The organism is Acinetobacter calcoaceticus ANC 3811, from assembly GCF_000399665.1.
Taxonomy (GTDB): domain Bacteria; phylum Pseudomonadota; class Gammaproteobacteria; order Pseudomonadales; family Moraxellaceae; genus Acinetobacter; species Acinetobacter calcoaceticus_B.
Genome location: NZ_KB976986.1, coordinates 2488274 through 2545944 on the forward strand (window position 1 = coordinate 2488274; position 57671 = coordinate 2545944).

The following is a 57671-nucleotide window of genomic DNA, read 5'->3' on the forward strand; positions in this document are numbered from 1 at the left end:
CGAATCAATAACCTTTAAATCTGCCTTAGCAACACTTTCATGCGTTGCAGCTTCTTTAGGTTGACGCTCTGCTTTATAAACAGGTTCTGCCTCACCATTAATAACTGCTTCATTAATAATGACTGTTCCAACGTCAGTACGACTTGGTAAATCGTACATAGTTTCAAGCAGCACGTTCTCCATAATAGAACGTAAACCACGCGCACCCGTATTACGCTCAAGTGCTTTCTTCGCAATTGCACGTAATGCAGAATCTTCAAAGATCAGATCAACATTTTCCATAGTGAAAAGATATTGATACTGGCGAGTTAATGCATTTTTTGGCTCAGTCAAAATTTGCATTAATGCTTCTTCGTCCAACTCTTCAAGTGTCGCAATCACTGGTAAACGACCAATAAATTCTGGAATTAAACCAAATTTCACTAAGTCGGTTGGCTCAACCTGACGGAACAATTCAGCAAGTTTCTTGGTTTCATCTTTGTTTTTAACATCAGCTGTAAAACCAATACCGCCTTTCTCTTGACGCTGCTGTACAATTTTTTCCAAACCAGAAAATGCACCACCACAAATAAACAAGATATTCGAGGTGTCAATTTGGATAAATTCTTGCTGCGGATGCTTACGTCCACCTTGCGGAGGAATAGAAGCCACTGTACCTTCAATCATTTTTAACAATGCTTGCTGTACGCCTTCACCAGAAACATCACGCGTAATTGACGGGTTTTCAGATTTACGAGTAATCTTGTCAATTTCATCAATATAGATAATGCCCTTCTGAGCTTTCTCTACATCGTAGTCCGCTTTTTGCAAAAGTTTTTGTACAATATTTTCAACATCTTCGCCCACATAACCAGCTTCGGTTAATGTCGTTGCATCTGCCATTGCAAATGGAACATCTAAAAGGCGAGCCAATGTTTGCGCAAGTAAAGTTTTACCCGAACCTGTAGGTCCAATCAGTAGAATGTTACTTTTAGCAATTTCTACTTCTTTAGACACATGGCCATTGTGACCAACTTTTAGGCGTTTATAATGGTTATAAACCGCAACAGATAACGTCTTTTTGGCAAGATCTTGACCAATTACATATTGATCAAGCGCAGCACGTATTTCATGTGGTTTTGGCAATGCCTTACTCGCCCAGTCCCCTGCTTCAACCTGTTGGCTGGTTTGTACAAGGTCTAAGCAGACATCCACACATTCATTACAAATATATGCGTCCTCACCTGCAATCAGTTTCCCGACTTCAGACTGCGTTTTACCGCAAAATGAACAATGTTTTTGTCCTTGAGGATGTTCGGACATATTCACTCCACAAATAGAATCTTAAATATTAGGGCAAGATGCACTGCATAAATAACTAAATGGAGATCTTTTTCAACATCTCAAGTTATTTATATAAGAAGGTCCTTATGGACGCTTACTCAGCACCTGATCAACCAAACCATATTCTTTAGCAGACTGTGCTGTCATAAAATTATCACGGTCAGTATCACGAGCAACGGTTTCGTAGTCTTGACCACTGTGCTCTGCCATTAAGCGGTTTAAACGTTCTTTAATAAATAGAATTTCACGCGCATGAATTTCAATATCTGATGCTTGACCACGGAAACCACCTAATGGTTGGTGAATCATGACACGGGCATTTTCTAAACAATAGCGTTTGCCTTTGGCACCAGCATTTAACAAGAATGCACCCATTGAAGCAGCTTGGCCCATACAATATGTCACGACATCAGGTTTAATAAACTGCATCGTGTCATAAATAGCCATGCCCGCTGTCACAGAACCACCTGGAGAATTGATATAAAGGTGGATATCTTTATCAGGGTTTTCAGCTTCTAAAAACAACATTTGGGCAACGATTAGGTTTGCCATGTTGTCTTCAACTTCACCTGTTAAAAAAATGACGCGCTCACGTAAAAGTCGTGAATAAATATCAAAAGAACGTTCGCCGCGAGAAGATTGTTCAACCACAACAGGAACTAAAGCATTTTCAATTGTTGGAACATACATACGTTATTTATTCCTAAATTTTTTGTGACTTAACCTATGGCAACAATATGCGGGATAATTTCTCAAATTGCAAAAGGTTCGCACTGAAATATTATATTATTTATACCTAAGTACTTAATGTCGCACTCAAATTAACCACATATTGAAAAACGAAAAAGGCGCCTAAAGCGCCTTTTTCTGACTTCTTAAAAGATTAGCCCATACGGCGAGCTTGTTGTTCTTTTAACAAATCATCATAAGATACAGGTTTGTCAGTCACTTTAGCAGCAGCTAAGATGTGATCAACAACTTGATCTTCTAATACAACAGCTTCAATTTGAGCACGTTGTTGAGCATCATTTTTGAAGTATTCAATCACTTCAGTTGGATCTTCGTAAGAAGAAGCCATGTCGTCAATGTAAGCATCAACGCGAGTTTGATCAACTTCAAGTTTAGCGTCAGCTAAAACTTTGCTCACTAATACACCAAGCTTAACAGAACGCTCTGCTTGTTCTTTGAACAATTCGTCAGGAAGCATGCTCTTGTCAAAAGATTGCGCGCCTGCACCACCAAACTGTTGAGTGAACTGTTGAACCATTTGTTGACGTTGACGGTCAATTTCTTGAGCAACCATTGCAGTTGGAACTTCAACTTCGTTCGCAGCAACAAGTGCATCAAAAGCAGCTTGTTTAACTTGGTTACGTAAACCATTGCGAACTTCACGTTCCATATTCTTACGAACGTCAGCTTTTAATTTCTCAACGCCTTCTTCTTCAGTTACACCGAAGATTTTCAAGAATTCAGCATCAATTTCTGGAAGTTTTGATTTTTCAACTTGCTTCACAGTGATTTTGAATTGAGCTGCTTTACCAGCTAAGTTTTCAGCTTGGTAGTCTTCAGGGAAAGTAACATCAATTACTTTCTCTTCACCAGCTTTCATGCCAACGATGCCGTCTTCAAAGCCAGGAATCATACGACCTGCGCCTAATACGAGTTTAAAGTCTTCAGCAGAACCGCCTTCAAACTTTTCACCGTCGATAGTGCCTTCAAAGTCAAAAGTCACTTGCATGTCTTTTTTCGCCATGCCCTTGGTAACAGCCCAAGTTTGACGTTGCTTTTGCAAGTTTTCGATCATAGCATCAACGTCAGCATCTTTAATTTCAGCTGTTTTACGTTCAACTTCTAAACCGTCGAATGCTTGTACCGTAACTTCTGGATAAACTTCTACAGTCGCTTCAAAAACTAAAGCATCTTCTTTATGTTCAACTTTATCAATGTTCGGCATACCTACTGCATTGATTTTTTCTTGTTGAATTGCTTCAAAAACGCTATCACGAATGATGTCATTTACAACTTCTTGATAAATGCCCGCACCGTATTCGCGGCGAACAACGTTTTCAGGCACTTTACCTGGACGGAAGCCGTTGATCTTCACAGTTTTGGCAGTGCGTTTCAAACGAGCTTCAAATTGCTCGTTAATACGGCTCGTCGGTACAGAAACATTTAAACGACGGGCAACGCCCGAAACCGCTTCAGTCGTTACTTGCATGGCTTCCTCGATAAAAATTAGTGAGTAGGAACAGTTTTTTTAAAAGTGCTGTATTATATGACAACTTTCCAGATATACAAAATTAACCGACCACTTCATTTAAGTTAAGGTCGTTATTGTCGTAAATTTCACAGTAATTTTATGATTCTTTAAATATTTTTCATAAAGCCTTAAGTAAAACTAATTTTTTAGTTATTCTTCATAAATCTAAAATTACAATCAAAATCAATTTTTAATCGCTTTTACAAACACTCACTAAGAATCAGTAGATTAGCTACATAAAAGTACAATTTCCCATTTAATTATTCACTTTATCTTCACAATTCAATTGGCAAATCCAATTAACACAAACTGTACATATAAATAAGAATTATTATTATTCGCATAACCTTTTAGTTTTAGAGTCCTGAAGTCATGTCTTTGATTAGAACACGTAAAAAAATTGTTTCATCTGCGATAGCTTCATCGTTATCAATGATCGCAACAACAGCCATGGCACAAGAAGCAATTTCACAATTACCAACGATTCATGCTCAAGCGACTCAAGAAGAATCTTTAAAAGTAGATCAGTCAGCAAATTCTAAATTCGTAGCTCCCCTCAAAGACACGCCAAAATCAGTCTCTATTCTTTCTCAAAAATTAATTAAAGATACAAACTCTAATACCCTACTCGAAGCGTTACGCTATGAACCAGGCATTACTTTAGGTGCAGGTGAAGGCGGTACCCCGTTTACAGATATGCCTTACATTCGTGGTTATAGCGGTCAATCTTCTATTTATGTCGATGGTGTTCGCAATACAACTTCACAAAGCCGCGATATGTTTGCCATCGAACAAGTTGAAGTGATTAAGGGCTCTTCTTCTGCTCTAGGTGGTGGCGGTAGCGTTGGTGGAAGTATCAATTTAATTCCTAAAGTTGCTCATGAAGGTGACGTTTACCAAGGTAGTGTTCAAGGTGGTACTGACAACTATCGTCATATCCAACTCGATGCCAACAAAGACTTCGGTAACGGAATTGCTGGCCGTGTTGTGATTATGGGCCATGAAAATGAAAAAGCTGGTCAAAGTAACGGCGCTGAATATGCTCGTGCTGGTATTGCATCAAGTCTGGCATTTGGTTTAGATACGGCAACTCGCGGAACACTGAGCTACTATTACTTACGTAGTAATGATGAACCTGATGCAGGTATTCCGTTTAACAACGCAAATCCAACGACTCCTCCTGCTGGGGTTATTGTGACTCCTGGTGATGGTAAGCCTGTTGATGTAAAAGCAGGTACCTACTATGGTTGGAAAGCACGTGATTTCGATAAACGCGAAAACCATATTGGTACGTTTAAGCTAGAACATGATTTTAATGAAAATCTTACCTTGTCGAATGTAGCAACTTACAACAAATCTAAATCTGATTATGTTTATACGAATGCTGATGACTCTAAGGGTAATATTTACAGAGGTACAATCGCTCGTCGTGCTTTAAGTCGTATTTTGGATAGTGATGCTTATAGCGATCAACTTTCTTTAAGAGGTAAATTTAATACTGGTTCATTAAAACATTCTTTTAATGTTGGTACTGAATGGAGCTTCCAAGAAACTGATCAAGGTGTACATACATTTACTAATGCTGCAGGTGAAACCACCTCAACCATTTTAGACAGCAATATTCAAAACTGTACTTCAGCTGCCGCTGTAGCAAATGGCTGGTGTACAAGTTTAAATAATCCAGGAAATGGTGCATTTACTGATAAACGCGGATCTATTACAGCACAATCTACAACGCGTAGTCATAATGTAGGTGTTTATGCTTTAGATAGTATTGAATTTAATCCACAATGGTTACTTAATGTAGGTGTTCGTTGGGATAAATTCGATACTGAGAAAAAATATAATAAGGACGTAGGTGGACGTACACCTCATAAAGCCGGTGATAAATTAGAAAGCGATACAGATTACTTCTCTTACCAAGCTGGTTTAGTTTTTAAACCAACAGAAGATGGTAGTATTTATTTAAGCTATGCAACTTCAGCGAATCCTGTAGGCGTGCTTGCTGAAGGTGATACAGGTTCAGATTCTATTAGCGACTCAGGGACTGCAAGTGCGAGTGCAAATGATCTAAAGCCAGAAGAAGCTCGTACGTTTGAACTAGGAACTAAATGGGACCTATTTAATAACCGTGCTAATTTAACTGCAGCAGTTTTCCGTACTGAAAAGCAAAATACTCGTATCCAAATTGACCCGAACACGACTACTAATGCAGGTAAAAGTAAAGTTGATGGATTCGAAATTAGCTTGAACGGAAAGATTACTGACAAATGGGATGTATCTACAGGTTATAGCTATTTAGATAGCGAAATCACTGAAGCTGCATATAATGCCGTTGCTCAAGAAGGTAAGCCTCTTCCATTCGTAGCGAAAAACAGCGCGACTTTGTGGTCTACGTACAAAGTTATACCTCAATTGACTTTAGGTGCTGGTGTTGAATACCGCGATCAAGTTTTTGTGAACACAACTGCTCCAAAATACTTGCCAACTTATACTATTTACAACGCAATGGCTAAATACGATGTGAACAAGAACGTAAACTTACAGCTTAATATCAATAATATTTCTGATAAGCGTTATTTCACAAGTGCACATGCATCTCACTACGCGTTTGAAGGTAATGGCCGTAATGCAGTCTTAGCGATTAACTTTAAATACTAAGGTTAAATTCCATAATTTATTTATGGCATTAATTAAAGTTCCTATAAAATAGCCTCGTCATGAGGCTATTTTTACAAATGAAGTATCTATATTAAAAGGTGTTTGCTGTGATTCATCATATCCCTAATGTTTTAAGCAAAGAGCAAATTGCCGAGTTTCGTAAGCTCATGAATGACGCAAGTTGGGTGGGTGGAAAAGTGACTGCGGGCACCCTGTCGGCTTCGGTTAAAAGAAATCAGCAACTCTCTGAACAAGACCCGCTTACTCATCATTTAAGTGATATTGTCATTAAAGCAATTTGGCAAAATCCAGTGTTTCAGGCTGCAGCCCTACCCCATAAAATTATTCCACCGCTTTTTAATCGTTATGATGAACATGAAAGTTTCGGTTTTCACGTGGACAACTCAATTCGTCTTATTCGTGGCACTTCTGAGCAGCTCCGCACCGATTTATCTTGTACACTATTTTTAAGTGAGCCTGATGAGTACGAAGGTGGTGATCTGGTTATTGAAGATACGTATGGTTATCACGAAGTTAAATTACCAGCAGGCGATGTCGTGCTCTACCCGTCGACTAGCCTGCATGAAGTCAGTAGCATTACGTCTGGTACTCGTTTCGCTTCTTTTTTCTGGGTTCAAAGTTTGGTACGCGACGATAGTAAACGCCATCTTTTATTTAACTTAGATGAAAGTATTCGAGAATTGCGTAAAGCACACGGCGACAACTATTCAGAAGTCATGAAACTCACCAATATTTATCATAATTTAATTCGAATGTGGTCAGAGCTGTAACTACATTTATTTTTGCCTTATTGAGATCATGTAATTTCTTTTACCTTAATATGGCAAAAATATGAAAATTATTTTCTCAAAAATACAAAACTGCGCAAAATTAGAAAATTATTTTCTAATTTCTGAGATTAAAATTACTATAAGAATTTTGCACAAGGTGTAATCGTTGTTTAGATGTGATATATCTAAATATCGAGATTACCAGCAAACCATCAAACTTATTATTTCACGGTCTAGAGATGAAAACGAATTACTTGTTTGCCCAGCCTACTCAAGCAAGACATCATCCGCAACTCCTGATACTGCGCCAAGCGCGCGTATAAAAATTTTGTCTGCTTTCTAAAGCAGTACTTTGCAATTCCCTTTAATTTTTCTGAATTAGATACCATATATAAGTAGAGACGTTGCCTTTTAAATATATCCAGAGCAACTGCGCTACGAGACAAGGAGTTTTCTCATGATGTTGGCTGACCCAAGCAAAAAATACCGCCGTATGTACCAACGAGTGGATTTACCAGATCGTCAATGGCCAAATAACGAAATTACAAAAGCGCCAATCTGGATGAGCACCGACTTACGTGACGGCAACCAAGCAATTTTTGAACCAATGGACATGGAACAAAAATTCAAAATGTTCAAAATGCTTGTAAAAATCGGTTTCAAACATATTGAAATCGGCTTCCCTTCTGCATCTCAAATCGACTTCGATTTTACGCGCTTGTTGATTGAAGAAAATCATATTCCCGATGACGTATATATTGAAGTTTTGGTTCAAGCACGTGACCACTTAATTGAACGTACTTTTGAATCTTTAGCAGGTGCTAAACGTGCAATTGTGCATATTTATAACTCTAACTCTCCAACCTTCCGTCAAAAGGTGTTGAATGTAGATGCTAATGGTGCAAAACAGTTAGCAATTAATGCTGCTCAAAAAGTTAAAGAATATGCAGCGCAATATCCTCAAACTGACTGGATTTTCCAATACAGCCCAGAGTGTTTCTCTGCAACTGAATTAGAAGTCGCTAAAGATGTCTGTGATGCCGTCACAGAAATTTGGGATGCTCGTCCTGAACATAAAGTGATTTTAAACTTACCAGCGACTGTAGAAGTTTCTACACCAAATGTTTATGCAGACCAAATTGAATGGATGCATCGTAATTTGGCACGTCGTGATGGTGTGATCATTTCTGTTCACTGTCACAATGACCGTGGCTGTGGTATTGCTGCATCAGAACTTGCCATTATGGCGGGCGCTGACCGTGTTGAAGGTTGTGTGTTCGGTAATGGTGAACGTACAGGTAACGTTGACGTTGCAGCTATTGCGTTGAACATGTACACGCAAGGCGTAGCGCCAGAGTTAGATTTCTCTAACATTAATGACGTGATTGCAACGGTTGAAGAATGTACTGGTTTACCTGTACACCCTCGTCATCCATATGCAGGCGACTTGGTATTTACTGCATTCTCTGGTTCACACCAGGATGCAATCAAAAAAGGCTTTGAGTACCAGAAAAACGAAGAAATCTGGGATATGCCTTACTTGCCAATCGATCCGAAAGATTTGGGCCGCGACTATGACGCAGTTATTCGTGTAAATAGTCAGTCTGGTAAAGGTGGTATCGCTTACTTATTAGAAGCGAACTACAACGTTGTATTGCCTCGCCGTTTACAAATCGAATTCAGTCAGGTTGTTCAACAATATGCTGATGATAATGGTACAGAAATTAATGCAAAAGAAATCTGGACATTATTTAAAGATACTTACGTTGATGTGAAAAACCAGCATTACACAGTCAAAAACTACAGATTGTCTGATATTAATGGCACTCAAATTATCGAACTTGATGTTGATGTCGAAGGTGAAATTCAACAACTTCGCGGTGAAGGTAACGGACCAATCTCTGCATTCTTAAATGCACTTCAATTACCGATTGACGTGTTGAACTATGAAGAACGTAGTATTAGTTCAGGTGCAAATGCGAAAGCATTAACCTTGATCGAACTTCAAGTCAAAGGTACAGGTAAAGGCACATTTGGTGCAGGTGTTCATGACAATACAGTCACCTCATCAATTGAAGCAATTATTGCATGTACTAACCGTTTGATTGATCAAGGCGTTTTAAGTACAGATCAGGTGGTTGCCGCCGCTGTTTAATTTAAAAAAAAGACTTTGGAAAGGATACCTAGCTTGGTATCCTTTCTTTTTATTCCTGAAAGATTTAAAAGGCGAAATGTTCCCGTGTCTTTTCCAGCTGATTCAGTGGGGTTAGTCACTCCGCAAAAGTTCCAATTTGAAGAACCATTACATCTTGAATGTGGTCGTGTTTTGCCACGTTTTGAATTAATGGTCGAAACTTACGGCACTTTAAATGCAGATAAATCAAATGCCATTTTAATCTGTCACGCTCTTTCCGGACATCATCACGCAGCGGGTTATCACCATGAAGATGATAAAAAAGCTGGCTGGTGGGATGGCTGTATTGGCCCGGGTAAAGCAATCGACACGAATAAGTTCTTTGTAGTTTCACTCAATAATATTGGCGGATGTAGTGGCTCAACTGGCCCAACGTCACCAAACCCTGAAAATGATAATCGTCCTTATGGACCAGATTTCCCGTTAGTTACAGTACGTGACTGGGTCAAAACGCAAGCTATGCTTTCAGACCTTTTGGGTGTAGATGTATGGTATGCAGTTGTTGGTGGATCATTAGGGGGCATGCAAGCACTACAATGGTCAGTAGACTATCCTGACCGCTTACAAAAGTGTGTGATTATTGCCAGCGCACCAAAGCTTTCAGCACAAAATATTGCATTTAACGAGGTTGCGCGTCAGTCGATCTTGTCTGATCCAGACTTCCATCATGGTCGTTATTTAGAAAATGATAGCTACCCAAAACGTGGTCTGATTTTGGCTCGCATGGTCGGCCATATTACCTATCTTTCAGAAGAAGCCATGAAACAAAAATTTGGCCGTGATTTAAAATCTGGCAAATTTATGTACGGTTTCGATGTCGAGTTTCAGGTCGAAAGTTATTTACGTTATCAAGGCGAACAGTTTAGCCGTAACTTTGATGCCAATACGTATCTCATCATGACCAAAGCTTTGGATTATTTTGATCCATCACGTGAATATAATCATTCGTTAACAGAAGCGATGGGTAAAACCAAATGTCAGTTCCTGATTGTCTCTTTTACAACAGACTGGCGTTTTGCCCCTAGTCGCTCTCAAGAAATTGTAGATGCGCTTATTACCAATCATAAGCCTGTAAGTTACCTTGATATTGATGCTGAGCAAGGTCATGACTCGTTCTTATTCCCGATTCCACTGTATGTCAAAACCATGCGCGCTTTCTTAGGCGGTGAAGAACATTTAAAATCGACATCACTGGAGGCAAGTTAATGCGTATTGATCAACAACTGGCAGAAAAGTGGATTAAACCCGGCTCAAGCGTACTCGATTTAGGGTGTGGTGATGGTGAATTGCTCGCTCATATGAGCCAAAAGCATCAAATTCGTGCTTATGGTTTAGAAATTGATCAAGAAAAGATTGCAATTGCCGTCAGTCGCGGGTTAAATATTATTCAACAAGATTTGAATCTCGGTTTGAGCCGTTTTGCTGACCAGTCTTTTGACTATGTGGTTATGGCACAGGCTTTGCAAGCCGTAGATGCACCGGATGTTTTATTAAGAGACATGGTGCGTGTGGGTAAACAGGCAATTATTACTTTTCCGAACTTTGCGCATTGGAAGACTCGGTCTTTTCTTGCATTAAAAGGAATGATGCCTGTATCGGATGCTTTACCATATATGTGGTATAACACCCCCAATATTCATCTATGTACATTTAAAGATTTCGAAGCACTCTGTGCTGAAAATCAGATACAAATTATTAATCGACTCGCCGTCAATGGAAATCAGCAGGGAAGCCTGTTAAGCAAACATGTTCCTAATTTGTTTGGTGAAGTCGCTATTTATCGAGTGAGTGCACTATGAAAAAGACATTATTTAGCACACTATTTGCAGGACTGCTAAGTATGCAGGCTCATGCAGATTATATCGCCCAGCCACAATCGGTTGCGAGTCAGGCTGCACGCTTTTCAACAATGGGGGTTAATGACCTTCAGAAAGCTGCAAAAGCTGGTCAAGCAGGCGCGCAATTTTACCTTGGTACACACTACCAATATGGTAAAGATGTAGAAAAAGATGAGAAACAAGCTTTCACATGGTTTAAAGCAGCAGCTGATCAAGGTTTATCACCAGCTCAATTAAACGTAGGCCGTATGTACGCCGACGGTATTGGTGTTAGAAAAGATGAGTCTATGGCTCGTAAATACTTTGAAAAAGCAGCAAGCAATGGTGATAACCGTGCAAGCTATAACCTCGCGATGATGGAAGAGCAAAAGAAAAACTACGTTGGTGCTTACCAGTGGTATGAGCTTTCAACTCGTGATGGCATGCTCGACAATAAAGTGATTAGCCTATCAGAAGGTAAGAAAACTGCTCTAGCAGCGAACTTAACTCAAGAACAAATCCGTACCGCACGTGACCGTGCAGACAAATGGATTCAAGCACAATAATAACGGTTCATCCGTAAAAAAACTTACTCGACTAAAGCCACCTTGTATGCTCTACAAGGTGGCTTTAGTTTAGGTTATTCCATTTTATATTCTATTTGTTTCCCTCTATATCCCCTCTTAAAAAACACGTAACATAACTCACGTTCGATATTAGCTATAAAGTTTGGTTTTATTATGTCTACCCCACATTGGTTTGATCAGGGCAGTTTAGTTCTTGCCAGCAATAACAAAGGTAAAGTCGCTGAGTTTGAAAAACTTTTTGAACAGCTTAAGTTACCTGTAGAAATTATTCCTCAAGGTCGCCTTAATATTCCCGATGCAATTGAAGATGGCTTAAGCTTTATTGAAAATGCCATTATTAAAGCTCGTCATGCCTCTCAAATTTCAGGTAAACCTGCTATGGCTGATGACTCAGGCATTTGTGTTCCTGCCTTAGGCGGCGCACCTGGTATTTATTCAGCACGCTATGCTGGAGAACACGGTGACGATGCAGCGAACAATGCCAAATTATTAAATGATCTTTTACCATTTCGTAAAAATGGTGAAGTGATTGAAGGCATGTTTGTGTGTGTGCTTGCTTTAGTAACCCATGCTGAAGACCCTTTACCACAGATTTTCCAAGGCATCTGGCACGGCGAAATTTTAGAAGCTGCACGTGGTGAAAATGGCTTTGGTTATGACCCACTGTTCTGGTTGCCTGAGTTACAAGTTTCTAGCGCTGAACTGTCTAAAGAAGACAAGAATAAGATTAGTCATCGCGGGCAAGCGATGCAGTTATTTAGAGAGAGCTTGCAGAAGTAAAACTTTATATCGGTTTTAGTTTAATGTTAAAGCCATTTGCTATCGTGCTAGGCGACATGGATGTCGCCCGTCACTGCCTTGCGCTGATTCCCAAAGCAGTGCTTCGGGAATCGCTCAGGATGTGTCGTCAGTTCGACAAATGGTTTTGTTACTTTTGACGAAACAAAAGTAAAGTATTGCTTACATCCACAAAATAAGCATATAACCACTCTTCTAAGGCCGTCTGATCTAATCATCTTACTTAGAAATAAAGATGCAAAAACACTGCATAAATCGCAATACACACACAACTCACAATCGTCCCTGAGGCGATATAAGCCGCAGATCTTCCTGTTCCTTGGTAATGTGTTTCTAACGCTACAATATTGGCTGCTGGTGGCAGACAAAACATTAAAAACATGACTCCAATGTGCTGACTTATATTTGGAATTGGTAGAAATCTATACGTTAGTCCACAAAGAATAAGTCCACACACCACTTTAAATGTTTGAGCTTTGGTACTGTAAATTAAGTCTTTGGCATAAACTCGGGTACGGCGTAGCCACATTCCGAGCACACACATCCCAGCAAAAGTCATTACAAATTTAGCTACCTCATAAATCCAATGTATAGCTGGATGTTCAATATGTTGAGCACCTAAAAGTCTGAGGACAAGCGCACAGAATATCGAGATACAAGGTGGAGAGCTTAAAACCTTTTTTAATATGTTGAGCTTGCTTTGCGGTGCCGTCGTTACAGCAGTTACGGCCCATGCATTTCCAAAAATCGAAACACCAATATATAGCGCCACTATCGGAGCAGTAGCTTTAGGACCAAATAATGCCATGGCAAAAGGAAAGCCTAGCCATCCCATGTTGGTATAGCTCACACAAAGCGCTAATAACCTGTCTTTAAATAACGCTAAATAAGCAAAGAACAGAAGAAATGCAGAACCGAAGCTAAAGAGCATTAAACTCAAACTACCCGGTTGATAAAATACCATGTTGTAAATAATAACAACTGGAATAAGCAAGCGTGCAAGCCATGCTGAAAGGATAGGTTTTAAAGTTTCTGAAATAGAAGTCTGGGCAAGCAGAAGTCCGACAATAAAAGCAAATATTGGGAGCAATAATGCCACGTTTTATCCTTTCACCCATCAAAATCAGTTTGTTATGCTACACCTTTTCAAAATGAAATGTACTCTCCTTTTCAAGTAATTTAAGCATCTCTTTTCCCGCTATATCTAAAATAAAAAATCAAATACAGCCTTTATAGAACTACCTTTTTAGATTTTGACTGATGGCTATTGTCTTAAAAATGACATATAAATGTCACATTGTTGTCATAGCAACCTGTTGATATAAAGCGAACTGAAAAGAGGTATAAGATCATGGCCGGTTTATCTATTTGGCACGTCGTTATTTTTGCAATTGTCGTTATTTTATTATTCGGTACATCTAAATTAAAAAATATCGGTAAAGACGTAGGCGGTGCAGTAAAAGACTTTAAAAAATCAGTTCGTGAAGAAGACGAAGCTGCTGCGCTTAATACTCCACGTACAATTGATGCCCAAGTCAAAACTCCTGACAGCACATCAGTGAAAAGCTAAAGGTTTTCCACCATGCTTGATGTAGGAATGACAGAGCTGCTCTGTTTTGCAATTATTGCAATTTTAGTTTTAGGCCCAGACAAACTTCCAGAAGCCGCACGCTTTGCTGGTCGCTGGTATGTTCGCCTAAAACGTTATATTACCAATTTGCAAAATGAGATTGATCAAGAGTTGCGTCTTTCTGAATTTCGAAAAGAAATGCAAGAAGAACTCAACCGCATTGAAGCACTAGAACGCAAAGTACAACAACAACTTGAAGAAATACAAAAACAGACTACTTCAGACAATTCAGAAAAAACTGAGGTAGCTGAAACTATATCTGAGTCGACGATGTACTCCCCTGTATCGGGTCATTATGAAGTGCCCTTTCTTGCCAAATTTACACCTTTGGCATCTCCAAGCGACACTTTAGAAACACCTCCCGTTAAATTGAAGATTGCCGTATGAACCAACTGCCTTCAACGACTGTAAATACGCAAGAAAATTTAGACCAAATGCCAATCATGAATCATTTGGTCGTTTTAAGACGTCATTTATTTAGAATTGTCGGGGTAACATTATTTTTATTCTTTTGCTTATTACCCTTTCGAAATAATACTTACCAATTATTATCGGAACCTTTAAGGCTGCAACTTCCTGCATCATCTTCAATGATTGCAACAGATGTAACTGCAACCTTTATGGCGCCTTTTAAGCTCAATTTATTTGTCGCGCTTGTGCTGGCAATGCCATTTATTCTTTATGAAATCTGGACTTTTGTCCGCCCTGCGTTATATCAAAAAGAACGTCATTTAGCACTGCCATTACTCATCGGTAGTATTGTTTTGTTCTATGCCGGAGTTGCTTTTGCATACTACATTACACTTCCTGCAATTTTACATTTCTTTATTAGTGTATCGCCTGAAACTGTTGCACCTATGACGGATATTAATAGCTATCTAAGCTTTTGCTTAAAGCTGTTTTTAGTTTTTGGTATCACTTTTGAAATTCCAATCGCGACGCTCCTACTGATTTTAATAGGTGTGGTAAATACAAAAAGTCTTGCTGAAAAAAGACGTTTTATCATTGTGGGATGTTTTTTTGTAGCCATGTTCATTACCCCACCTGATGCAATTTCTATGGTGATGTTGGCAATCCCGATGTGGTTGCTTTTCGAACTTGGATTATTGTTCGGTAAAATTCTTGAGAAAAGAAAAGCTCAATCTGCTGAATAAAATAATATTTAAGAAAAAGCCTGAACCTCTAAGTTCAGGCTTTTTTATATAGACCACTTTTTAATCTACAAAGCCATAAACTGTCTTCAAAGTGACTTAAAAATGTAAGAAAAGTGTCATTTCTAGTCCATAGAATCAACTCAACAAATATACTCACAAAAGTTACGGATTTATTATGACAACTGCTTCTAACCACCCAACACGTCGCGATATTTTAAAATGGTTTACGGGGATTCCTTTTCTTCCATTAGGTGCGATGGCTACGGCAGCAACGTTAGCAGGATGTAACGATAGTAATGATGATTCAGACGTTACGACTCCATCAAAACCAATTAACTTTAAAAATGCAACGTTCACGTCAATGCCTGCTCCTTCTACTGTAGCAGAGATGGCAACAACGGCATGTGCATCAAAGCTTGCCATTTCATGGGAAGATGGCAGTAAAACTGAATATCAACTTGCTTACAAACCATTCTTCTTAACAGGTACAGAAGTTCCTGATGGTAAAGGCGGAAAGATTATCGCGGGTGGTTATGTTGACATTAATAATAAGCCAATTATCGATAAATCTGTTGCTGGTAAAGAACGTCAATTCTTCTCTGACTGTCCAGATGGTAGTTCTCTGATTAGCTTTAAACAAGCGACTGGCAAAGATTTCACAGATGCAGACAAAAAAGCATTAGGTGTAACTGGTAATCCAGTGTTCCATGTGGTTCAGTTTGAATATCTATCGAAAGACCAAAATGGTGGTGATACTTACGGTAAATTATCATCTCCGATTGCAGTACTTACTTTAGATCAAGACCCGAAAACTGGTCATTTGACTTTAATTAAATATCACAATGTAGACACTTCAAGCGCACATGGTTTATGGATTACTTGTGGTGCAAGCTTATCACCATGGGGAACTCATTTATCGAGTGAAGAATATGAGCCAGATGCTTTCAACCAAAAATTAGGTCAATCACTTTCAACACTTAAAGCATTCAGTAAAAATGTGTATGGTGATGAAAATGCGGCTAACCCATATAACTACGGTCATTTACCAGAAATTACGGTAAATGCAGATGGTACGGGTCGTGTGACAAAGCACTACTGTTTAGGCCGTATTTCACATGAGCTTGTGCAAGTTTTCCCAGATAACCGTACAGTTTTGATGGGTGATGACTACACCAATGGTGGTCTCTTCATGTTTGTTGCAGATAAAGAGAAAGACCTATCTGCCGGCACACTTTACGTTGCAAAATATACAACAGTACTTACAGATACAACGACGGGTCAGATCTCATGGATCAAGCTTGGTCATGCAACAAGTGTAGAGATTGAAAACCTAATCAAGAGCGGTATCAAAGGAACTGATATTTTTGAATCGGTTCTACAAATTGCCAAATATCCAAGCGATGCAACGACAGCAGAAAAAGATGCTATTGATGCTGGAGATAAAGGTACGCCTGAACAACAAGCTTTAGCAAAAGCTGCGAAAGATCGTTTAAAACTACAACAAGCTGCTCAAAAAGCAGAATTAGAAGCTCAAGGTTTCAAATTTACTTATTTGAGCAAAACTGGTGTTTATCTCAAGCTTAAAGATAACAGCGACAGAACTAAACTTGCAGCAGCTTTCCTTGAGACACACCGTTATGCTGCTTACGTTGGCGCTTCAATGGCATTGACCAAGAACGAAGGTACGACTGTAAATATTGCAGATAAACGAGCATATTCAGCTTTAGCTAACATTGTTGATTCAATGGTTGAAGGTGGTAGCGGTTACCTTGCTGAGCACAACGTTAAATTCCCGAAAATCACGGCTGGTGGTATTTTGGAGCATAAACTGGCAGGCGGCCAAAAAGACAGCTTAAATGTGGCAATTAATAGTGAATGGGTACCTAGCCAATCTAGTCTTCTCATTAAAGGTAAAGACATTAGCTTTGACAGCTTAGGTAACACTGCTGACCCAGAACAGATTGCTAGCCCTGACAACTTAAAGTTCTCTGAAAAGCTACGTACGTTATTTATCGGTGAAGACTCTGGTAACCACTTAAATAACTTCTTATGGGCTTACAATGTCGACACTAAACAGCTCATCCGTATCTTGTCTACACCAGCAGGTGCAGAGTCAACAGGTCTACACGCAGTTGATGAAGTAAATGGATGGACTTACATCATGAGTAACTTCCAACATCCAGGTGATGAATGGAACCGTTTCTACAAAGAAACTAACGGTGTTCGTACTGGTATCAGTGCAGATTTACTTTCGCAAATTGATACCGCAATTAATACCAACTACAGCAACAAATTTGCAGCAGCCGTTGGCTATATCACTGCCGACCCAATTGCTCCATCTGTTGTAAAAAAATAATTTCTACTCTTTAAAAAGAAACCTGCTTTATGCAGGTTTCTTTTATTATATTTCAAGTTAATTTATCTCTATCCGCTTAAAGGCACCTGCTGCTGAACAATTTGACCGCTGTGCTCACCTTGTTGGGTCTTTTCAAACCAAAGCCATTCATTATTGGTCATTCTTAGAAAATTCGAACAACGTGTGCCATACACGGGACTTTGAATAAAGGTTGATGACAATAACTCTTCCATCTCTGCTTGAATGCCAGTATTCGGTAATAAAGCAGTTGTGACTTTACGCTCATCTTCCAGAATATCCCAAGCCGCATGTTGCAAAGTTGGTTCTTCCGTCTGATGCTGAAGCATAGGCAAAAACTCTTGCGTAAAACGTGTTCGTAAATGTTTAGTTTTTTCCCAATGTTCAGACATTAAGCCATTCGAAACCACATACACACCGTTAGCCAATACTTGCGGAGCTTCACCACGGTTACTCATATAAACCGCTTGATCAGCATTTCCCATAAACAAGTTAAAGCCAGCAAAATTCTGTTGCTGCTGTTCTAATTGTTGAGCAAATCGAATCGGCAATAAATCAGATTCTAAAAAAGCCTGAACCAAATGCCCCCGAGAAGTCTCATAAGACTTTTGATCCCGTCCATCACGAAAGTTGGTTAAAACAGCCCATCGACCTTGAGGCGTAACGCCCATCCACGTGCCACCCGACTGCAAATCTTGTCCCGCAACAATGGGGGTATGTTCCCATTGATGCAACAAAGCTGTTGGGCGATGATAAAACTCATCCCGATTTGACATAAGACACAAGGGCATATCATCCAGAACATGCCATGCTAAAGCCACAATACACATTGATTCTTGTTCCCTATCTTTACACATTGAATGTACAACATTTTTCACATCATTCCGCTACAATCTGTCAAAACGTAAGATCAAGGAGCAGCAATGCTGACCTATCCTAATATCGATCCGGTCGCAATACACTTAGGACCTCTTCAAGTCCATTGGTATGGACTCATGTATTTATTGGCATTTTTATGTGCTTGGGGGCTTGCTTCCTACCGTGCCAAACAACGTGATGGCTGGACATCAGAAATGGTTTCCGACCTAGTGTTCTATGGTGCCCTAGGTGTTGTTCTGGGCGGTCGTGTCGGCTATGTCCTTTTCTATGAGTTTGATAAATTCCTCGAAAATCCGATTTGGTTATTCCAAGTCTGGACAGGTGGCATGAGTTTTCACGGCGGTTTCCTCGGTGTTATGGTTGCTATGCTATTTTGGTGTAAAAAATACCAAAAAACATGGTTCCAAACGCTCGACTTTATTGCCCCTTGTGTACCGACAGGCTTAATGTTCGGACGCATTGGTAACTTTATTGGCGGAGAGTTATATGGTCGTGCGGTAACAGATCCAAATTATGCATTTGGTATGATTTTCCCGACAGATCCATTACATCTGGTTCGCCATCCGTCACAAATCTATCAAGCGCTTTGTGAAGGTTTAATTCTATTCATTATATTGTGGTGGTTTAGTTCAAAGCCGCGTCCACGTATGGCCGTTTCTGCCCTATTCCTAATGGGATATGGTGTTGCCCGCTTTGTTATGGAATTCTTCCGTCAGCCTGATGCCGACCAAGGTTTTATTCTGTTTGGCTGGATGACAAAAGGACAGATTCTAACAATTCCAATGTTGCTGATTGGCCTTTGGATGATGTGGTATGCCTACCAAAAGAAAATTTATGACTGGGGTCCACAAAAGAATAGTTAATATCTAAATCAGAGGAGTTTCGGCTCCTCTTTTCTTTTTTTATGCTACAGTTTTTATTCTCCCAAGATGAAGATATACCATGCTGGAATTCTGGTTTAACACGCAAGTCCCGACATTTAAAAAACTAGTAATTTTGATTATTACGCTGCTTATTTGTATTGCGCTCTATCAATACCAACCGCTGCCTTTAGATACGATTCTGATGTTTACTGGAACTGGCGTAATTTTTTTAATCTGCCGTTACTTTAAATTGCACTTTGCTCAAAAAAATCCGACTGGGTTATTTTATCGCCTGTTGACTTGGATACCTATTGCACTGTTATTTGCCCTTATTTTTGTTAAAACAATGCCTAACTTACTCATCTGGGGTGTGCAAGGAATCGCTTTTATGGCACTTGCCGCTTTTATTTTTTCACCTCAATCTCTTTTTAAAAAATAGGTTTAGTTTTCATGTTGGCTTATTGGTACAACGCTCCGCGCCATATCAAACTCATCTTTATTGTGGCGGTTTGTATGGCAGTTTATGTCGCTAATCAAGTTCAGCCGCTATCTCCTATTTATACTGTCCTCAGCCTTATTTTCGGTTTTGGTTTACATCTTGGGCATTACTTAAATAGCAAAATCTCCAATAACGAATCGTATAAATCGAGCTTTAGACTTTTAAGCAGCATTTACCCTATTTTTATCGTTGTTATTTTGATGTATCTACTTCCTGCTCAGCAGAAATGGATTCTTGCTATACAAGCTTTAGGCTTTGTACTGGTTGGATTTTTTCTTGTTTCGATTCATCAAAATCGTGCCAAACGATTTGAATAATTACGTCTATTGAAATGTCATAGAACTATTTTTAGATTTTCATCTTGAGCTACAACAGGTATCATCTTCAATGGTTCATGATGAAGCAGCTCTATTGCGTAATTATTTATCGTTGAGCTATCTCCCCCTTTTATTTTATGGAATTAATCCGAACTCGAGAGTGTTATGCGTGCATATTTAGACCTTCTACAACATATCCTTGATAATGGCGGTGACAAAGGCGACCGTACAGGCACAGGAACCCGTTCTGTATTTGGTCATCAAATGCGTTTTGATCTCTCTAAAGGTTTTCCTTTACTCACCACAAAAAAAGTTCACTTCCGTTCTATTGTGATTGAGTTACTTTGGTTTTTAAAAGGCGACACCAACGTCCAATATCTAAAAGACAATAAAGTTTCAATTTGGGATGAATGGGCAACAGCAGATCAAACTGCTCGTTTTGGCCGCCCAGAGCATGAGCTTGGCCCTGTCTATGGTCATCAATGGCGTAATTTCGGCGCAACCAAAAATGCGGATGGCACTTATAACCAAGATGGTTTTGACCAAATTAAATGGTTAATTAATGAAATTAAAACCAACCCAAACTCACGTCGTTTAATTATTTCTGGTTGGAACCCGAACGAAGCTGGACAAGTAGCCTTACCACCTTGCCACACGCTTTTTCAATTTTTCGTACAAGATAACAAATTGTCATGCCAACTTTATCAACGTAGTGCAGACGTATTCTTGGGCGTGCCTTTTAACATTGCGAGCTATGCTCTACTCACCCATATGATTGCTCAAGTGTGCGGTTTAGGAGTCGGTGATTTTGTATGGACTGGTGGTGATACGCATCTTTATGTCAATCATTTTGAGCAAGCACAACTTCAATTGACACGTGAACCTTTACCGCTCTGCCAATTGAAACTAAATCCAGAAGTAAAAGACTTATTTGATTTCAAATTTGAAGATGTTGAAATTGTAGGTTATGAGTCGCATCCTGCAATTAAAGCACCAGTTGCAGTATAACAACGACTCAAATTTCATTAGGTTACGGTTTAGAGAATAAGATTATGGCATGGCAAAATGTAGAAGTTGTTCACGTTGTGGCAATGGATAAAAACCACTGTATTGGTAAAGGCAATGCGTTGCCATGGCATATTTCTGCCGACTTAAAACATTTTAAAGAAATCACACAAGGTGGTGTGGTTGTGATGGGTCGTAAAACCCTTGAGTCTATGGGCCGTACTCTACCAAACCGTGTGAACTGGGTCATTACTCGTGACATTAACTGGCACTTTGACGGTGTTAAAATTGCCTATTCAATTGAAGATGCTTTAAATGCAGCTTTAGAAGATGTAAAAAATACTGAAAAACAGGCATTGTTCATCATTGGTGGCGGTGAGATATTCAAGCAAACTTTGTCAATTGCAGACCGTCTTGAACTTACTCATGTTGACTTAGATGTGCAAGGTGATGCACATTATCCAACAATACCGAGTGAATTTCATAAAACTGCAAGTGAACAGCAAGTTGATGAAAAATCAGGGACTTCATTCGAGTTTGCCACTTATAAAAAATAATTCAATGGATGCCTATGCACAATATCGGAACACGTGAATTTATTATTGCTCTACTTTTTGGGCTGTTACATAGTCTATTCACGCTGTTTATTGTGTTTTCTAGTATTTGGGTATGCGTAGCGCTCTGGGTTCAACAACCTTTTGGCTGGTTAGGCAGCCGCATACTCATTGGCATCTGGATTGCTTTTGCGCTGAGTATGGCGGGCCTATATGTTGAAGGCCATCTTGTTAGCCGCCGTACAGATATCCTGATTTACCTTTTAGCATTTGCCTGCTCTCTCGTTTGGTATTTTTCGATTACTGCACGTCAAGACCGTGACTGGAACCCTGAAGTTGCCAATATGCTGAGCTATGAAAAGCACGGCGATGTAGTCACTTTGCATAATGTCCGTAACTTCAACTGGCATCCCGATGGAACCTATGATGTTCGCTGGGAAACTCGAACTTTTGATCTAAACCAGTTAAATGGAATAAACATCATTGCCTCTTACTGGATGGGACCACAAATTGCCCATACACTGGTCAGCTTCGAATTTACACATCAACAACCTTTAGTCTTCTCAATCGAGATTCGCAAAGAAAAAACTGAAGAGTTTTCTGCAATCGGCGGTTTTTTTAGAAAATATGAACTGAGCTTAATTGCGTCTGATGAAAAAGATATTGTCTATACGCGTAGTAATGTCCGCAAAGAACAAGTTTATAATTTTCCTATCAACATGCCACGGTCCGAGCAAAAAGCTTTATTTTTAGAATATCTTAAAAAATCAGATGAGTTACGTACAAAACCAGAGTGGTACAATACACTCACGAGTAACTGTACAACTCTCATTTTTGATATGGTTCAAGCGATTAACCCATATCAGCTTCCTAAAGATTATCGTCTAATCGCTTCAGGGTACTTACCTAATTATTTATATGATCTTAAAGCACTTAATCAAAACGTCAGTTTAAAACAGTGGTATCAAATTGCGCATATCAACCCACGCACTGAAAATTTTGAACATCTTTCAGATCAGAGTAGTGAACACTTCTCTCAAATCGTTCGACAAGGTTTACCTAAAGCTGACTAGAATCTGTTTGATATTCCATAGATGCGTTGTTCTAGAGAAATACTCCTCTCCGAGATAATCCAGCAGATAAAATAATGGTCAAGCATGTTCCATTGACAAATCAATTTACTCTAATCACATTACTCATTATATATATCCAATTGGTAACATAATGATTGATACATTATTCATTTAAAATAAGTTATCAACTGAATAAACTCATTTCATCCACTCTCAAAAGAACGTTTTGATAGCCTTGAAAATGATATGCAAGAATTACAAAGCAATTCCATAACTTCTTCAAATTTAAAATTAACTAATTTGCTAATTAAAGGAAAATAATCATGACAGAAACGATTGCACCATTTAGTACTTCTAGAGTATTCAATGCACCTCGTGATCTTGTATTCAAGGTACATACTGATATTAACCACTTACAAAACTGGATGAGTCCCAAAGATTTTAAAATCATCCACACTTCAATGGATTTTAGAGTTGGAGGCACTTATCACTATGGGTTAGAAGGACCCGATGGAACACAAATGTGGGGGAAGCAGGTGTTTCGTGAAATTGTACCCAATGAGCGATTAACATTTATTCAATCTTTCTCAGACAAAGACGGTAATAACACACGACACCCTATGTCACCGACATGGCCATTAGAAATGTTAGCAACCACAACTTTTGAAGATATTGATGATATAAAAACAAAAGTCACAATTACTTGGCAACCGTGGAACTCTGACGATGTTGGGAACTCAACTTTTGATTCCGCTCGCGATGGAATGGTACAAGGATTTAATGGAACATTCTCTAACTTAGAAGCTTATCTAAAAACCCTTTAAATATAGAGGATCTATTAGTGGCTAACGGAAACTGAACAGGTTATTCTCTTTTTCTTTACTTTTTTATACATGCTTTACTTTGTATTTTAAATACATAAACCCTATTGTAATAGGCAGGAAATAGAGGAAAAAACAATGCAACAGGCATTATTTGGCGGCGGCTGTTTTTGGTGCGTCGAAGCTGTATTTTTACAAATACGCGGTGTAGAAAAAGTAACTAGTGGTTATGCAGGTGGGCACACGACTAACCCTACCTACGAGCAAGTATGCCAAGGAGATACCCAGCACGCTGAGGTGATCTTGGTAGATTTTGATGAAGAACAAGTAACATACTCCCAGTTACTCGATGTATTCTTCGCGACTCATGATCCAACGACTTTAAATCGCCAAGGTAATGATATGGGCACGCAATACCGCTCTGTTATTTACTATTATAATGAAGAGCAAAAGCAGGCAGCTGAACATACAATTCAAACGCTAAAAGATGATGATCTTGATATTGTGACTGAACTGTCCCCTGTTCCGACGTTCTATGCAGCCGAAGAATATCATCAGAATTACTATGCAAAGAATCCTTCACAAGGTTATTGCAACTTTGCGATTCCACCTAAGTTGCTTAAACTATATAGTAAATTCCAACATCTTATGAAAGATCAATAAATTACAGCAATAAAAAAGCAACCGATTTGGTTGCTTTTTTATTAGGTAAACTAAATTTTAGTTTTCACTGACAAAGGCAATATCGCTCAGTCCGGCTTCACTGGCGCGAGACATTACCTGTGCAACAGTATCGTACTTCGACTCTTTATCTGCACGAAGCTGAACTGTTGGTTTAACAGCGCCCTGACCTGCTTCTTGAAAACGTTTTTGAAGCTCATCAAGGCTAATTACTTGAGTATCCCAAGCCACTTCACCATTTGCATTAATACTAATCGTAATTGCTTTTGGTGGTGGATCAATAATTTCAGCAGTTGTTTTAGGAAGCGTTAATGGAATCGATGGGTTGGCAACTGTTGCTGTGACCAAAAAGATGATCATTAACACCAACATAACATCGATTAGCGGAATGAGGTTCATCTCATTTATGCCACTATCGTGGTCTTCACCCAATTGAAAAGCCATTAAGCTTGACCTCCAACATAACTTTGCTGTGCAGTTTTAACATCAGACTTTACAGTTGAGTCTTGCTGCAACATCGTGTCAATTAACAGGCTGTGCGCTTGATCTTGTAAATCATGAGCAAGACCACGGTTAGCACGTACACAGATGTTATAAGCCAATACCGCAGGAATCGCAACGGCAAGACCAAGCCCCGTCATAATAAGCGCTTCACCTACTGGTGTAGCCACCTGAGCCAAACCTGCTTGTCCACTTTTACCTACTGCAACAAGTGCATGGAAAATACCCCACACCGTACCAAATAAACCAACGAATGGTGCAATTGAAGCAATTGTTCCTAAAACAGAAATACCTTTTTCAGCATTGACTTTTTCAGCAGAAATTTGACGTAGTAGAGCCTGTTCTGCAACCGCTTTACGCTGTTCAAAAGTCAAAGGTTGTAACTTTGCTTTTAGCAAAGTAATAGCCTGAGAAAGTTGAGCATAAGCTTGTTGCTTTAATTGGCGAGTCCCCATCAAACGTAAGATGAAAACTGTCCAGGTAGCAATCGACATTGCCAATAAGATGAAATACAGGGTTTTACTCACTGCATCTGCATGTTGCCAATAGATTGAAAAGTTCATATTGAACTCCTGATTAAGGTTAGCCGTTGGGACTCAAATTCATTTAAGGGGTTAAATCAAAGGGTTGCTCTGCTTTAATTGGATAAGCAACACCATTTTCCATATAAGGTTTAAACTTCGCACCGCGAACAGCACGGACAACTTTGTCATCTAGACTTGAAATACCACTACTTCTAGTCACTCGTACATTAATAATCTTGCCTTTTTCATCGGCTTCAATCAGTACCATGACAGAGCGTGCTTCGCCTTGTAAATCTTTTGGAGAAACTGTTAAACGTGGTGATCTACTCCACTGCACACCCGAACCACCAATTGAAACTCGTTTTGGTGATGGATCTGGAGCAGGTTGAGCTTTAGGTGCTTCTTGTACTACTGGTTTTGGAGTTTCATCTACTTTTTTAACAACAGTTGTCGTCGTCGTTGTCACCACTTTGGTTTCAACTTTAGGTTCTGTCTTTACTGTTTGTTTTGGTGTTTCAGCCTTTTTCACCTGTTGAATCTTTTCCACTTTTTTCGGTGGTGTTACAGGTTTTTCAACAACTTTAACTTCTTTTACCTCTTTCTTAGGTTCCGGCTTTTTAGGCGGTTCCTTTGGTTTAGGAGGTAGTGGTTTAGGTTGCTCTTGAATTTTTACGAAACGCACCTGTAAAGGTTTTTTATCGATTGGCTTTAATTCAGCAGGCTTAATATGGCTAACTGCCCATAAGACCCCGATATGACCAATTGCAACTGCAATTAGTGCTGTGATGACTTTCTTTTTCATCGGATTGGGAGCGTTTAAGGCTGCGGAAGATTGACTCATAAGAATCTAATTACCTAATGGATGATGATTTCAGATTTCTATTTATAGAAACGATTTCAAACATCGGATAGAACAATAAAGTGCCACAATAATAAATGAGAAGTGTTTTCATTTGCAACTATTTTTTGAGAAAAACATTTACTCTGTGTCATAGCTTTGTGCCTGCTCAGTGTCTTTACTTTAGTTTTCTCATAGTTACATCAATAAATATCCCGTGTTCACAATTTGTTTAGCCAAACTTAAATTGTTGTGCTATTTACACCATGAACAGATCTAATTCTATGATAAACCCATTTATTATTGATATGTTATATTGTTTCAAATTAATTTTAAATATAAAAAAACACGCAAGATGCGTGCTTTTTTAGAATAAGCATTATTTAAAAAACAACGGTCTTATTACCATCAACAATAATACGATCTTCTAAATGCCATTTTACTGCACGAGCCAATACATTACGTTCTACATCTTCACCTAGCTCACGTAATTGCTCAACATTATAGTTATGGCTCACACGCTCAACGTCTTGCTCAATAATTGGGCCTTGGTCAAGGTCAGCTGTCACATAGTGAGCTGTCGCACCAATCAACTTCACACCTTTTTCATAAGCTTGCTTATATGGATTGGCACCCACAAAAGCTGGCAAGAAAGAATGGTGAATATTGATAATTTTCATTTCCCATTTTGCAACAAAATCTTCACTTAAAATCTGCATGTAACGTGCAAGAACTAATAAATCATTACCTTGCATCATTTCATCAATTTGCGCATAAGCTTCAGCTTTATTGTCTTTGGTAACTTTAATTACAGAAAATGGAATACCGAAGTTTTCGACAGATTCACGTAAATCTTCATGATTTGAAATGACATGAGTAATTTCACAAGGTAACGAACCGCGTGCATGACGCCATAACAACTCAAGCAATGCATGGTCCACTTTAGAAACTAAAATACCAACTTTTTTAACATCGCCTACGAAAGCAAGACGCCATTGCATGCTATAACGCTCAGCAACGTTCGCAGCAAAAGTTTGAATCAATGCATCTTTACGCGACTGTAAATGATCAAGTTCAAATTCAACACGCATGAAATAACGTCCGCCCTGAGCTTCCGTCGCATACTGATCAAGCGCGGTAATGTTTGCACCTTGATGATACAAAAAGCTCGATACCGCTTGTACGATCCCTGGCTTGTCTTCACAAGTAATCAGTAAACGGGCTGTATTGGCAGTGGTCATATTCATTTGGTTAATATCACTTAATTGAGATAAATTTTTTAATAGGCCGAGTATTCTAGCGCCCTAAATAAACAAGCACAACTATTCGTCTTTTAAGGACGATAAGCTAGCAAATAGATCTGAAGGGCCAAGAGATTCAAGCAACTGCTCATAAGTTGCTCGGCTTTCACCCATTAGATAAGGACCTTCAAGGAAAACCATTTGGCGTAATGCTTGCCAAACCCATTTTTCTTCTAAATGGTTATTGTCACTAATATGACCAGACATATACAAAAAGTTTGTCCAGTTTGTTAATACAATCCACAAGTTAATAATGAGAGCTTCAATTTCCGAAGCCGTCATTTTCATAAGACCAGCATCTACAAAGGCTTGATAAATCTTTTGCCCCTGCTGCATGACCTGTCCCGCAAAACGCGGATAAATCTTTTTAAAGTCTTCGTTACTTTCTACTAAATGATAAACATCACGATGAATAAAACGGTAGCTCCATAACTGGCCACTGAGCACTTGAAAATAGTTGATTTTATCATTGGTCGTTAATGGTCTATCGTCAGGTAAAGAAAGCACTTCCAAAGTCTCGGCCTGATATTGATACATTAATTCCTTAATGATTTCATGCTTGTTCCGAAAATGATAATACAAGTTTCCAGGACTGATACCTAACTCCGCAGCAATATGATTGGTTGTAACCGACCGTTCACCTCGCTCGTTAAAAAGCTGCAAACTGATTTGTAAAATCCGGTCTTTTGTCTTCAGAGCTTTAGGTTGAGACATTTTAATAACCTTTAATAATTCACATGGTTAAGACTTGAACACATAAACTGACTTGACTATTTAGAGTATTTACTCTAAAAAATAAACATATCAATGTATTTGGTAAGTACCGATGAACAGTCAAACAAAAACAAATCCAGAGACTCAGCTTCCTTATGATGTTAAGCATTTACATGATTTGCTTGAACAACAAAAGCGTGCTTATTTACGTCATCCGGTACCCACTGCTAAAGAGCGTATTGATCGTTTAGCTCGTCTTAAAAGAGTCTTGGTAAAATATCAAGATCAGATTGCCGACGCAATTAACCTTGATTATGGCAATCGTGCAGTTATGGAAACAAAAATTGGTGAGTTACTCACCAGTTTGGAACAAATCAAATATTACAGTAAACATCTGACAGCGTGGATGAAACCTTCAAAGCGCCATATCAGTGTATTACATCAGCCAGCAAAAGGTTGGGTACAATACCAACCTATGGGTGTAATTGGTATTATTACACCATGGAATTACCCATTACTTCTTTCAGTTGGACCATTAATTTGTGCGCTGGCAGCGGGCAACCATGCCATGATCAAAATTTCGAGTGCCTCTCCTAACTTTGGGCGAGTCCTTGAAAGTGCATTAGCAGAAGCGTTCCCACAAGAATTAGTTGCTGTAGTAAATGGTGGCGGCGTTATTTCGGATGCATTTAGTCATTTGCCTTTTGACAAAATGATTTTCACAGGCTCAACTTCTGTTGGTAAAACAGTGATGGCAGCCGCAGCTCAAAATCTGGTTCCTGTTATTCTTGAGTTAGGCGGAAAATCTCCTGCCCTTGTGCATGCATCTATGGATATGAAAGATGTGGCTCAACGTATTGCCGTAGGTAAATTATGGAATGCGGGTCAAACGTGTGTTGCACCTGACCATATTTTCTTGCCACGCGGGAAAACTGCCGAGTTCATCGAAAACTTTAAATTGATTGTGGCTGGCATGTACCCGCATTTCCGCAATAATCAAGATTACACGTCTATTATTAATGACAAGCAATACAACCGTATTCAGGGCTACCTTGAAAATGCTCGCGATCAAGGTGCTCGTATTATTGAAATTAATCCTCAAAATGAAATTTTAGATGATATCCGTAAAATTGCGCCGACTTTAGTTACAGGCGTAACGACTGCAATGGATATTATGCAAAATGAAATTTTTGGTCCTATCCTGCCAATTTTGGAATATGACCAAATAGAAGAAGTCGTCGAATTCATTAATAGTCGCCCGCGTCCTTTAGCGATGTATTATTTTGACTATGATCAAGCGCGTGCTGACTATATTGCACAGCATACCCACTCAGGACATTTCGGAATTAACATGGTGATTACCCATGTGGCTCAAGATGATTTACCGTTTGGGGGAATTGGTGCATCAGGTATGGGTAAATATCACGGACCAGAGGGCTTTTTTAGCCTTTCTCATGAACGTTCGGTGATGTCTAATCCAAAACTTTATAGCCTTAAATACATTCTTCCACCCTTCAATAAGCCCATTCATCGTTTCATTTCGAAAACCTTGTTGCGCTAACTGATCAAGGCATGATCTGTTATACTAAATCATGCCTCGTTTTTACCAATTCCGCTTGTCTTTTAATCGTATTTTTGGTATAAAACGCCCCTTGAATGAATTCATCCGTTTACATTTAGTATGACTGGCCACAGATTTGCTGTTGGCTGAATCAATGGAGTTACACCATGTCTAAGGTTTGCCAAGTTACCGGCAAGCGTCCAGTCGTTGGTAACAACGTCTCACACGCCAACAACAAAACCAAGCGCCGGTTCGAGCCGAACCTGCACCACCACCGTTTCTGGTTAGAAAGCGAAAAACGTTTTGTACGTCTTCGTTTAACCACTAAAGGTATGCGTATTATTGACAAATTGGGTATCGAAAAGGTTGTTGCAGACCTTCGTGCTCAAGGTCAAAAGATCTAAGGAGTCTGAACAATGCGTGATAAGATTCGTCTCGTTTCTACAGCTGGTACAGGTTATTTCTATACCACGACTAAGAACAAACGTACTATGCCGGAAAAAATGGAAATCAAAAAATTTGATCCAAAAATCCGTCAACACGTGATTTTCAAAGAAGCTAAAATCAAATAATTTTAGCCTCGAAAAAAAACGACTTCACAATGAAGTCGTTTTTTTTTTGCATTTTTTTTATAGCTCGCTTTTTTTTGTTAAACTTTCCACATATTTCGCCTTGGCATTTTTTATGCTTGTCTTTAGCCTAACTCACGTAAAAGGAGTTTTTAGTGCCGCATGACGTAGATTTAATTGTTTTACTTGCTGTTGGTTTCGGTGTTGCCCTCTTTTTTGGTTATCTTGCGGCCCGATTACGACTTCCCCCTCTTATCGGCTATTTAATTGCCGGAATTATTATTAGCCCAAATACACCGGGCATAGAAGCTGATATGCATCTTGCTAACCAGCTTGCAGAACTCGGGGTCATGTTCCTGATGTTTGGTGTAGGGATGCACTTTTCATTAAATGATTTGCTGCTGGTTCGACGTATTGCTGTACCAGGCGCGATTTTACAAATTGCAGTCGCCACTCTATTAGGAGTCGGCGTATCCATGCTCTGGGGATGGAGCTTTGGTTCTGCACTCGTTTTTGGCTTAAGCCTGTCGTGTGCGAGTACTGTTGTACTATTAAAAGCTTTAGGAGACCGAGGTCTTTTAGACTCAGTCAACGGCAAAATTGCTGTGGGGTGGCTGTTAGTCGAAGATTTAGTAATGGTACTTGTTTTAGTACTTCTTCCAGCTACAGCAGTTTTACTCGGCGGGAAAGCACCAGAAGGCGCAGATGGTAATATCTGGTTAACCCTTGGGCTCACGTTATTAAAAGTAATTGGCTTTATTGCCTTTATGCTGATTGTAGGTAAACGTGTCGTTCCTATTATTATGCAGTTTGTTGCTCGTTTAGGTTCAAGAGAGTTATTCACCCTTACTGTTGTTGCCGCTGCTGTTTCAATTGCCTACGGGTCTTATGCCATTTTTGGGGTTTCAATGGCATTAGGAGCATTCTTTGCAGGAATGGTTGTTAAAGAATCTGACTTTAGCCACCGCGCAGAAGAAGAAACGCTTCCACTCCGTGAAATTTTCTCAATTCTGTTTTTCGTGTCTGTGGGCATGCTGTTTGATCCACATATTCTGGTTGAACGTCCACTCCATATTTTGGCCGTTATCGCAATTATTATGGTAGGTAAAACACTTGCTGCAATGGCTTTGGTTTTATTCTTTCGCTATCCGCTTAATACAGCTCTTACAGTTGGTGCGAGTTTGGCCCAAATTGGTGAATTCTCATTTATTTTAGCCACTCTTGGTGTCTCATTAGGTTTATTAACTTTAGAAGCACAAAATCTGATTTTAGCTGGTGCTTTATTTTCAATAACACTGAACTCTTTTATTTTCTCTGCCATTGAGCCCGTACAACGCTGGATTCGTGAGCGCTCTCACTTAGCCCGACTTCTTGAACGCAGTGGTGACCCATTGGCCATGTTACCCGATGAAGTTGATCAGGCTTACTTACGCGATCAGGTTGTCATTATTGGATATGGCGGTGTGGGGCGACGTATCACTGAAAATTTAATTAATGAAAATATTAAAGTCGTTATTGCCGAAGAGAATCGTGAAATCGTAGAAAAGCTACGTCAGGCGAATATTGCTGCTGTGAGTGGTGTTGCAACCGAACCAGGTGTTTTAATTCAAGCACACATCATGCATGCAAGACTCTTGGTGATCTCACCTATGGATATTTTAGATATTCATCGTATTGTGGCGATTGCTAAGCAATTAAACCCTCAAATTCAGGTGTTAATTTGCGCAGAAAGTAAAGAAGAAGCCGCAGTAATCAGAGATGAAAATATTGGTGAAGTGTTCTATGCCAAAGAGGAAATGGCAAAGAATATGAGCCATCATATATTAAATCAGATCGAGCTTGCCCATCAGTCAACTATTCATTAACCCTATAAAAAAGCGTACTCAAGAGTACGCTTTTTTTAACTCAAGAATTTAGGCTGTTCATCTAGTACCTCAGCCTGCCATTCGTTTACCTGCTTTTCGAGCAGTCCAAACAGTGCAGCCTGAATCATATGCTGAGCAACAACTGGAGTTTGCTCACCCAAGATTGCTTTTACTTCATCGCTAAATTGAATTTTAACCAAGGGTTCATTCTCAGAACCTGCATTACGCAAGGCGAGTTCGCCACCTTCGAGTTGGACTAATTCCAAAACGGCTTCTTGATTTCCAAATAACTCTTTCAATTGCTGTATAGACATATATTTCCTCCATGTTTCAACATGGTGGCAAAGCACCCTTGCACTTTGCATCTCTTGTCTTATTTATATAGGCACACCCGGATTAAATTTCAAGCGTTCGGGCAGTTTAATTTTAGAACTCGACCATTTCATTACGAAAACCATCAATTAAATGGCTTAATTCGCGATGCCATTCACGCAAAATCTTAACATCTGGCAACCAAGATTGAGGACCTTGAGTTACTTTGATAATGAGATTAGAAGATGTTTCTTCTTCTGGGGTCGGCTCTTTAGGTTCTGGTGCATATTGACACATACGGTAAGCTCGTTTGAGCTCTGCAACAAAACCATCTTTTGCCAATTGTTGCAAAACGGACACTTCTGGAGAAACCTGTCCTTTTGCCGCCATATGTTCTTCAATAGATTTTAAAGTGGGTTGCAATTCATTTAAACGGTAATAACGTACGAGTTCTTGTAAGAAAGCTAACATTGCACCATGTAAATGAAATACAGCTGCTTCACGGTAAGCTTGTATCTGTTGCACATGATCGGTCTGTTCTGCCTGTTGACACGCTAAGCGCGCAAAATAGAGCTTTTGATTGGTACGATCGGCATGATAACGAGCAACACGTGACATAACTAAACTTTCCTGTTCTAAAATCGCTATTGCAACAGCTATTCTTTAGCTTAACGACTCCATTAATAAAATCAACGTTATTTATGGTAAATCCAGCTCAACTTGATAAATTTTACGTTTAGCTAAAGTTTTTAATGGCTGCTTTATAGGACGAACATTGCTTAAAACCCAAGCAAAATATCCTTCGTCCCAAGCAGTTGCACATGCTGGCTCAATTTCATCATTTCGCCAAGCATGAATAGAGTCGACATCAACTAAAGTGACAGCAACTCCCTCTTCTACATCAGTATCTTTAACCAAAAATTTTTGGTTCTCGACAATTAATAGATCTTTGATTGACAGTTTTTTAGGTCCCCATGAACGCACTTCAAGTGTTTTTATACCTTCAGCGATACGAGTACCATTTGGCGTTACAATCGAAAGAGCTAAAAACTGTCTTTTCACACTGAAGACTTATTCTTCAGCTGCTTTAACACGAATTCCATTGCCTTTAACTTTAAGCAGGTTTAAGCCTTTAATTGCCTTAATTGCTTCACGTGGGTTAGGCATTTCAACAAAACCAAAACCTTTTGATTTACCTGAGTCTTTATCAGTAACAAGAACACACGTATCAACTTTACCAAATGCTTTGAATAACTCTAAAATTTCAGTTTCACTCACAGCACGATCTAAATTACGAACTAATATCTTCATTTTCTAACCTTAATTGGCAATTAAAGGGAGCAGCCAATATATTTAAGTAATCACAGTGTCTTATACAGTAGTTTAATCTAGATCGATACCAAAACCTAAATTTACTGTAGGTGAACGGTTCCATTGCTTTTTAGCAAATGGCTGAGGTACTTGCCTATGAATCTTTGCCTGAACCAAATGTGTAGGAAGGTCATTTAGGAAATAACTCTCGATTTTACGACCTTGTTCGTCATAATTGTCTTCTGACCATGTATTGAGGTTTTGCTTGGTCAAAATTAATTCATTTTCTGCACGTGTTAATGCAACATACAATACTCGGCGCTCTTCTTCGACATCATCAAAATCGCCCTGTGCTCTTGCATAAGGATATTGATTTGGCGATACATGAGGTACATAACAGACTTTCTGTTCGGCACCTTTAGCTGAATGGATCGTAATTAAAGTCACTAAATCCTGATCAGCCGCTTTCTCAATTTCAGAAACTGAAATAGGTTCAAGAACATATTCTTCGAGGAATTCACCTAAAGACGCATGTTTACGTGCAAGTTGCTTGACCAAATCAAAGTCTTTTAACCGGCGTGACCAATCTTTAGTTTTATAATTTTGCTCTAGCTGTTCACCTAAAGCATCGAGTGCTAAGCCAATACTTGCTTCAACATGCTGCTGTAATACATCTAGCTGTTTTAAAATTAAAATCGCTTGCAAAGGAACTTTGCCATGACGTTCTAGACGCTTGCAGCGCTCCTCAACATCAGCAACTCCCATCAGATCTTGGGCGAGCTTACTTGCACCAACGTCACCAATACCATCCCATAAAGTTAAGAAACGCATCCATGCCAAATCATCGTGAGGATTGCTCACAATACGTAGCAGGCTAAGCACGTCTTTCACATGGGCAGACTCAAGAAGCTTTACCCCGCCAATAAAACGGTAAGGTAGTTCAGCAGCGATGAAAGCCCCTTCCAGATATCGTGCACTATAGCCTGAACGCACCAAAATCATATGGTCGTACCAGCTTGCACCTTGCTGATGTCGCGTTATTAAGTCCTGTGCAATCCAGTTTGCTTCTTCATATTCATTACCAAATAGGTGTAGCTGAGGCTTTTGCCCTTGCCCACGATGTGCTTGCAGCTGTTTTTGATAATCAATTGGACTGTGTGCCAATAACCAATTTGATAAATCCAAGATTTCTTGAGTCGAGCGGTAATTTAAATCCAGTGTATGAATAACTGCGTCAGGTATCCGCTCTTTAAAAGAATGGATATTTTCAAAATCTGCACCACGAAAACCATAAATCGACTGGGCATCATCGCCAACACAAAACAGCTTCACTTTGCCAATCAAGGGCTGCAATAAAGCCCATTGCAAAGGATTGGTATCTTGCATTTCATCAACTAGCAATGCCTGACAAAAACCTGCTACCCAATTCGTTAATGCTTCTGAATTTTGTAAATGGACAGCCACAATCGATAAAATATCGTCGTAATCTAAAAAATTACGCTCTCTTTTACGCTGCTCATAGGTTTTCATTAAATCTGCAATTTGAGTCTTATGCTCATATGCATCTGGAAGCTGTTTAATTAATGCCTCAGAAAGCTTTGTTTGAGTATTTCTCGCATAAGAATATAAATCACACAGCTCTGCGGCTTTGGGCAAGACGTTATCTTTATCTTTGCCTCTTAATAAGCGAAACATAAGCAACTGATCATCACGATCAATAATACTAAATTGGTTTAACCCAAAAGCTTGGGGGTTACGGCGCAGTAAATACATACAAAAAGTATGAAAAGTTGAAGCTCGCAGCCCCTTTGCCTGTGCTCCCACATGTTGTTCTACTCTCGCAACAATTTCACTCGCAGCACGACGAGTAAACGTTAAAATCTGGATTTGGTTCGCTGGCAAGCCTTGATCAATTAAATAGGCTGCACGAGCAACAATAGTTTTAGTCTTGCCACAACCAGCGCCCGCCAAAACTAAACAGTTTTGTGCAGACGTAGTAGCTGCTTTTTTTTGCTGAGCATTTAGTTCATTAATTAATTTTGCAAGACTCATAACACATATCGCTAAAACACCAAGACATAGTTTAACAGACCCCGACAACAGATGGGTCCGCCCACTTTAAAAACAAAAAGAGCACTTAAAGTGCTCTTTGGGTGAATATTATTTTTTTAAGATACTGTTTTTGAACTAGAAGGAAGATGCTTAATGGCTGAAGCCAAACCTAGAAAGTTAATTCCCTGAAATAAAATATCAATAGCAAGGAACATTCCTAATACCCAAAAAGGTGAATCTTTAGAAACTAAAATTAAAATACCTGTAGCGAACGTCAATAACCCTGAAAATAGGGTCCAACCCCATCCAGTAATTGGCTTAAGTAAAATTGCATTTATAGTACGTATAGCACCAGCAATGATCAGCGCTATAGATAATAGGCTTGTCAGCACCACTGCTGTAGTGACTGGAGTAGAAAATGCATAATAACCAGCCATTAAATAAAGCACACCAAACAGTGCCCATAACCATCGGCTTGCGCCTTTAAAAACACTCATAGCCGCGACGAGATGCAAAACACCGCCGACCATCATGAGTATTCCAAATAAAAAAACAACAGAAAAGGTCGCAAATGGCAATGAACTAAATAAAATCAGGCCAAAACCAATCAGCACAAAGCCCAATATCAAATACCATTTACGGTCAGCATGTAACTGATTACGTACTAAATCATTACCTACAGTTTTCATCATGGCTACTCTTATTATCAGGTATTAGAATTTCATCTACCCAATAATAGTGATGCACTTCACATTTTTTGTCTGTATAAAATCTGCATCGTTTCTTAACAATTGAGGTGGATAAAGCAGTATTTATCCACAATTTTATTTCACCCAGCCAATTTCTTGAGCTGTAGGTAAACCTATTACTGTTTCATGTAAGCCATTCGGCATTTTACTGCTCTGTTCAGATAAAGGCGTTCGACCACCCATGATTTCGGCATCGGTTTGTGGATATAGAGGTACTTTTTCAGGTTGGGCATAACCTAAAGGGTAAATAGGTTGTCCTGTTTTTAAATCATATTTGTCTTGTGCCCCAAAGCCATGTAATAGCTCATGAACAATCACAACCTGATTTTGTAAAGCTTGTGTCTTGGTCGCAAATAAATTCACACTACCAATGCGACCTTTTTCTAAAGCAGTCGAATGGATCAGGACTTTTTGATAGTTGGGATCATAATAATTTAAATAAAGTTTGAGTGATGCACCACTATCTTCAGGTTGTTTTTGTCGCCATGCATAGAAACGAAATTTTAAGCTCCACCACATAACATGCAAAATATTAGCATTTTGAGGAACCTCGGGTGGTCGTTGCTGCAACTGTTGTCCTAAGCGAATTGTAAAGTTTCCTGATTGCCCACGATAATGCTGTGACCACTCACTTAAATAGCTGTTAATTGCCCAAAAATCTTCATTTTTCAACTGATGGATATAGGCCTGTGTTGTCTCTAAACCATCTGCATTAACTGGATGTAAAACGACTACAATTGGTCGATTCCAATCTTGATTTTGATCTCGCCATGCTTGAACAGCAACAATCAATAAAATAATTAATAAACATAAGACCCGAATGTTTTTCCACATTCTTATTCCCCATAAAATTAAAATTTTCTTTTATTGTTTTAGACATAAAAAATGCTAGCTGAGCTAGCATTTTTTATGGTGGACTTGATTAGCCCTCAACCCATTTACCATCTTGGTAAACTAGGCTCCATTTAGTTTGTTTACCTTCTGGGGTTTCTGAACCAACATATTGTGATTGATTCTTACGACTGAATTTCACAATTGTTGGATTACCTTCAGGGTCCACATCTGGCGCTTGTAAAATAAATTGATATTTTGGATCAAGCTGAGCTGCCACACTACGTAATTCTGCAACTTTTGGCGCACGTGTTTCACGAATTTTCGGGAATTTACTCGCTGCCAAGAATAAGCCTGCCGCACCGTCACGCAACACAAAGAAGTCATCATGTTTCGCTGAACGTAGGTGTTCCATCTTGATAGGTTCTACACGTGGAGGTGCTGGTTGACCACTCTTCAAGACTTTACGGGTATTGTCACAGCTTGTACAAGCGAAATACGGGCCAAAACGACCAGTCTTAAGCTGCATCTCACCATCACATTTATCACATGGAATCGTTGGGCCATCATAACCCTTAATCTTGAACTCACCTTCTTCAAGCTCAAAACCATCGCAGTCAGGGTTATTACCACATACGTGCAGTTTACGACCACCATCAATCACATAGCTGTCCATGGCAGTGCCACATTTCTCACAGCGATGCTTAGACATCAAGTCTGCAGTTTCAGCACCATCATCATCAGATAGCGCAGCTAAAGACTCAACAGGTGTTAAGTTCAACGTACCCTTACAACGTTCTTTCGGCGGCAAGTTATAGCCAGAACAACCTAAGAATACGCCTGTTGTACCCGTGCGAATCTGCATTGGACGTGAACATTCAGGACAATGTACAGCTGGTACTTCAACTGGTTGATTACGACGCATTCCCTGCTCACCCTGAGCATTGGTTAGGCGTTTCTTAAAGTCACCATAGAAAGTGTCTAGTAACTCTTTCCAGTTACGCTCGCCTGTTGCAACTTTATCAAGCTGTCCTTCAAGGTCTGCCGTAAAGGCATAATTCATCAGGTTATTAAAACTTTCATCCAGACGATCCGTCACAATTTCACCCATTTTTTCGGCGAAAAGACGACGGTTTTCTAACTTAACGTAACCACGTTCCTGAATGGTAGAAATAATCGCGGCATAGGTCGAAGGACGGCCAATACTACGTTTTTCAAGCTCTTTAACTAAAGATGCTTCAGTAAAACGTGCAGGTGGTTTAGTAAAGTGTTGACTTGGATCTAACTTTTCTAACTTTAAGATTTCACCTACTTTAATAGCAGGTAAAATAATGTCGTCATCTGACTTATTCGCACCACGTACTTTAGTGAAGCCTTCAAATACAAGCGTACGGCCTTTTGCCTTTAACTCAACATTCGCTGCTTCAACAATCAAAGTAGAAGATAAATATTCTGCTGGTGTCATTTGACACGCAACAAACTGACGCCAGATCAAATCATATAGACGTTGAGCATCACGCTCTACGCCCGCAAGCTGATCACCTGTAAGCGCAACATTTGACGGACGAATCGCTTCATGGGCTTCTTGGGCACCCGCTTTGTTACCATAGCGGTTTGGCTTTGCTGGTATATATTTTTCACCATATTGGCTTTCAATATGCGCACGTACCATGCTTACTGCATCATCACTCAAGAAAGTTGAGTCAGTACGCATATAGGTAATAAAACCAGCTTCATATAAACGCTGAGCCAACATCATGGTTTTCTTCACAGAAAAGCCTAAACGTGTACTCGCAGCCTGTTGCAAAGTTGAAGTAATGTAAGGTGCGCTTGGATTAACCTTAGTTGGCTTATCTTCACGCTGTGCAACTTTATATTCAGCCCCTTTTAAAACATCTAATAAAGCATCAGTTTCAGCTTTATTTTTCAGTTTAAGGGTTTTACCAGCCTGTCTAAATGCTTCAAGACGGATGTCATCTTTTTTAGACTGTGTATCTGCAAAAACTTGCCAATATTCTTCTGGAATAAAAGCACGAATTTCTCGCTCACGCTCTACAACCAGTTTTACTGCTACTGACTGCACACGTCCTGCTGATAAACCACGGGCAATTTTTTCCCAAAGTAATGGCGAAACCATAAAGCCTACAACACGGTCTAAGAAACGGCGTGCTTGCTGAGCATTCACACGATTTAAATCCAGGCGTGTTGGCTGTTTAAATGCTTCTTGAATGGCATTTTTGGTAATTTCGTTAAATACCACGCGATGATAACGGCTGTCATCACCACCAATCACTTCTCTTAAGTGCCAAGCAATGGCTTCCCCTTCTCTATCCAAGTCCGTTGCGAGATAGATTGCATCGGCATCTTTGGCAAGTTTTTTGAGTTCAGCTACAACATTTTCTTTACCAGGCAGAACTTCGTAGTGAGCTTCCCAACCATGTTCAGGATCAACGCCCATACGATTAACTAAAGCCTGACTAGCTTTTTGTTCTTTTTCGGCTTCGGTGAGTTTAGTCCGGGCAGCCGGCTTTTTCTCTGTTGATTTACTGCCACCTGTTGGCAAGTCACGTACGTGACCTACAGAAGACTTTACAATGAATTGCGAACCCAAATATTTATTGATGGTTTTCGCTTTGGCAGGCGACTCCACAATCACTAAGGCACGTTTAGGTGCAGCAGGTGCAGTAGATGCTGTGCTTTGAGATGCAGAGCGCGAGGTATTCGCCATATAAAATGTTATTCCTATACCAATAAATTTAAAAATCAGGCTTTAGCCAAGGCCAACAGATAAGCCTTCATCTCATCTAATTGTGTTGCTCTCAGGTCTGATTCCTCATCCCAATAAAGCCCTACACAGTTTGCCTGCATATCAATAGCATAAATCCCTTTTAATGCAATGGGAGAATCATTAAATTTCTCATCACCCTGAATCACTTTTAATTTGCCGTCTACAACACGAGCACGCATTAAAGTTAAACGGGCATCAGGAATCAATACACTATAATAAGCAACCATGCTGGCGCGTTTTTCAGTAGCCATTGGGACATGTGTCCATTCAGGTGCAACAATTACACGTGGATGCAACCCTATTTTGCGGGCTTTATCTCGCATAATACCAAGTGCCTTTTCACGTGGACTCACTCTTAAACCAAAAATGGAGCCTAGTACGAAAAGAACAATGATAACGGTAACCCAAATTCCCATATTGTCCATAGCAAAACCTATTAATCTCTTTTATTAGAGTTGCATAAGCTGACCAGAAAACGCAAGTTACATCAGAAAAATAATGCCCGATAAGATCGCAAGACCCAAAATAACGGTATTTCACTGTGCAAATTGCAATGTTGTCACTCAAATATATTTAAGAGTTTTGACTCTCATCAACAAGTATCAACTTTCCAAATCGGTCAAGATGGGCATCTCCCCAGAGTTTTAAAGCAAATAAAATCTGCTCAAGACTTTGCCCTAATTCGGTCAGGCAATATTCCACTTTAGGTGGAACCTGAGGGTAAACCTCCCGATGAATAATTCCGTCTTGCTCTAACTCACGTAACTGATTTGTCAGCATTCTTTGGGTAATGCTCGGAACACGCTTTCGAATTTCATTAAACCGTAAGGTGCCTTCATTAAATAAATGCCAAAGAATGACGCATTTCCACTTTCCGTCAATCAAACTAATGGCTGCCTCAACTGAACAACCCGGAGAGCAATCAAAACTTGAATGTCGTAATTTTGCCATTTTACAGTATCCTTTTTGACACTATGAGCGTTATTTGTCTGTAGTCACCAAATTTAAGCTTACGTTATGATCAAACTCCCAACAAGAGGAATTATTCTTATGAAAGCTGTGGCATATCAGAAAGCAGGGCCCATTACATCGCCAGAGGCACTTGTTGATATTGAACTCGACACCCCTGTTGCACGGGGCCATGATCTACTTGTTCGTGTTCAGGCGATTTCAGTTAATCCGGTAGATACAAAAATTCGCAACAATGTAAACCCAGAGAATAATCAATGGAAGACTCTTGGCTGGGATGCAGTAGGTGTCGTTGAAGTGATTGGAGATCAAGTTTCTCAATTTAAAGTTGGAGATGCAGTCTGGTATGCAGGCGCCCTCAATCGCCAAGGCAGTAATAGTGAATTACAGTTAGTTGATGAACGCATTGTGGGTCATAAACCAAAAACTTTAGAAGCAACGGAAGCAGCTGCTCTTCCTCTAACTGCTATCACAGCATGGGAAATGTTATTTGATCGGTTACAAGTACCCAAAGTTGCCCCAGAAAATACATCTATATTAGTGATTGGCGGAGCTGGTGGAGTAGGTTCAATCACAATCCAGCTACTCAAGCAGTTGACTAACCTCACAATTATTACGACAGCTTCACGAGCAGAAACTAAAGAATGGGTTAAGCAACTTGGTGCTGACTATGTATTAGATCATCGTCAACCTTTACCAGCACAAATCAAGCAATTAGGTTTAAATGCACCTTTATACGTGTTCTCGACCACTCAAACAGATCAGCATTTATCAGATATCGTAGAGTTAATTGCGCCGCAAGGTCATTTTGGATTAATTGATGATCCTGCACAGTTAGATATTAAGCCTTTTAAATCGAAGTCTGTATCGGTGCATTGGGAATTTATGTTTACACGTTCAATGTTCCAAACTGAAGATATGGAAAAGCAAAGTGAACTATTAAATGAAGTCAGCAAACTGGTTGACGAAGGAAAAATCAAGACCACTCTTTCGCAAATTTTAAGCCCAATTAATGCTCAAAACCTAAAACTGGCTCACCAACAAATTGAAAGTGGTACGACAAAAGGGAAAATTGTATTGCATGGTTTTTAAGCAAAATTCATAAATTTCCCCTAATAAAATGGCAAGTATCGAACTTGCCATTTTATTAATAGTGGGGAGGTTTATTGGTTAATGGGTCAAAAGCGGCAATACCTTCTGATAAATCCGATGATTCCATACGTTGATAAAGAAATTGCATTTGTTTTTTTAAATCAGCTATTTCTTGAGTCTGAATAGCGAGTTGTTGATTTAATTCTTCAACTAAATCATCCAAAAATGTAATTCGCACTTGCAAATCTTCAATGGGTGCGGACAATGACGCTTGATCATCATAATATGGTGGTTTAGTCATTTAAATCCTCATTTGAGATTCTGGAAAACATTATGGCCTATATTACCCTAAGGGATGTCCAACTTGCTTTTGGCGGACCTGCCCTGCTCGATGGCGCGAACTTTAATCTAGAACGTGGCGAACGAGTCTGTTTAATTGGTCGTAATGGTGAAGGTAAGTCTACTTTACTTAAACTGATCGAGGGAAGCCTATTACCAGATTCTGGTGAAGTTTCCATTCAAAATGGTCTAACTGTTTCAATGTTAGCCCAAGACGTTCCAATGGACTCTGGCAAAGTAGCTGACATTGTGGCGGATGGTGCAGGCGAAGCTTCTGAAGTACTCAGAGCGTATCATGAGGCGACTGACGCTTGTATGTTAGGAGATATGGAAGCCTGTGACCGTATGGGTAACCTTCAGCATAAGCTAGACCAGCTAGATGGTTGGGCACTAGAAAATAAGGTAAATGCTCTTTTAAGTAAAATGGGACTTGATCCAAATGCAGACTTAGCAGACCTGTCAGGTGGACGTAAACGCCGTGTCTTACTCGCACGTGCTCTATTGACGCAACCAGACGTATTACTTCTAGACGAACCAACGAACCATTTAGATGTTGAAAGTATTGAATGGTTAGAAAAGTTTTTATTAGATCAAAATAATTTAACGCTTCTGTTTATCTCGCATGACCGTTCATTTGTAGATAGCATTGCAACTCGAATTGTGGAACTTGATCGCGGTATTCTACGAGGTTATGAAGGCAATTATTCTCGCTATTTAGAGCTCAAAGCTCAGCAAATGGAAGCAGAAGAAAAACAGAATGCTTTATTTGATAAAAAGTTAGCTGAAGAAGAAGCTTGGATTCGCCAAGGTATTAAAGCACGTCGTACGCGTAATGAAGGCCGTGTTCGTGCTTTAAAAGATTTACGTGAAGAATCGAAAGCACGCCGCTCACAACAAGGCAAAGTGAGTATGGCAACTCAAGATGCAAATCGTTCAGGTAAATTAGTATTTGATATCGAACATTTAAGCGTCGCTTACGATGACAATTTACTGATCAAAGATTTCTCTACCCTTGTTATGCGTGGTGATCGAATTGGCTTGGTTGGTGATAACGGCGTTGGTAAAACGACGTTGATTAAAGCCATTTTAGGTGAACTCGAACATGGCGGTTCAGTTAAAACAGGTACACAGTTAGAAGTTGCATATTTTGACCAGTTACGTAATGCCTTAGACCTTGAAAAAACAGTCATGGCAAACGTTTCAGAAGGTTCTGACTTCGTTGATGTGAATGGCAACCGTCGTCATATCTACAGCTATTTACAAGACTTCTTATTTTCACCTGAACGTGCTCGTACTCCAGTAAAAGCACTTTCTGGTGGTGAACGAAATCGAATCTTACTGGCTAAATTGCTGCTTAAACCATCAAATCTAATTGTAATGGATGAGCCAACCAATGACTTGGATATGGTGACTCTTGAGCTTCTAGAAGAAATGTTATCTGATTATAAAGGCACCTTGCTTCTCATTAGCCATGACCGTGCATTTATGGATAACGTAGTAACATCTACATGGGTATTTGATGGCAAAGGTAATATTGCTGAGTACATCGGTGGCTACCAAGATTATTTGCAGCAACGTCCAGATGACAAAGTAGTCGATCAAAAATCTGACGTTAAAAAAGCTCAGGCAAAAGCTGAAGCAGATAAAGCTGCTGCCCAAAGTACCGTTAAAAAAGTCAAACTGAGTTATAAAGATCAGCGTGAACTTGAACAATTACCTGCTGAAATTGAGAACTTAGAAAAGGAGCAAGCAGAACTTTCTGAGAAACTTGCAGATGGTTCATGGTTTGTTAAAGATGCTGATACAGCAACAAAAGCAAGCCAACGTCTTACAGAAATTGACGAGTTATTACTTGAGAAATTAGAACGTTGGGACGTGCTTGAACAAATGAGCAAAGGAAACTAAATAGTTTTACTTTCCAAAAAACGTAAAAAAGAGCTCATTTAAATTAAGTGAGCTCTTTTTTTATATTATGAATATAAGCTTTTAAAAACTTAAAGCTTATAAATCACATTCATATAATGGATTATATCTTCGCTATTTTTAGTGTTTTAAAATAGCCTTGTACTTGAATATAAGACTTATAAAAATAATTATGTTATACCTAACAGCATAATAATATTGGAGTGTTTTCGCATGCTGGAGCTTTCTCAAATTTTAGCATTTGGACTAATTTGTTTGGCGATGGTACTCACTCCAGGCCCCAATATGATTTACCTTATTTCCCGTTCGATTAGTCAGGGCAAAATCGCAGGATTCATTTCGTTGGCCGGTGTCGCTGTTGGTTTTGTATTTTACATGCTATGCGCTTCTTTCGGGATCACAGCACTTGTTGTCGCCGTACCTTTTGCTTATGACACCATTCGTATTGCTGGTGCAATTTATCTACTCTGGCTTGCATGGAAAGCATTACGTCCAAATGCAGCCCCTATTTTTAATGTAAAAGATTTATCAGTGGACTCCCCAGCTAAACTCTTTTTAATGGGTTTTGCGACCAACTTGCTTAATCCAAAAATTGCGATTATGTATTTATCTTTACTGCCACAGTTTATTCATCCACAACAAGGCAGTATTTTAGCGCAGTCTATTCAACTCGGGACGATACAAATTTTTGTTAGTGTTTCAGTAAATGCACTTATTGTGTTTTCTGCAGGTAGTATTGCCCTTTTTCTACAACAAAAACCTCTTTGGGCAAATATACAACGCTGGCTCATGGGAACTGTATTGGCCGGACTCGCTGTTAAAATTCTCTTAGAAAATCGCCGATAATTTATCCTGCTTATTTCAAGTCCTCTTAACACTCAATTGAATAGTGTATTACGACGATAAATTCAGTTCGTGATACACTTTTGCCAGTTTTAACTTTTTGAAATCTTTATATCGTTATGAGCCAAAAGCAGCCTTATACGCCCGGTGAATTTCAATGGTCCTTTTTATTGCCTAAATATTGGGGTGTTTGGATTGCTATTGTCTTTTTAATGCTTTTGGCTATTTTGCCATGGGCTATACAATGGCGTCTGGCGCATGGCGTAGCTCATCTGGCTTGGAAATATCTAAAATCACGCCGTAAAACTACTATTCGTAATTTAGAGGTCTGCTTTCCTGAATGGTCTGCCGATAAGGTTCAACAACAAGCTCAACAAGTTTTCATCGATATGATGCTTGGGGTGTTTGAAACCTTAAATGCATGGTACAACCCACGCTGGTTTAAAAACCGCGTCACGATTGAAGGTTTGGAGCACATTACCAATGCCCAAGCTCAAGGCAAAGGTGTTTTATTACTAGGGACTCATAGTACGCTTCTTGACGCAGGCGGATATGTTTGTGCTCAATATTTTGAACCCGATGTTGTCTATCGACCTCAAAATAACCCATTGCTCGATATGCTCATTTATCGTTGCCGTGCCACGATTTATAAAGCACAGATCGATCATGATGATATGCGTGGTTTAATTCGTCACCTTAAAGATGGCGATGCTATTTGGTATAGCCCAGATCAAGACTTTGGACTCAAACAAGGTGTTATGGCACCGTTTTTTGGTGTACCTGCTGCCACAGTAACTGCACATCGCCGCTTGTTAAAAATCTCAAAAGCAGTGGCTGTGCCTTTATATTTCTACCGCCATGGAGATATTAAGAACCCGAAATATCATGTTCTGATTGAACCTGCGGTCGACAATATGCCAAGTGAAGACGAAGTCGATGATGCAACACGTGTTAATAAGATTATTGAAAATCAACTTCGTATCGCACCGACTCAATATATGTGGTTCCACCGTCGATTTAAGACACGTCCTGAGGGATATGAAGAGATCTATTAAGATAAAGCTGTGATAATTTTAAATTGATAGTAAGCACAACATTATTTATATGACTCGCGGGAACATCATCCACAACCTGAGCAATGCAAAAGCGTTAGCGCTTTCGCATTGTGCAAGAAAAACGAAGTGCGTAGTATTTTACTCAAGCGTAGCTTTCTTTTTTTCGGTACGGCAAAGATAATTAATCTTTGCTTTTCGTACCTCAGGTTTTGCCTACTTTTGCCAAAACAAAAGTAGGTCGAACCGAAGATTAATCTCTAAATTTCGACTTCAAAATCGTAAGATCCCGCTTTGCTACAACCTAAAGGCAAAAAACAATGAAAGTGATGCAACTTCTCCCAGAACTCAACAGCGGTGGCGTAGAGCGCGGTACACTAGAAATTGCACGTGCGCTCGTTTCACAAGGCCACCAATCATTGGTTGTTTCAAACGGTGGCCGCTTGGTCTCACAGCTCGAAGCTGAAGGTTCTACTCACTTAACGCTACCAATTCATAAAAAATCACTTTCAAGCTTGTGGCAAATCAGCCCTTTACGCCAGCTGATTGAACAGCATCAACCAGATATTGTTCATGTACGCTCGCGTGTACCTGCTTGGCTGACTCACTTTGCTTTAAGAAAAATACCTGCGAACAAACGCCCTCACCTCATTAGCACGGTACATGGCTTTTATTCAGTTAATCGTTATAGTGCGATTATGACTCAGGCCGAGAAAGTAATTGCTGTTTCTGACAGCGTAGTTAAGTACATCACTGATCATTATCAAAACTGCCCTCCCCAAGATATTGTTCGGATTTATCGTGGAATTGACCCTGCTGCTTTTCCGCATAACTACCAACCATCAGCACAATGGTTTAATCAGGTTTTTAATGACTTTCCAGAGCTTGAAAATAAGTTTTTACTTTGCTTACCTGGCCGTATTACACGTTTAAAGGGTCATGAAAGCTTAATTGAACTGATGCAAAAACTAGGTGAACAATATCCTCAGCTACATGCTGTGGTTGTTGGCGGTGCCGATGCAAAAAAACAGGCCTATTTAAGCGAGTTACAAAGTACCATTCAAAGCAAAGGGCTTGCAGATAAAATTACATTCGTAGGGCATCGCTCAGATATTCGCGAATGGCTTGCTTTTAGCGATATTGTGTTCTCTCTATCCAATCAAGCAGAAACATTCGGTAGAACAGCATTAGAAGCGCTCTCAGTCGGTACTCCAGTCATTGGCTGGAACCGTGGAGGCGTGGCCGAGATTTTATCGAATGTCTACCCACAAGGTCTTGTCGAAGTAGGAAATGAAAAGGCTTTACTGGAAACAGTGGAACAGCATATTGAACAGCCTCAAGTCGTTGCCCCTGTCACCATGTTTAGCTTAAAAGACATGTGTGATCAGACACTAGCGCTATATGAATCTGTACTGAAATAACCCCCATAAAAAAACCCGCGATCAACGCGGGTTTTTATTACAACAATAAAAAGTCAGCTTTATTTAAGCGATGCTTCATAAGCTGCTGCTTTTTCATAGTCGTATTGTTTTTCCCATTTACTAATCACAAGTACTGCAAGTGCATTACCTACAACGTTCAACGCGGTACGTGCCATATCCATGATACGGTCAACACCAGCAATAAATGCCAAGCCTTCTACAGGAATACCAACACTACCTAATGTTGCTAATAACACAACAAATGATACGCCAGGAACACCAGCAATACCTTTAGAAGTAATCATTAAAGTTACAACTAAAATGACCTGTTGGCTAATTGACATTTCAATACCGTAAAGCTGTGCAATAAAGATTGCCGCGATACTTTGGTAAAGCGTAGAACCGTCAAGGTTAAATGAATAACCTGTTGGGATTACAAAACTAGAAATTGCTTTAGGCGCGCCATAAGCTTCCATCTTTTGCATAATACGCGGTAAAACTGTTTCAGAGCTTGCAGTTGAATATGCCAAAATTAATTCATCTTTCAAAATCTTAAACAAAGTAAAGATATTGATGCTGAACATTTTTGCAGTTAAACCAAGTACCACTAAAGCAAAGAATAAGATCGCGCCATATACCAACACGACTAACTTGCCTAAAGGGATAAGCGAAGCGAAACCGAAGTTTGCAACCGTTACTGCAATCAAACCAAACACACCCACTGGCGCATATTTCATGATGATGTGCGTTACACGGAACATTGTTTCCGATACAGCATGAAATACGTTTAATAATGGATCTTTAGTTGTTGCTGGTAATGAAGACAAACCAACACCAAATAACACAGCAAAGAAAATCACAGGTAACATTTCGCCATGCGCCATTGAACTAATAATGTTCGTTGGGATAAGCGATAATATTGTCTGCATGATGCCATGAGACTGTGACTGAACTTCTTCAGTTGTATGCTTATATTGAGAAATATCAGTTTGAACCAGTTGAGACATGTCAATGCCTGAACCTGGATGGAAGATATTTGCTGCAACTAAGCCCACCAAAATAGCAATAGTGGTAATAATTTCAAAATAGAGAATGGTTTTAAAACCAAGTCGCCCTAAACTTTTCGTACTGCCAACACCTGCAATACCTAAAATTAAGGTAGAGAAAACGATTGGAATAACAATCATTTTAATCAGGCTAATGAAAATCTTACCAAGTGGCGTAAGAACATTAGTTACAATACTGTCTTTGATTTCAGGCTGGTTATGTAAAACAGCCCCGACAACTATCCCTAGGATTAAAGCAATTAAAATTTGCCAAGCAAGGCTAAATTTAAAATTCTTCATAAGACAATCCTTATGCACCGCAAAGTATCAAATATGAGAGGGAGAAGACCACTAACTAAGAGTGAAACCTCAATATGTATAGTAATTTCCAAACAGAAATTTAAATATACAAACAAATCACAACTCGCCGATCTGACGAGATAAACAACAATGCCTGTTGACGATCCAACATGTCAACGATCGGCACATTCTATTGAGATTTGCTAATTAAACAACCCCAATTTATCTCTAAACAGATGAAAACCCATATTTATTCATCAATAATCTATAAAAACAAAAACTTATCTGAAAAAAAAATTGTATCTATTTTCATTAGAAATTGCTCAGATATAGATGAAAAGTTATGAGTGCTTACCTATCATTAGATAGGTTTTAAAATTAAGATTAACTTAAAAGTATTTCTTTTTTTACGATAAATTAAATAGGGTATATATAAAATATTAACCCGAGTTCTGCGTCCTGCAAAACTCGGGTAAATGAGGTTGTGCTTTCAGGTTAATCGTTATTATTATCGTTTCCGTTCCAACATCTAATCCGTGATGCTATTCCATATCAGCTTTGTGTATCCTTACGTGGGATTGTCCATTCCCGTTTCCGTGTGCCGATGAATGTAGAATAAGGTTTTTATCCCCCCCTGCCTATTCGCCCTAGACTCAAATCTTTGTACGATATTGCTTACATCAATTTTTTCTTCTTTTTCATTTATAAGGCTGCGCAATTTTATCGGTCACAATTTTTTCTTCCTTTTCAGCCTTGGCAATCCCTTCTTGTATGGCACTTTGGGCCTCTTCTTCATCGGTTTGAGTTTGCTCTAACTCTTCTTGAATATGTTCAAATATTCGCCCAGTCTGCAAAACAACATATACAGGAAAATGATCAGATCCAATATGCGGCAAACGCTGCATTTTAACTAAACCAAAATCGGTACTATGAAAAATATGATCTAGAGACCAACGCAGCAATGGGTAATCTGCATGAAACGTATTAATAAAATGTCGCCCAACTCGCGGGTCAAGTAATCCACTAATCCGCTGGAATAAACGCGTAGTACGTGACCACGCTACATCATTCAAATCTCCCATCACAATACAGCTTTCATCTAAGTCTTTAATCTGGTCGCCAACAATTAAAAGCTCTGCATCACGTAAAGTCGAATCTTTCGCCTCGGTTGGACTCGGTGGTTTAGGATGCAAACAATAGAGTTGAACTGGCATACCAGATCGTAAAGTCACAGTGGTATGAATAGAAGGAATTTCATCACTTAAAATAAATTTAACTTCAGTATTAGATAAAGGTAACCGGCTATATAAATGCATGCCATATAAATTATCTAAAGGCACGGGAACGCGATAAAGATAATCTTCTTCAATTTCTTTTAAAGCATTTTCCCACGTCTTATCACTTTCCAGTGTAAGCAGTAAATCTGGTTTTAATGTCCTGATCTGTTCAAGAAGTAAATGATATTTATCATTTGGGGTTAGAACATTCGATACGATTAATGATATTTGTTTTTGCGAGTCTAACTGGGATGGTTTGACCTGTTTAACCTGTTTTTTCCAGAGCAAGGTATAAGGCAAAACCATTTTTAGTTGATAGGCGATGGCAGCGATAAGCACAGCAAGTAATATTTCACGCCCTAGATTCCATTCGGTCGGCCAAAATAGCATACCTATAAAGGCTAATAGACCAACAAATAGAATCTGCAAACGAGGAAAGTCGGCACCACGAAACCACCACTCATCACGAGGAATAAGTGCCCAGAAACTTAACCAAATCACCAGACCAGCTAGAACTTCGATATAAATCATTGAATTTTCTCTTTTAAGATGATTTGGTTTTTAAAGTTTTTGTCATCTTTATCAATTTTGTATGTAACATAAACAAGATATTCTACTCAATAAACATGGTGTTTTGTTTCTGTAACGCTTGCAGTTGTGGACACTTTTGATACACTCAACTCCCCCTAATAATTTTAACGCACCGAGGCAAAATGACATGAAAGTAGGTCTGGTCGGTTGGCGCGGGATGGTCGGTTCCGTCCTTATGCAACGTATGGTTGAAGAGAATGATTTTGCTCATATTGAGCCATTTTATTTCTCTACCAGTAATGCAGGTGGTGAAGCTCCTTCATTTGGTGGTAAGACTGCCCCAGCACTTATGGAAGCTACAGACATTAATAGTCTGAAGCAAATGGATGTCATTATTACCTGTCAAGGTGGTGACTATACGTCTGAAGTTTTCCCACAGTTAAAAGCGACTGGTTGGGATGGCTACTGGATTGATGCAGCCTCTACTTTACGTATGTCAGATGATGCGATCATCGTTCTTGACCCAGTAAACCTTAACGTTATTAAAGACGGCTTGGTTAACGGCACCAAAACTTTCGTAGGCGGTAACTGTACAGTATCGCTTATGTTAATGGGTGTAGGTTCACTTTTCCAAAACAATTTGGTGGAGTGGATGACTGCTATGACTTATCAAGCAGCATCAGGCGCTGGCGCACAAAACATGCGTGAGCTAATTACTGGTATGGGCTACTTATATAACAATACTAAAACGTTGTTAGATGACCCTAAATCTGCAATTTTGGATATTGATCGTCAAGTTGCCGAGTTACAACGTGGCGAAGGTTTCCCATCTGCTAACTTTGGCGTGCCATTAGCTGGATCGTTGATTCCTTACATTGATAAACAGCTCGAAAGCGGTCAGTCAAAAGAAGAGTGGAAAGGTCAAGTTGAAACCAACAAGATCTTGGGTAATTCACAAATTGTTCCGATCGACGGCCACTGTATCCGTATTGGTGCGATGCGTTGTCACTCTCAAGCACTGACAATCAAGTTGAAAAAAGATGTTCCGCTTGATGAAATCGAAGATATGATTCGTACTTCAAACCAATGGGCGAAAGTTGTACCAAACACTCGTGAAGCGTCTATGACTGACCTTACACCTGTGGCTGTAACTGGTACCTTAACTGTACCTGTTGGCCGTTTGCGCAAACTTAATATGGGTAAAGAATATTTAGGCGCATTCACAGTAGGTGATCAGTTACTTTGGGGTGCTGCTGAACCTTTACGTCGCATGTTACGTATCTTAGTAGAATACAAGAGCTCATAATTTGGTCTGAATTATTCAGTCAAAACGAAAAGCCGATCACATTAGATCGGCTTTTTCGTAACTGGTTTGTAAAAATTTTACAATTTATTTACATTTCATTATTGTATAATTTTGAACGACTTTACGACTTATTAGGTCATGGATTGAGATGACTGTTTATAACAAATTAAAAATTGCCATTTTCACCATTATGTCTTCGCCTTCTATTTATGCGATTACATTAGACCCTATACAAATTCAGTCTGCGCCTGGGGATTTGTTATATGCAGAAATGAATTTCCAACAAGCTGACCCCAACACTACCTTGCAAGTGAGTTTAGCGACTCCTGAAGATTTAAGTGCTTTGGGTGTAACTCATCAGCCTCCGGGAAATCTTAATTTTTATACACGCCAAAATGGTCAAGGTTCTGGGGTTATTGTGATTACCTCATCCCGACCTGTTAATGATCCTGAGCTCAATATTGTTGTAAAAATCAGTGAAGGCTCTGCAACGCGTTTACAGCATATTAAAACTGTAATTAAGCCTTCTCCGATAAAAAAGACAGAAAATAACGAAAGTACTTTATCCCCTCAGCTTGTTGTGAATGAAAAGGATATTGCTCTAAATCTGCCAGAAAGTACGCACTATGCTTCATCAACTTCGGCCCCCACTACAACAAACTCGAATAGTGATCAAAACCTTAATATCAGCTCTGGAACTGTTCCTGCAATAAATACGAATTCAACGCCCTCACTTGGTGAAAACTCTTCGGCTCAGGTAACTCAACAAATTGCAACAAGCACTACGCTTGATCAAACACAAATTAAACCTACTATCACTAAGTCAGATGCAAACAATTCACCAAAAACGACGGTTAAAAATTTAGCAGGACACAAGAAGCCTGTTCCACCCAAAAATATCAGTCAAAATACTGCAAAGAAACAAACCTTAAGTCCGTCTAGAGGACCAGTAACTTCAGGTAAATATGTAGTACAGCACAATGAGTCTTTATGGAGCATTGCTAATCGTATTGCGGCGAAAACTAAACAGCCTGTTGCAAAAGTCATGCATGATATCCAACAACAAAACCAGCATGCTTTTATTCAAGGTGATGTAAACCGTTTACGTCAGGGAATTTCTCTAAAACTTAGCCAGACTCCTGCCACTAAAAATCAGCAAAATAAATCCAAAACAGAAATAACGCATACTGCAAAATCGCCTTCTGGCCAAGCTAAATACCGCCTACAAAAAGCAGAAATGAGTATCGTGGCTGAAAACAGCCAAAATTCTACACATGGAAGTGCTAAAAAGAGCACACAACAAAGTCAAAACAATACTGAGTTAGCAGTAAAAGTTATGACAAAAAGAGAAAAAACCGTTACATTACAAAGGAATGTAACCAAATTAAATCAAACTTTACGTTTAAAAAACCAACGTATTCAACTTTTGAATGCACGTTTGGCAGAGTTACAACAGCAGTTAAAAGCACAGCAACAAACTCACAAGCAAAAACATTAAGTTAAAACCAGAGTTAGCTCACTTTATATTGCAAATATTTATTTTTAAGGGGAAAGTAATGTTATATGTGATTCCGTTCATCATATTACTCGTGGTCGCTGTTATTTTTAAAAAACGCGAGAATAGCCAGAAACAAGAGGCCACCTCTCCTAAAACGGTAAATAAAAAAACCAATAAAAAAGCAAACTCTAAATCGAGTAAAAACTCGCGTGAAAAAAGCAAAGTAAATGTAGTGGAAGACACGCTTCCACTTATTCCACAAAGCACCCCTGTTCCAGAAGCTGTACGTCAAAAAATCAAACAGCTCATTCAAGAAAAACAATATTCAGCCGCTGAAGCTCAAGTAAATCAGGCGTTAAAAAAAGACAATACTCAGCATGAGCTTTATTTATTATTGCTTGAAGTTCATATTGCACAAAAAGATGAATTTGCCATAACGCAACTGATTAGCCATATTCGTAGCTTGGCACTGAATGAAATAGCGACTCAAGCAGAAACTAGACAAAAAGAATATGAGTCATCAAGACAACCTGATGCCATCGATTTTCCTCAAGCTCAAACATACGAAGAGCCAGAAAATACACCGGACACTACAGCTCAGTTTGACCAGTTAACAACAAGTTCTTCTGAAGCTTCTTTTGATGACTTGCAGAAAGACTATACACCGGTAAAACAAGAACCTGCTGTTGAAGTTAAACCTTTAGAATTTAACTTTTCATTCGAAAAAACTGCGACTATAGAAAATACCAGCCAACCTGTACATGAACCTGAGGTATCAACATCTCAGCAAGTACCAGAAGTATCGTCATCTCAAGAAACAAATGAGCTAGCTGATTTAGAGTTTTCTTTTGACTTGGCCCCTCTGCATGAAACTGAGGAAAAAACTCAAGCAGTAGAGGTAAAAGCAGATCAAGAGAATAGCGTCAATGCTTTAGATTTTAACTTTGACTTAAATCCTTCAAGTTCAGAGACGAAATCTGTTGAACAAGTTCCATCATTAGATGAGCTTAAAGTAGCAGAACAAACTCCATTAGAAGCAACTTCAATCGCCCCTCTTGAGTTTTCGTTAGATGAGCCTGCGTTAGTTACAGCACCAGAGATTGAAACTCAAAACCATATAGAGGTAGTAAATCAAGAGCCGACTCAAACTCAAATCGAGGATCCACTTCTAGACGCCTTTCCAGAATTAAAACAGTTAGATGAAAATGAACTCGACTTACAACTTGCAGAGCAATACATTAAATTAGGTGCTTATCCAGCAGCACACGCTTTGTTGGCAAGTAATGAGCAAAAATTCAACACAGAGCAACAACAACGCGCGAAAAATCTACTAAATCGCATAGCTTCTTAAGGCCGATCGTTTTACCATAAGCAGTCAAAGATGACTGCTTTTGTGCCTGAAAAAGATGAAAAAAATAGCCTTATTTTATATGGGTGGTACTTTTGGCTGTGTAGGTGAACCTTTAGCGCCTATGCCATATGACCAATTCTTGCCTCAACTTGAAAAAGTTATACCACCCCACTTAACGGTTGACTGTTTTGCTGCCCCCAATATTGTAGATAGCAGCGCTTGTACAGCGCCCGATTGGCTACGTCTTATTCAACGCATACAACAGCTCCAGCTCGAAGGTTATCAACACTTCGTCGTTATTCATGGTACAGATACTCTTAGTTATGCTTCTGCGACTCTAGCTCGTTTTCTAGGACAGAGTTGTCATGTCGTTATTACTGGCAGCCAATATCCTCTTCTTAATATTCAAGGGGATAACACTCGTGAGTTTACTGATGCAATTGATAATTTATATCTTGCATTAGAGCAAGCAATTAGCTTGCCAGTGGGTACTTACCTTGCTTTTCATCATCAAGTATTTCATGCTCAAACTGTGTTAAAGACACATACGACTGAGCTTGACGCTTTTTCTGGCCTTAAAGCTGAATCTGAATTTACACCTCAGCAAAATGGGCTGATTGTGCAAGATGCGCAAATCGAGCGTGCAGCATCTTTTCAAATTTTGAATTGGATGATGCAACCTATCGCGACCACTCAACTCGTTCAACAATTACGAAACTTACTACCAGCCCCACCTCAATTTTTAGTATTGCAAGGTTTTGGTACTGGAAACATAGCTGTTAATCAAGAATTGCTAGCAACATTAGATGAGCTCTATACACATGGCTGTGTTCCGATTCTTACGACTCAGGTGACATTTGGCGGTATTGATCAGCGCTATGCGATTAGTGAGTGGTCAAAAACTGCAAAAATTGTCATTAGTGATGCACATAGTCATGCAGATCTCTATGCAAAAGCACTTCAAATCTATTTAAAATACTCCACCCCAGAACAATGGCTCAGCCATTGGAACGAAAATTTGCATTAAATAGAGGTAAAGCCATGCAACGTTATGCAGTCGGTATTGAATTTAGCGGAGTTCAATACCGAGGTTGGCAAACACAACAGCCAGGCGTTGCCAGCGTACAAGAAACTATTGAACGTGTGCTTAGCAAAGTCGCAAATGAGACTATAGCACTCCATGGTGCTGGTCGTACTGATGCAGGAGTACATGCGACAAATATGGTGGCGCACTTCGACACAAATGCCATTCGTCCAGAAACGGGGTGGTTAAGAGGGGCAAACAGCCAGCTGCCTAAAGATATTTCCATTCAGTGGATTAAGCTGATGGATGAAAGTTTTCATGCCCGTTTTAAAGCGACTGCTCGACGTTACCGCTATATTATATATAACACGCCTCATCGCCCTGCTCTCTTACATAAACAGGTTACTCACATTTACCAACAGTTAGATGTGAAAAAGATGATTGAAGCAGCAAGTAAATTTGAAGGCACCCATAACTTTGAAAGCTTCCGCGCAGCAGCTTGCCAATCAAATCAGCCTGTTCGACATGTAAAACATTGCCGTTTATTTGAACATGGACGCTATTTGGTTTTAGATATAGAAGCAGATGGTTTCTTACACCATATGGTTCGCAACATTGTGGGATGTTTACTCGAAATTGGTCAAGGGATGTATGAGATTGATCATATCGATACAATGTTTGCTGCACATGATCGTAAGGCGGCAGGAGTAACAGCCCCACCAGACGGTCTTTATTTTATTCAGTGTAATTATCCTGAGCAGTTTGATTTGCCACAGCCACCGCTTGGGCCACATTGGCTTAATTTACCAGATTAAAACATTTAAAACTCAGTATCCAAATTAAGTATTAAATAGGATACGCGACAAAGTCATACGCAACCTGAACAAGGTTAAAGTATACTTTAACCGCAGTGCAAGACAAGCGAAGTGCGTAGTTCGAGAAATTTTCCACCTTATGACACGGTAAGAATTATTACTCTTTACCGTATCATAAGCTTTTGTTCTTGCAGAGCTTACGCTCTTCATTTCGAAAGAAAAGTAACTCTAGCTGAAGGCCAATCCAAATATTAAAGCCTCAATGACACGACTCCGTCATGACATAGAATAAATTAGCGATGCTGTTTACGTTTACGGTATTCAACTGGTGTCTCATTTGTCCAACGCTTAAATGCGCGGTAGAAAGTACTCGGTTCAGAGAAGCCAGTTAAATACACAATACGCTCAACACTCTCGTTGGTATTGGCCAAAAGTTTTTTAGCTAATCGACAGCGATAATCTGACAAGATTTGCTGAAAACTAGTATTGGCTTCGCTTAGCTGAGTACGTAAGCGACGTGGAGTAATATTCAACTGAGCAGCAACCGTTTCTAAGGTTGTTTCTCCGCTTTCTAGCGTTGAACCAATTGCGCGACGAACTTCACCCACTAAATCATAACGAGCCAATTCCTGTAATTTTTCAATTGCGAGCTGCTCATGCAACTGCAATAACTCAGGCTCTGCTTGC

At 39.4% G+C, this 57671-nt stretch carries 56 protein-coding genes and 1 pseudogene (2 of these 57 running past the window's edge); 33 read left to right on the plus strand and 24 right to left on the minus strand.

The annotated features are described in order from the left end of the window. The 3 genes from clpX to tig all read right to left on the minus strand — a co-directional run. A protein-coding gene (gene clpX / locus F935_RS12915) for an ATP-dependent Clp protease ATP-binding subunit ClpX (RefSeq protein ID WP_005302193.1) crosses the window boundary here: on the minus strand, positions 1–1302 show its 5' portion. 12 nt of this gene lie to the left of the window's left edge; only the first 1302 of its 1314 coding nucleotides appear in the window; it begins with the start codon at positions 1300–1302; its stop codon lies beyond the left edge, outside the window. 105 nt (positions 1303–1407) lie between these two features. Further along, entirely contained in the window at positions 1408–2013 is a 606-nt protein-coding gene (gene clpP / locus F935_RS12920) for an ATP-dependent Clp endopeptidase proteolytic subunit ClpP (RefSeq protein ID WP_003654845.1), read from the minus strand. A gap of 193 nt (positions 2014–2206) precedes the next feature. Beyond that, a complete protein-coding gene (tig, locus tag F935_RS12925; protein ID WP_016139317.1) occupies positions 2207–3541 on the minus strand; it encodes a trigger factor in 1335 nt (444 codons plus the stop codon). 414 nt (positions 3542–3955) lie between these two features. On the opposite strand from tig, the gene F935_RS12930 reads away from it, so the two are divergent. The 7 genes from F935_RS12930 to rdgB all read left to right on the plus strand — a co-directional run bounded on the left by F935_RS12930 (position 3956) and on the right by rdgB (position 12413). Further along, a complete protein-coding gene (locus F935_RS12930; protein WP_016139318.1) occupies positions 3956–6244 on the plus strand; it encodes a TonB-dependent receptor in 2289 nt (762 codons plus the stop codon). Between the two features lie 107 nt (positions 6245–6351). Further along, a complete protein-coding gene (locus F935_RS12935; protein WP_016139319.1) occupies positions 6352–7035 on the plus strand; it encodes a Fe2+-dependent dioxygenase in 684 nt (227 codons plus the stop codon). Positions 7036–7492: 457 nt separating this feature from the next. Beyond that, positions 7493–9190, plus strand: coding sequence for a 2-isopropylmalate synthase (gene leuA, locus F935_RS12940; RefSeq protein WP_016139320.1), 1698 nt, complete (start codon positions 7493–7495; stop codon positions 9188–9190). A gap of 84 nt (positions 9191–9274) precedes the next feature. Further along, on the plus strand, positions 9275–10435 hold the full coding sequence (gene metX / locus F935_RS12945) for a homoserine O-succinyltransferase MetX (RefSeq protein WP_016139321.1): 1161 nt from the start codon (positions 9275–9277) through the stop codon (positions 10433–10435). After that, complete coding sequence (metW, locus tag F935_RS12950; protein WP_001217230.1) at positions 10435–11028, plus strand: methionine biosynthesis protein MetW; 594 nt, start codon at positions 10435–10437, stop codon at positions 11026–11028. Before metX ends, metW begins: the two co-directional genes overlap by 1 nt. Further along, entirely contained in the window at positions 11025–11612 is a 588-nt protein-coding gene (locus tag F935_RS12955) for a tetratricopeptide repeat protein (RefSeq protein ID WP_016801941.1), read from the plus strand. Before metW ends, F935_RS12955 begins: the two co-directional genes overlap by 4 nt. Before the next feature lie 174 nt (positions 11613–11786). Continuing rightward, positions 11787–12413 carry an RdgB/HAM1 family non-canonical purine NTP pyrophosphatase gene (gene rdgB / locus F935_RS12960; protein WP_016139322.1) on the plus strand — a complete coding sequence of 209 codons (627 nt, stop codon included), beginning with the start codon at positions 11787–11789 and terminating at the stop codon, positions 12411–12413. Between the two features lie 241 nt (positions 12414–12654). Here the strand turns inward: rdgB and F935_RS12965 are convergent, their stop codons facing one another. Continuing rightward, positions 12655–13530 (minus strand): AEC family transporter, encoded by an 876-nt coding sequence (locus F935_RS12965; protein ID WP_016139323.1) that lies wholly within the window; start codon positions 13528–13530, stop codon positions 12655–12657. A 252-nt stretch (positions 13531–13782) separates the two neighbouring features. Here F935_RS12965 and F935_RS12970 point away from each other — a divergent pair, with 252 nt between their 5' ends. The 4 genes from F935_RS12970 (at position 13783) to F935_RS12985 (ending at position 17571) form a co-directional block, all read left to right on the plus strand. Continuing rightward, the gene (locus tag F935_RS12970) at positions 13783–14001 is read left to right on the plus strand and encodes a Sec-independent protein translocase subunit TatA (protein WP_003654829.1); all 219 of its coding nucleotides are present in this window, start codon (positions 13783–13785) and stop codon (positions 13999–14001) included. A gap of 12 nt (positions 14002–14013) precedes the next feature. Continuing rightward, positions 14014–14448, plus strand: a complete 435-nt coding sequence (gene tatB, locus F935_RS12975; protein ID WP_016139324.1) for a Sec-independent protein translocase protein TatB — start codon at positions 14014–14016, stop codon at positions 14446–14448. Next, the gene (gene tatC / locus F935_RS12980) at positions 14445–15215 is read left to right on the plus strand and encodes a twin-arginine translocase subunit TatC (protein ID WP_016139325.1); all 771 of its coding nucleotides are present in this window, start codon (positions 14445–14447) and stop codon (positions 15213–15215) included. The genes tatB and tatC overlap by 4 nt, the downstream gene beginning before the upstream one ends. Before the next feature lie 175 nt (positions 15216–15390). Then, on the plus strand, positions 15391–17571 hold the full coding sequence (locus F935_RS12985; RefSeq protein WP_016139326.1) for a PhoX family protein: 2181 nt from the start codon (positions 15391–15393) through the stop codon (positions 17569–17571). 68 nt (positions 17572–17639) lie between these two features. Here F935_RS12985 and F935_RS12990 read toward each other — a convergent pair whose 3' ends face one another. Then, complete coding sequence (locus F935_RS12990) at positions 17640–18419, minus strand: NRDE family protein (protein ID WP_016139327.1); 780 nt, start codon at positions 18417–18419, stop codon at positions 17640–17642. Between the two features lie 93 nt (positions 18420–18512). On the opposite strand from F935_RS12990, the gene lgt reads away from it, so the two are divergent. From lgt to msrA, 8 genes and pseudogenes are all read left to right on the plus strand, one after another. Then, positions 18513–19331, plus strand: coding sequence for a prolipoprotein diacylglyceryl transferase (gene lgt, locus F935_RS12995; protein WP_016139328.1), 819 nt, complete (start codon positions 18513–18515; stop codon positions 19329–19331). 79 nt (positions 19332–19410) lie between these two features. Continuing rightward, positions 19411–19770 (plus strand): hypothetical protein, encoded by a 360-nt coding sequence (locus tag F935_RS13000; protein ID WP_016139329.1) that lies wholly within the window; start codon positions 19411–19413, stop codon positions 19768–19770. Between the two features lie 11 nt (positions 19771–19781). Next, positions 19782–20145 (plus strand): annotated as a pseudogene (locus F935_RS13005) (hypothetical protein); the annotation flags it as partial. 167 nt (positions 20146–20312) lie between these two features. Further along, complete coding sequence (thyA, locus tag F935_RS13010; RefSeq protein WP_016139331.1) at positions 20313–21155, plus strand: thymidylate synthase; 843 nt, start codon at positions 20313–20315, stop codon at positions 21153–21155. A gap of 44 nt (positions 21156–21199) precedes the next feature. After that, positions 21200–21709, plus strand: coding sequence for a dihydrofolate reductase (locus F935_RS13015; protein ID WP_016139332.1), 510 nt, complete (start codon positions 21200–21202; stop codon positions 21707–21709). Positions 21710–21723: 14 nt separating this feature from the next. Beyond that, positions 21724–22779, plus strand: a complete 1056-nt coding sequence (locus tag F935_RS13020) for an Lnb N-terminal periplasmic domain-containing protein (protein WP_016139333.1) — start codon at positions 21724–21726, stop codon at positions 22777–22779. 323 nt (positions 22780–23102) lie between these two features. Further along, entirely contained in the window at positions 23103–23603 is a 501-nt protein-coding gene (locus tag F935_RS13025; RefSeq protein WP_016139334.1) for an SRPBCC family protein, read from the plus strand. A gap of 135 nt (positions 23604–23738) precedes the next feature. Then, positions 23739–24263, plus strand: a complete 525-nt coding sequence (msrA, locus tag F935_RS13030; RefSeq protein WP_016139335.1) for a peptide-methionine (S)-S-oxide reductase MsrA — start codon at positions 23739–23741, stop codon at positions 24261–24263. 57 nt (positions 24264–24320) lie between these two features. On the opposite strand, the gene F935_RS13035 is transcribed toward msrA, so the two are convergent. From F935_RS13035 to F935_RS13055, 5 genes are all read right to left on the minus strand, one after another. Beyond that, positions 24321–24725 (minus strand): ExbD/TolR family protein, encoded by a 405-nt coding sequence (locus tag F935_RS13035; protein WP_016139336.1) that lies wholly within the window; start codon positions 24723–24725, stop codon positions 24321–24323. Beyond that, positions 24725–25345 carry a MotA/TolQ/ExbB proton channel family protein gene (locus F935_RS13040; RefSeq protein ID WP_016139337.1) on the minus strand — a complete coding sequence of 207 codons (621 nt, stop codon included), beginning with the start codon at positions 25343–25345 and terminating at the stop codon, positions 24725–24727. The genes F935_RS13035 and F935_RS13040 overlap by 1 nt, the downstream gene beginning before the upstream one ends. Positions 25346–25388: 43 nt before the next feature. Continuing rightward, positions 25389–26147: an energy transducer TonB gene (locus tag F935_RS13045; protein WP_016139338.1), complete on the minus strand. Its 759-nt coding sequence runs from the start codon at positions 26145–26147 to the stop codon at positions 25389–25391. A gap of 380 nt (positions 26148–26527) precedes the next feature. Further along, entirely contained in the window at positions 26528–27391 is an 864-nt protein-coding gene (gene purU / locus F935_RS13050; protein WP_016139339.1) for a formyltetrahydrofolate deformylase, read from the minus strand. A gap of 75 nt (positions 27392–27466) precedes the next feature. Continuing rightward, positions 27467–28159, minus strand: a complete 693-nt coding sequence (locus tag F935_RS13055; RefSeq protein ID WP_005302132.1) for a TetR/AcrR family transcriptional regulator — start codon at positions 28157–28159, stop codon at positions 27467–27469. Positions 28160–28271: 112 nt separating this feature from the next. Between F935_RS13055 and F935_RS13060 the strand changes: the two genes are divergently transcribed. The 4 genes from F935_RS13060 (at position 28272) to F935_RS13075 (ending at position 32154) form a co-directional block, all read left to right on the plus strand. Next, a complete protein-coding gene (locus tag F935_RS13060) occupies positions 28272–29720 on the plus strand; it encodes a coniferyl aldehyde dehydrogenase (protein WP_016139340.1) in 1449 nt (482 codons plus the stop codon). Positions 29721–29887: 167 nt separating this feature from the next. Continuing rightward, the gene (gene rpmB / locus F935_RS13065; RefSeq protein WP_000048256.1) at positions 29888–30124 is read left to right on the plus strand and encodes a 50S ribosomal protein L28; all 237 of its coding nucleotides are present in this window, start codon (positions 29888–29890) and stop codon (positions 30122–30124) included. Between the two features lie 12 nt (positions 30125–30136). Beyond that, complete coding sequence (rpmG, locus tag F935_RS13070; RefSeq protein ID WP_003654787.1) at positions 30137–30292, plus strand: 50S ribosomal protein L33; 156 nt, start codon at positions 30137–30139, stop codon at positions 30290–30292. A gap of 152 nt (positions 30293–30444) precedes the next feature. Further along, positions 30445–32154, plus strand: coding sequence for a cation:proton antiporter (locus tag F935_RS13075; RefSeq protein ID WP_016139341.1), 1710 nt, complete (start codon positions 30445–30447; stop codon positions 32152–32154). Positions 32155–32189: 35 nt separating this feature from the next. Here F935_RS13075 and F935_RS13080 read toward each other — a convergent pair whose 3' ends face one another. The 10 genes from F935_RS13080 to F935_RS13125 form a co-directional block, all read right to left on the minus strand. Then, on the minus strand, positions 32190–32468 hold the full coding sequence (locus tag F935_RS13080; RefSeq protein WP_002114792.1) for a hypothetical protein: 279 nt from the start codon (positions 32466–32468) through the stop codon (positions 32190–32192). Between the two features lie 112 nt (positions 32469–32580). Further along, positions 32581–33084, minus strand: a complete 504-nt coding sequence (locus tag F935_RS13085) for a DUF6586 family protein (RefSeq protein ID WP_004794811.1) — start codon at positions 33082–33084, stop codon at positions 32581–32583. Positions 33085–33165: 81 nt separating this feature from the next. Further along, positions 33166–33528 (minus strand): ASCH domain-containing protein, encoded by a 363-nt coding sequence (locus F935_RS13090; RefSeq protein ID WP_016139342.1) that lies wholly within the window; start codon positions 33526–33528, stop codon positions 33166–33168. Between the two features lie 9 nt (positions 33529–33537). Then, a complete protein-coding gene (locus F935_RS13095; protein ID WP_016139343.1) occupies positions 33538–33777 on the minus strand; it encodes an RNA recognition motif domain-containing protein in 240 nt (79 codons plus the stop codon). A 72-nt stretch (positions 33778–33849) separates the two neighbouring features. Further along, the gene (locus F935_RS13100) at positions 33850–35829 is read right to left on the minus strand and encodes an ATP-dependent helicase (protein ID WP_035366278.1); all 1980 of its coding nucleotides are present in this window, start codon (positions 35827–35829) and stop codon (positions 33850–33852) included. A gap of 116 nt (positions 35830–35945) precedes the next feature. Next, a complete protein-coding gene (locus F935_RS13105; protein ID WP_035366527.1) occupies positions 35946–36518 on the minus strand; it encodes an HdeD family acid-resistance protein in 573 nt (190 codons plus the stop codon). Between the two features lie 135 nt (positions 36519–36653). Continuing rightward, positions 36654–37412 (minus strand): hypothetical protein, encoded by a 759-nt coding sequence (locus tag F935_RS13110; protein WP_016139346.1) that lies wholly within the window; start codon positions 37410–37412, stop codon positions 36654–36656. A gap of 88 nt (positions 37413–37500) precedes the next feature. Continuing rightward, entirely contained in the window at positions 37501–40137 is a 2637-nt protein-coding gene (gene topA, locus F935_RS13115; RefSeq protein WP_016139347.1) for a type I DNA topoisomerase, read from the minus strand. Positions 40138–40172: 35 nt separating this feature from the next. Continuing rightward, positions 40173–40622 (minus strand): hypothetical protein, encoded by a 450-nt coding sequence (locus F935_RS13120; RefSeq protein WP_016139348.1) that lies wholly within the window; start codon positions 40620–40622, stop codon positions 40173–40175. Positions 40623–40770: 148 nt separating this feature from the next. Continuing rightward, complete coding sequence (locus F935_RS13125) at positions 40771–41148, minus strand: winged helix-turn-helix transcriptional regulator (RefSeq protein WP_016139349.1); 378 nt, start codon at positions 41146–41148, stop codon at positions 40771–40773. A gap of 99 nt (positions 41149–41247) precedes the next feature. Between F935_RS13125 and F935_RS13130 the strand changes: the two genes are divergently transcribed. Beyond that, positions 41248–42258, plus strand: coding sequence for a zinc-binding alcohol dehydrogenase family protein (locus F935_RS13130; RefSeq protein WP_016139350.1), 1011 nt, complete (start codon positions 41248–41250; stop codon positions 42256–42258). Positions 42259–42313: 55 nt separating this feature from the next. On the opposite strand, the gene F935_RS13135 is transcribed toward F935_RS13130, so the two are convergent. Beyond that, the gene (locus F935_RS13135; protein WP_016139351.1) at positions 42314–42559 is read right to left on the minus strand and encodes a SlyX family protein; all 246 of its coding nucleotides are present in this window, start codon (positions 42557–42559) and stop codon (positions 42314–42316) included. A 32-nt stretch (positions 42560–42591) separates the two neighbouring features. On the opposite strand from F935_RS13135, the gene F935_RS13140 reads away from it, so the two are divergent. The 4 genes from F935_RS13140 (at position 42592) to F935_RS13155 (ending at position 47836) form a co-directional block, all read left to right on the plus strand. Further along, on the plus strand, positions 42592–44502 hold the full coding sequence (locus tag F935_RS13140) for an ATP-binding cassette domain-containing protein (protein ID WP_016139352.1): 1911 nt from the start codon (positions 42592–42594) through the stop codon (positions 44500–44502). Positions 44503–44733: 231 nt separating this feature from the next. After that, positions 44734–45366, plus strand: coding sequence for a LysE family translocator (locus F935_RS13145; RefSeq protein WP_016139353.1), 633 nt, complete (start codon positions 44734–44736; stop codon positions 45364–45366). Between the two features lie 116 nt (positions 45367–45482). Then, positions 45483–46418, plus strand: coding sequence for an LpxL/LpxP family Kdo(2)-lipid IV(A) lauroyl/palmitoleoyl acyltransferase (gene lpxL / locus F935_RS13150; protein ID WP_016139354.1), 936 nt, complete (start codon positions 45483–45485; stop codon positions 46416–46418). 317 nt (positions 46419–46735) lie between these two features. After that, a complete protein-coding gene (locus F935_RS13155) occupies positions 46736–47836 on the plus strand; it encodes a glycosyltransferase family 4 protein (RefSeq protein ID WP_016139355.1) in 1101 nt (366 codons plus the stop codon). Positions 47837–47895: 59 nt separating this feature from the next. Here the strand turns inward: F935_RS13155 and gltP are convergent, their stop codons facing one another. Further along, the gene (gltP, locus tag F935_RS13160; RefSeq protein ID WP_016139356.1) at positions 47896–49182 is read right to left on the minus strand and encodes a glutamate/aspartate:proton symporter GltP; all 1287 of its coding nucleotides are present in this window, start codon (positions 49180–49182) and stop codon (positions 47896–47898) included. A gap of 698 nt (positions 49183–49880) precedes the next feature. Beyond that, complete coding sequence (locus F935_RS13165; RefSeq protein ID WP_016139357.1) at positions 49881–50990, minus strand: endonuclease/exonuclease/phosphatase family protein; 1110 nt, start codon at positions 50988–50990, stop codon at positions 49881–49883. 187 nt (positions 50991–51177) lie between these two features. On the opposite strand from F935_RS13165, the gene asd reads away from it, so the two are divergent. From asd to truA, 5 genes are all read left to right on the plus strand, one after another. After that, a complete protein-coding gene (gene asd, locus F935_RS13170) occupies positions 51178–52296 on the plus strand; it encodes an aspartate-semialdehyde dehydrogenase (protein WP_016139358.1) in 1119 nt (372 codons plus the stop codon). A gap of 148 nt (positions 52297–52444) precedes the next feature. Continuing rightward, positions 52445–53794, plus strand: a complete 1350-nt coding sequence (locus F935_RS13175) for a type IV pilus assembly protein FimV (RefSeq protein WP_016139359.1) — start codon at positions 52445–52447, stop codon at positions 53792–53794. A gap of 58 nt (positions 53795–53852) precedes the next feature. Then, a complete protein-coding gene (locus tag F935_RS13180) occupies positions 53853–55145 on the plus strand; it encodes a hypothetical protein (protein ID WP_016139360.1) in 1293 nt (430 codons plus the stop codon). A gap of 55 nt (positions 55146–55200) precedes the next feature. Beyond that, positions 55201–56172, plus strand: coding sequence for an asparaginase (locus F935_RS13185; protein ID WP_035366279.1), 972 nt, complete (start codon positions 55201–55203; stop codon positions 56170–56172). 14 nt (positions 56173–56186) lie between these two features. Further along, positions 56187–56984, plus strand: a complete 798-nt coding sequence (truA, locus tag F935_RS13190) for a tRNA pseudouridine(38-40) synthase TruA (protein ID WP_016139362.1) — start codon at positions 56187–56189, stop codon at positions 56982–56984. Positions 56985–57277: 293 nt separating this feature from the next. Here truA and F935_RS13195 read toward each other — a convergent pair whose 3' ends face one another. Continuing rightward, on the minus strand, positions 57278–57671 hold the 3' portion of the coding sequence (locus F935_RS13195; RefSeq protein WP_005302061.1) for an AraC family transcriptional regulator. It continues 617 nt past the right edge of the window; only the last 394 of its 1011 coding nucleotides appear in the window; the start codon falls outside the window, past its right edge; it ends in the stop codon at positions 57278–57280.

What these genes read in the sequence shown, in the direction of transcription:
- clpP (WP_003654845.1), bottom strand. Translation starts at nt 2,013, where the DNA reads ATGTATGTTCCAACAATTGAAAATGCTTTAGTTCCTGTTGTGGTTGAA.
- tig (WP_016139317.1), bottom strand. Translation starts at nt 3,541, where the DNA reads ATGCAAGTAACGACTGAAGCGGTTTCGGGCGTTGCCCGTCGTTTAAAT.
- F935_RS12930 (WP_016139318.1), top strand. Translation starts at nt 3,956, where the DNA reads ATGTCTTTGATTAGAACACGTAAAAAAATTGTTTCATCTGCGATAGCT.
- leuA (WP_016139320.1), top strand. Translation starts at nt 7,493, where the DNA reads ATGATGTTGGCTGACCCAAGCAAAAAATACCGCCGTATGTACCAACGA.
- metW (WP_001217230.1), top strand. Translation starts at nt 10,435, where the DNA reads ATGCGTATTGATCAACAACTGGCAGAAAAGTGGATTAAACCCGGCTCA.
- F935_RS12955 (WP_016801941.1), top strand. Translation starts at nt 11,025, where the DNA reads ATGAAAAAGACATTATTTAGCACACTATTTGCAGGACTGCTAAGTATG.
- rdgB (WP_016139322.1), top strand. Translation starts at nt 11,787, where the DNA reads ATGTCTACCCCACATTGGTTTGATCAGGGCAGTTTAGTTCTTGCCAGC.
- F935_RS12970 (WP_003654829.1), top strand. Translation starts at nt 13,783, where the DNA reads ATGGCCGGTTTATCTATTTGGCACGTCGTTATTTTTGCAATTGTCGTT.
- tatB (WP_016139324.1), top strand. Translation starts at nt 14,014, where the DNA reads ATGCTTGATGTAGGAATGACAGAGCTGCTCTGTTTTGCAATTATTGCA.
- tatC (WP_016139325.1), top strand. Translation starts at nt 14,445, where the DNA reads ATGAACCAACTGCCTTCAACGACTGTAAATACGCAAGAAAATTTAGAC.
- F935_RS12985 (WP_016139326.1), top strand. Translation starts at nt 15,391, where the DNA reads ATGACAACTGCTTCTAACCACCCAACACGTCGCGATATTTTAAAATGG.
- F935_RS12990 (WP_016139327.1), bottom strand. Translation starts at nt 18,419, where the DNA reads ATGTGTATTGTGGCTTTAGCATGGCATGTTCTGGATGATATGCCCTTG.
- lgt (WP_016139328.1), top strand. Translation starts at nt 18,513, where the DNA reads ATGCTGACCTATCCTAATATCGATCCGGTCGCAATACACTTAGGACCT.
- F935_RS13000 (WP_016139329.1), top strand. Translation starts at nt 19,411, where the DNA reads ATGCTGGAATTCTGGTTTAACACGCAAGTCCCGACATTTAAAAAACTA.
- thyA (WP_016139331.1), top strand. Translation starts at nt 20,313, where the DNA reads ATGCGTGCATATTTAGACCTTCTACAACATATCCTTGATAATGGCGGT.
- F935_RS13015 (WP_016139332.1), top strand. Translation starts at nt 21,200, where the DNA reads ATGGCATGGCAAAATGTAGAAGTTGTTCACGTTGTGGCAATGGATAAA.
- F935_RS13020 (WP_016139333.1), top strand. Translation starts at nt 21,724, where the DNA reads ATGCACAATATCGGAACACGTGAATTTATTATTGCTCTACTTTTTGGG.
- F935_RS13025 (WP_016139334.1), top strand. Translation starts at nt 23,103, where the DNA reads ATGACAGAAACGATTGCACCATTTAGTACTTCTAGAGTATTCAATGCA.
- msrA (WP_016139335.1), top strand. Translation starts at nt 23,739, where the DNA reads ATGCAACAGGCATTATTTGGCGGCGGCTGTTTTTGGTGCGTCGAAGCT.
- F935_RS13035 (WP_016139336.1), bottom strand. Translation starts at nt 24,725, where the DNA reads ATGGCTTTTCAATTGGGTGAAGACCACGATAGTGGCATAAATGAGATG.
- F935_RS13040 (WP_016139337.1), bottom strand. Translation starts at nt 25,345, where the DNA reads ATGAACTTTTCAATCTATTGGCAACATGCAGATGCAGTGAGTAAAACC.
- F935_RS13045 (WP_016139338.1), bottom strand. Translation starts at nt 26,147, where the DNA reads ATGAGTCAATCTTCCGCAGCCTTAAACGCTCCCAATCCGATGAAAAAG.
- purU (WP_016139339.1), bottom strand. Translation starts at nt 27,391, where the DNA reads ATGAATATGACCACTGCCAATACAGCCCGTTTACTGATTACTTGTGAA.
- F935_RS13055 (WP_005302132.1), bottom strand. Translation starts at nt 28,159, where the DNA reads ATGTCTCAACCTAAAGCTCTGAAGACAAAAGACCGGATTTTACAAATC.
- F935_RS13060 (WP_016139340.1), top strand. Translation starts at nt 28,272, where the DNA reads ATGAACAGTCAAACAAAAACAAATCCAGAGACTCAGCTTCCTTATGAT.
- rpmB (WP_000048256.1), top strand. Translation starts at nt 29,888, where the DNA reads ATGTCTAAGGTTTGCCAAGTTACCGGCAAGCGTCCAGTCGTTGGTAAC.
- rpmG (WP_003654787.1), top strand. Translation starts at nt 30,137, where the DNA reads ATGCGTGATAAGATTCGTCTCGTTTCTACAGCTGGTACAGGTTATTTC.
- F935_RS13080 (WP_002114792.1), bottom strand. Translation starts at nt 32,468, where the DNA reads ATGTCTATACAGCAATTGAAAGAGTTATTTGGAAATCAAGAAGCCGTT.
- F935_RS13085 (WP_004794811.1), bottom strand. Translation starts at nt 33,084, where the DNA reads ATGTCACGTGTTGCTCGTTATCATGCCGATCGTACCAATCAAAAGCTC.
- F935_RS13095 (WP_016139343.1), bottom strand. Translation starts at nt 33,777, where the DNA reads ATGAAGATATTAGTTCGTAATTTAGATCGTGCTGTGAGTGAAACTGAA.
- F935_RS13100 (WP_035366278.1), bottom strand. Translation starts at nt 35,829, where the DNA reads ATGAGTCTTGCAAAATTAATTAATGAACTAAATGCTCAGCAAAAAAAA.
- F935_RS13105 (WP_035366527.1), bottom strand. Translation starts at nt 36,518, where the DNA reads ATGAAAACTGTAGGTAATGATTTAGTACGTAATCAGTTACATGCTGAC.
- F935_RS13110 (WP_016139346.1), bottom strand. Translation starts at nt 37,412, where the DNA reads ATGTGGAAAAACATTCGGGTCTTATGTTTATTAATTATTTTATTGATT.
- topA (WP_016139347.1), bottom strand. Translation starts at nt 40,137, where the DNA reads ATGGCGAATACCTCGCGCTCTGCATCTCAAAGCACAGCATCTACTGCA.
- F935_RS13120 (WP_016139348.1), bottom strand. Translation starts at nt 40,622, where the DNA reads ATGGACAATATGGGAATTTGGGTTACCGTTATCATTGTTCTTTTCGTA.
- F935_RS13125 (WP_016139349.1), bottom strand. Translation starts at nt 41,148, where the DNA reads ATGGCAAAATTACGACATTCAAGTTTTGATTGCTCTCCGGGTTGTTCA.
- F935_RS13130 (WP_016139350.1), top strand. Translation starts at nt 41,248, where the DNA reads ATGAAAGCTGTGGCATATCAGAAAGCAGGGCCCATTACATCGCCAGAG.
- F935_RS13135 (WP_016139351.1), bottom strand. Translation starts at nt 42,559, where the DNA reads ATGACTAAACCACCATATTATGATGATCAAGCGTCATTGTCCGCACCC.
- F935_RS13140 (WP_016139352.1), top strand. Translation starts at nt 42,592, where the DNA reads ATGGCCTATATTACCCTAAGGGATGTCCAACTTGCTTTTGGCGGACCT.
- F935_RS13145 (WP_016139353.1), top strand. Translation starts at nt 44,734, where the DNA reads ATGCTGGAGCTTTCTCAAATTTTAGCATTTGGACTAATTTGTTTGGCG.
- lpxL (WP_016139354.1), top strand. Translation starts at nt 45,483, where the DNA reads ATGAGCCAAAAGCAGCCTTATACGCCCGGTGAATTTCAATGGTCCTTT.
- F935_RS13155 (WP_016139355.1), top strand. Translation starts at nt 46,736, where the DNA reads ATGAAAGTGATGCAACTTCTCCCAGAACTCAACAGCGGTGGCGTAGAG.
- gltP (WP_016139356.1), bottom strand. Translation starts at nt 49,182, where the DNA reads ATGAAGAATTTTAAATTTAGCCTTGCTTGGCAAATTTTAATTGCTTTA.
- F935_RS13165 (WP_016139357.1), bottom strand. Translation starts at nt 50,990, where the DNA reads ATGATTTATATCGAAGTTCTAGCTGGTCTGGTGATTTGGTTAAGTTTC.
- asd (WP_016139358.1), top strand. Translation starts at nt 51,178, where the DNA reads ATGAAAGTAGGTCTGGTCGGTTGGCGCGGGATGGTCGGTTCCGTCCTT.
- F935_RS13175 (WP_016139359.1), top strand. Translation starts at nt 52,445, where the DNA reads ATGACTGTTTATAACAAATTAAAAATTGCCATTTTCACCATTATGTCT.
- F935_RS13180 (WP_016139360.1), top strand. Translation starts at nt 53,853, where the DNA reads ATGTTATATGTGATTCCGTTCATCATATTACTCGTGGTCGCTGTTATT.
- F935_RS13185 (WP_035366279.1), top strand. Translation starts at nt 55,201, where the DNA reads ATGAAAAAAATAGCCTTATTTTATATGGGTGGTACTTTTGGCTGTGTA.
- truA (WP_016139362.1), top strand. Translation starts at nt 56,187, where the DNA reads ATGCAACGTTATGCAGTCGGTATTGAATTTAGCGGAGTTCAATACCGA.